Genomic DNA, 57671 nt, shown 5'->3' on the forward strand with positions numbered 1-57671 from the left:
ACGGCCCCTGGCGGCGTTGCGCCTCCTCGCCGTAGTCCCCGCTACGCCTCCTCGGCGCGCCTTGCCAGGAACCGTCAGGATCCACGCCAATTTTCGCAACTTATTTACGGGACAGGACACTAGTTTCGGCTACTATAGCGCGCCCGAGGCAGGTCCACCGCCTCGGGGACGGTGGACCTGCGGGAATCAGGTCACGACAGCAGAGGAGCAGTGTTGTGGTTGAGCACGGCAACCACCGTGACGAGAGCCGGCGGCGCACGCGCACACGTTTTGCGCCGAGCCCCACCGGGCTGCTGCATCTCGGCAATCTGCGCACGGCGTTGTTCAACGCCCTGTTGGCACGGCGCGATGGTGGTGATTTCGTGTTGCGCATCGAGGATACCGATGTGCAGCGTTTGCACCCCGAGTCAGTGCAGCGGCTGGGTGAAGACCTCCGCTGGCTGGGGCTGGAGTGGCAGGAGGGGCCCGAGGTGGAAGGAAGCCACGGACCATACGTGCAGTCAGCCCGTCAGGCGATCTACGCTGACTATTACGTGCAGCTCGAGGCCGCCGATCTCGCCTATCCCTGCTTTTGCACCGAACAGGAGCTGGAGCGCTCGCGCCGCGCCCAGCGGGTCGCCGGCAAGGCTCCGCGGTATGCGGGTACCTGTGCGCACCTGAGCATGGCGGAACGCCAAGCGCGCCTCGACCGTGGCCTGCAGCCCACGCTGCGCTTCCGGGTGCCGCGGGGGCGCAGCATTGCCTTCGAGGATCGGGTGCGTGGGGTCCAGCGGTTCGCCACCGACGACATCGGTGATTTCATCATCCGCCGCGCCAGCAGCGCGCCGGCGTTTTTCTTCAGCAACGCTGTGGATGATGCGCTCATGGACATTACCCATGTGCTGCGCGGCGAGGATCATCTCACCAATACGCCGCGGCAGTTGCTGCTGCTGGAAGCCCTTGGGCTGGACGCGCCGAGCTATGGGCATATCAGCATGATTGTCGGCGATGATGGCGCGCCGCTATCCAAGCGCAACGGCAGCCGCTCCGTGGGTGAGCTGCGCGAGGCCGGCTTTCTGCCCGAGGCCGTGTTGAACCACCTGGCCCGCCTCGGGCATGCCTTCGAGGACAACACGCTGCTCGGGCTGGATCGCCTGGCCAACGGCTTCGCCCTGGAGCGGCTCGGCCGGGCACCGGCCCGGTTCGACGCGGGGCAACTAACCCACTGGCAGCGTGAAGCGCTGCACGCGCTCTCGCACGAGCGCATGGCCGAATGGGTGGTATGGGCCGCCGGCGACATGCTGCCGGCGCAACAGCGCGACGCCTTTATTGCCACCGTACGGGAGAACGTGCAATTTCCGGAGGACGTACGCCGCTGGTGCCGTGTGCTGTTCCAGGGTGTGCCCGAGCCCGATGCCGAGACCCTCGGCTGGTTGACCGAGGCCGGGCCGGCGTTCTTCCAGGCGGCGGCCGAAGCCGGGGGTGATTGGCCGGCGGTGACCGCGGCGGTGAATGCGGCCACCGGCGTCAAGGGCAAGCGCCTGTTCATGCCCTTGCGTCTGGCGCTCACGGGGTTGCCCCACGGGCCGGAGCTGCCGGCGATTCACGCCCTGCTGGGCGCGACCGAGGCGCAGCGGCGTTTTCGCCTGGCCGCGCGCAGGGCCGCTGCGGCAGCAACGCAATGACATGAACGCCGCCCCACCGGGCGAGAGGTATCTGGAGACGGTTGCATGCTCGCGATCTACAACAGCCTTACGCGGTCCAAGGAAGTCTTCCGCCCCATTCGGGACGGGGAGGTCCGCATGTATGTCTGTGGCATGACCGTCTATGACTACTGTCATCTGGGCCATGCCCGGGCGCTGGTGGTCTTCGACGTCGTCGCCCGGTACTTGCGTCATCTCGGCTATCGGCTCACGTATGTGCGCAACATCACCGACATCGATGACAAGATCATCAACCGCGCCCGTGAGACCGGTATCGCCCCGACGGCGCTCACGGAGCGCTTCATCGACGCCATGCACGAGGACGAGCGCGCCCTCGGCGTGGCGCCGCCGGACGTTGAGCCCCGGGCGACGGAGTCCGTCGAGGCCATGCAGGCGCTCATCCAACGCCTGGTAAACAAAGGGCTGGCCTACCAGGGGGCCAACGGTGACGTTTACTACCGCGTCTGCGGCTTCCCGGACTACGGCAAGCTCTCCGGCAAACGCCTGGAGGACCTGCGTGCCGGTGCCCGTGTGGACGTGGAGGACGACAAGCGCCATCCCGGCGATTTCGTGTTGTGGAAACGGGCCAAGGAAGGAGAGCCCAGCTGGCCATCGCCCTGGGGCGAGGGTCGGCCCGGCTGGCACATTGAGTGCTCGGCCATGTCCGCCACCCACCTGGGTGAGCACTTCGATATTCACGGCGGCGGGCTCGATCTCCAGTTTCCCCATCACGAGAACGAGATCGCCCAGAGCGAAGGGGCCACCGGACACCGGTTCGTGAACTACTGGATGCATAATGGGCACGTGCGCGTGGACGACGAGAAAATGGCCAAGTCCCTGGGCAACTTCTTCACCGTCCGGGACATCCTGGAGCACTATCGTCCCGAGGAAGTACGCTATTTTCTGCTCTCCAGTCATTACCGCAGCCCGCTTAACTACACGGCAGATGCCTTGGAGCACGCCCGCGGTGCCGCCGAGCGGTTGTACCTGGCCCTGCGTGGGTTGGAGCCCCAGGCGCCGGGCGCATCCGGTCAGGCCTCCCGTGAGCGCTTCCGCGCCGCCATGGACGACGACTTCAACACCCCCGAGGCCTTGGCCGTTTTGTTCGAACTCGCCCGGGAGGTGAACCGCGCCCGGGAGACGGATCGTGGCGAAGCCGCCCGACTCGCCGGGCTGCTGCGCGAGCTTGGCGGCGTCCTCGGCCTGCTGCAGACCGACCCGGAGGACTACCTCCAGGGCAGTGACAGCGAGGACGTCGTCCCCGGTCTCACCGCCGCCGCGATCGATGCGCTCCTGGAGCAGCGCCAGGCCGCCCGCAGGGCGAAGGACTTTGCCACCGCCGACCGCATCCGCGACGACCTCCAGGCCCGCGGTATTGTCATCGAGGACAGCACCGGTGGCAGCACCTGGCGACGCGGCGGGTAGTGCCCTTGTCGTGACCGAGCACTTGTCGGTGACCGCCAGGGTCGGCTAGCCCGGCGCCGCGAATCATCACTTCACATGCCCGAGAAACTCCCGGAACCGCTCCGAGGGCGGGTTGGCGAACATGGCCTCGGGGCGGCCGTCATGCACGATGCGGCCATGGTCCATGAAGATGAGGCGGTGCGCCGCCGCTTCGGCGAAACGCATCTCGTGGGTGACGATGAGCATGGTCATGCCCTCGGCGGCGAGGTCCTGCATGACCTGTAACACCTCGCCGCGCAGCTCCGGGTCCAGGGCGGAGGTGGGCTCGTCGAAGAGCATGACCTTGGGGTTCACTGCCAGGGCGCGGGCAATGGCCACGCGCTGTTGCTGACCGCCGGAGAGTTCCCGCGGTAGATGTTCCGCCCAGTCCAGCAGCCCCACCCGTTCCAGCAACCGGTCGGCCGTGGCCCGGGCCTTCTTGGCGGACTGGCCGCGGACCTTGCGCGGCCCGAGCATGACGTTTTCCCGGGCGGTCATGTGCGGGAACAGGTTGAACTGCTGGAACACCATGCCGGTCTCGCGGCGGATGGCCCGGGCACTGGTACCGCGGGCACCGAGTGTCTTGCCGTCCACCTCCAGGGTGCCGGTGCTCAGGGGTTCGAGCACGTTCAGGCAGCGCAGCAGGGTGGATTTCCCTGACCCCGAGGGGCCGACGATGACCACCACCTCCCCGGCGGCCACGCTGAGGTCGATGTCTTCCAGGACCGGCGTGTCACCGAACCGCTTGCCCAGTTTGCTGCACCGGATGAGGTATGGGGTGGCAGGGCGATTCACAGGATGGTCATCCTCCGTTCGATCAGGCGCATGATCATCGCCAGGGTGAAGGTCATGATCAGGTAGAACACCGCGACGGCCGTCCAGATCTCCAGCGCCCGGCCGGTCTGGGCGGTGAGTTGTTCACCCCGCTGCGCCAGTTCCGCCACGCCAATGACCAGAAACAAGGCGGAGTCCTTGAGGCTGATGATGAACTGGTTGCCCAGGGGTGGAATCGTCCGCCGGAAGGCCAGCGGGCCGACAATGGAGGCAATGACTTGTGGGTACGACAGCCCCAGTGCCAGACCCGCATCGGTGAGCCCTTTATCGATGGACAGAACCGCCCCGCGCACAATCTCGGTGATGTAGGCGCCGGCGTTCAGCGCCAGGCACAGCGAGGCGGCAGCAAAGCCGGAGAGGGTCACGTCGATGGCCAGGGGCAGGGCGAAGTAGATGAACATGGCCTGAACCACGATGGGTGTGCCGCGGATCACCGAGACGTAGACGAACACCAGCCAGTTAATGACGGGAATGCGGAAGGCCATGATCAGGCCGCAGAGGGTGCCGATAACCAGGCCGCCGCCGATGCCAAGCAGGGTTATCTGCATGGTCATTTGGGCGCCTTGAATCATCTGCGGCATGGCGATCCAGACCACTTCCCAGCGGAAATCCATGACGGTGTCCTCTTAAACCTTGCCCTGGGCGAAAACACATTCCCGGCGCAGCGCCCGCGGGTTAACAGGCCCTGGGCGGGGTGGCGAGACGAAGCGGCTCACCGCCGCAATCCGGCGGTGAGCCGCTGGTTCCCATCAGCGCGGGCTGGGTTCTTCGCCGAACCAGCGCTCGTAGATCTCGGCGTAACGGCTGTCTTCCATCATGCCCAGCAGGCTGATATTGACGGCGTTGCGCAGTTCGCTGCCCCTGGGAAAGGCCATGGCGTAGGACTGGGCCTCCAGGTTCTCGCCCACGGCCTTCACTTCGCCGTCACCGGCGGTGTCGATGTAGTAGAGGACGTTGGGGGTGTCGTGCAGCGCGGCATCCACGCGCCCCGCGCGCAGCTCCATATAGGCCTGCTCGGCGCGGGGGAAGCGCGTGAGCTCGGTGTCCGGCAGGTTCTCCTGGGCGTAGTCGTCGCTGGTGGTGCCGGTGGTCACCGCCAGGGTCTTGCCGTCCAGGTCGTCGATGCCGCCGACCTCCTCCTCATCCGCGCGGACCATCAGCATCAGGCCGCTGTCATAGTACGCGTGGGAGAAGTCCATGGTCTCCTCGCGCTCGGAGGTGATGGTGATGGCGGCGATGGCACCGTCAACCCGACCTGTCTGCAGGGCGGTGATGATGCCGGAGAAGTTCATGGTGTTGTATTCGTACTCCCAGTCGTTTTCCTCGGCGATGGCTTCCCAGAGCTCGATTTCGAAGCCGGTCCATTCGCCATCCTCTTCGAACATGAACGGCACGAAGCCCGGAGGAATGGCAATGGTGAGGCGCTCCGCCTGGGTGGTGGTCGCGAATGCGAGGAGAATGATGCTGGTGCAAAGGGCCAAGGTGAGGTGTCGCATGGCAGTCTCTCCTTTTTCAGCGCTTGTGCGAAGGAGTCGCGGAAATCTTTACCTTTGACACTAGGGCGAGGGTCGAGGCGTGTCAAATTGGCACACGCTCTGTGTGCCATCATCCGAAGAATCCGTGCAAAAACCATTCGCGTTTCCTGCGGCGTTCTCGGAAGATCCACAGCCGACTGCCCTGGGGAGCGCGGGCCTGGTAGTAGTCCCGGGCGATATCGTGGCCGTCCCACCAGCCGGTTTCAATGCGCTCCGGCCCGCGCTCCAGGGTGAGCGGGCCATGCCAGCAGGGCAGGCCCTGCTGCTGGCCCAGGGGGGTTGGCCGGGGCAGTAGCCAGAGTGGTCGTTCTCCGGGCGGCGCCCGTGCAACGGTTTCGTTGCTGGCTCGGTGGCTCCAGGCGTATTCCGGGCGGTGGTCGGCGGCGGTGGCGAGCCCCGTGACTGCATGCTCCCCCAGGCGCGCGCCGAGGCGTTCGGTAAGGTGTTGTCGCTGGTGCTGCCGGAGCTGCGCCGGGTCGGGCAGCAGCTGTCCCGGTTCGGGAAGCAGGGGCTGGATCTGCTCGACCCGGAGGCTCAAGCCAATGACCGGTGCCGCCAGCTCCTGGCGCTCCAGCCGATGCTGGCACACGCTGAGCAGGTGTTCGGGGTCGCGGCTGGGGCGTCGCAGGCCGATCCGGAATCGGGAGGCGGTCTGGCGGGCGTGGAGCAGTTCCAGCTCCAGCGTTTGCGCGCCGCCGTCCAGGCCACGCAGAAGCCCTGTCAGCTCACCCAGAAGACGCTGCAGGGCAAAGGCAACGGCCCGGGTATCATGGGCCTGTGCCGGTAGATCCAGTTGGCGATGAAAACGCGTGGGTGGTTGATGGGCCTGGCGGGGTTCTGGGCGCTCGCCCAGCGCGTGCTCAAGCTGCAGCAGCAGCTCCCGCCCGAAACGCCGGGCAAGATCGCGGCGTGGCAGGGCCAGGCAGTCGCCCAGGGTGCGCAGACCGAGCCCGGCGAGGGCCTGATGGTGTTCTGCCGGGAGTTCCAGGACATGGCAGGGCAGACACGCCAGGCGCTCCCGGAGCGCGCAACGCTTGGAAATGGGCGTGGCATCCCCGGCCAGGGCAAGAAACCAGGACGCCGTCGGCGTGGGGGCGACGCCCTGACGATAGCGATGGCCGAGCGCGTCCAGCCCGTCGGTAATGTGCTGGCGCAGGGCGCCCAGGCCGCCGAACAGGCGCAGGCTGCCTCCGATCTCTAGCAGCAGGCCGTCGGGGGGGCGGGGGCTGACATGGGCGCTGAACTGGTAGGCCCAGTCTGCCAGGTGCCGCAGGGTGCGGGCTTCTTCCTGCCGTTGCCGGGGCGGGAGCTGTATATGCCGCGACACCGCACGGGCTTCGCTGGGGCTCATGTGCGCCTGGAGGCCGGCCCGCTTCGCGGCGTCGTTCAGAAACGGGATCCGCTGATGCTCCGTGATCGCGATCGCCGTGGCCTCGTCTGCGTAACCCAGGGCCTCCAGGGGCAATTGCGGCAGTTGAAGCGCTAACCACAGCATGCTGCGGCCTCCATACAGGCGATGTCACACCCCCCCCTGCACCGGGAGCGGCAGAGCGCAACGGGCGCAGCCGTGGCAGGTGTTGGTGCCGGGGTTATTCCAGCGGCAGATCCAGTTGGTGGCGCTCCTGTCTGGGGTGTTGGCGGTAGAGAAGCACCGGTGCTTTGTGGGTGCCCTCGGGGTGCTTACGCCCCGGGCTGGCTGCTGCCTGTCCGGACTGAGAGGTCTGCAGTGGCAGGGCCCGTACGCGGGGGTTGTTGAGGTCCAGCCGCAGCCCTTGCCGGGGTCGTCCGCCCCTTACCTTGAGCAGATCCACCCGGGTGTCTGCATCCCCCTGGCCCTGCATCAGCACGCGCAGCGCGGCCGGCGAACGTTCGGCGGCGGCCTGTTCGTTACGCAACAGCAGACCCCAGCAATGGCCGGCCTCGGCGGCCAATTGCAGGCGGCGCAGTTGCTGGTGCTCTGCCTGTCGCGGCCAGGCCAGCACAGCGGCGCAACTGCCCGAGCGCATGGTCTGTTCCAGGGCCCACAGGGTATCGCTGCCAGCGCGCGGGTGAATGAGCAGAATGCGCGATAGGTCCATCCCCTGGGCAGCCAGCGCGGGCGCGTAGGGGATGTGCGGCGGCGCCACCAGCGCGATCCAGCGACCAGCCCGGCTGAGACGGGCCAGCGCGGGCATGATCAGACGCAGCTCGCCAATGCCCGGGGCGTTGTGCAGGACCTCGGTCAGGGCGCCCATGGGCCAGCCGCCCCCCGGCAGTACGGCATCCAACTGGGCAAAACCGCTGGGCAGGCAGCCCTGGGTAGTGCGGTTGCCGCCGCGACGCCAGATCCGGTGTTCGCGCAGGAGATCATCGAGTGCGTTGTCCATGTCGGCCCTCATTATGTCCTTTGGCAGATTCGGTGGTAGGTGCAGCCCGAGCGGTCGCGGGAATGCCTCTCAAAGTGCCTCGCCGTTACGAATAAGCCCGACCCCGAGTCCTTCGATAACGAGGGGCTCCGTGCGCAGGTCGACAGTGATGGGGGTGTAGTCCGGGTTTTCGGGCAGTAGCCGGACTTGGTAGCCGTCCCGCTGGAAGCGTTTGACGGTGACGTCATCCTGGAGGCGGGCGACGACGATCTGCCCGTTGCGAACATCGGCAGTGCGGTGCACAGCCAGGAGGTCGCCCTCCAGGATGCCGGCGTCGCGCATGCTCATCCCCTGGACCGAGAGGAGGTAGTCCGCCCGGGGGCGGAATATGCCCGGGTTCACCTGGCAGCGTTCGCGCACGTGCTCCTGGGCGAAGACCGGGCTGCCGGCGGCCACCTGGCCGATCACGGGCAGGCCCGATTCCGCTTCCCCGCCGGTGTCATTCAGTAGCCGAATGCCCCGGGAGGAGCCGGCTTGCAGGCTGATGGCGCCCTTTTTCTCCAATGCCCGAAGGTGGCTCTCCGCTGCATTGGGTGAGCGGAAGCCCAAGGCGCGGGTGATATCCGCACGGGTCGGCGGAAAGCCGGAATCAATAATGAATTGCCGGATGAACTGCCGGATTTCTTCCTGTCGGGCCGTGAGCTTGTGCATGAAAGTCCCTCCTCTGTTGCTGGTAATATATACAGCCTCCGGGGTTGAATGCAAGGCACGGCGATGCCAGTGCGAGTCTTCTGTTCATCACTGCGTGCACAAGCTAGTGTCCTGTAACCGAAATTCGTTGTCTTTTGCTTGTCGGTGCGCCTTCGAGGCTAGACGCCGGGCCGAAGGCGTAGCGGGCCCTACGGCGAGGACCGGCAACACCGCTCCACGGCCGGACAGGCAGCTCAAAAGACAACGAATTTCGGTTACAGGACACTAGCAATGGCGCGCAGGTATGACTCCTATGGATAGCGTACAATGCGCGCCGCTCTGGAAAACGAGCCGCATCGCCCTCACCCTGAGTGGCAAGACCATGGTCAGCGTAACCGACGATATCAGCGATCTCTTCGCCCACGGCACACCGTCCCCGGACGCGTGGCTGGATCGCGTGCTGCCTGGAGCCGGCGAAGGGGAGCGGCAGTTGTTGCGGACTGCCTGGGAGGCGGCTGTTCGGGCTTATGACGGTAATCTGCGCCGTTCCGGGGAGGCCTATTTCGAACATGCCCTGGCGGTTGCCAGCATCCTGGCGGCGCTGAAGCTGGATGCCCCAAGCATTGCCGCCGGCCTGCTCCACGACGGCCCCACTGTCTGCAGCAGAAAGCAGTGGTCTGCCATCTGTGCCACCGTCGGCGGGGAGGTGGCAAACCTGGTGGACGGCGTGGGCCGCATGGACGTCATCAGTGATCTGCACGGCCACACAGAGGAAGGCGGCGAGACGGCGAACCGGACCGAGGCCTTGCGCAAAATGCTGTTGGCCATGGCCCAGGATATTCGCGTGGTGTTTATTAAGCTCGCGGAGCGCTTGCATGATTTGCGCACCCTGCGGGCGTATCCCCAGGCCGTGCAGCAGCAGGTCGCCCAGGAGACCACGGACATCTACGCGCCACTGGCCCATCGGCTGGGGATCTGGCAGGTCAAGTGGGAGATGGAGGATCTGTGCTTCCGTCACCTTGAGCCGGACACCTACAAGCGTGTGGCGCGGCTGCTGCGGGAAAAACGCCAGGACCGGGAGCGTTATATCCGGCAGGTGACCGATCAGCTCACCGCAGCGCTGCACAGCGCGGGGATCGAGGCGGATGTGTACGGCCGCCCCAAGCACATCTACAGCATCTGGAAGAAGATGCAGCGCAAGGGGCTGGGATTCCACGAGCTTTTCGATATCCGTGCCGTGCGTGTCATGGTGCGTGATGTGGCGGCCTGCTACGCCACGCTGGGGGTGGTGCACAGTCTCTGGCGACACATCCCCAAGGAGTTCGATGACTACATCACGACGCCCAAGGAGAACGACTACCAGTCATTGCACACGGCGGTGGTCGGACCCGAGGGCAAGACCCTGGAAGTGCAGATCCGTACCTGGGACATGCACGAGCAAGCGGAGCTTGGCGTGGCGGCGCACTGGCGCTACAAGGAAGGCGCCAGCAGCCGGGACGCCCGCTTTGAAGAGAAACTCGCCTGGCTGCGTCAGCTCCTTGAGTGGGGCCGGGAAGACGGCGCAGCGGAGGACTTCATCGACCGCTTCAAGGCCGAGGTCTTCGAGGATCGCGTCTATGCCATCAGCCCCCGGGGCGATGTGCTGGACCTCCCCCGGGGCGCGACGCCGCTGGATTTTGCTTACTACATCCATAGCGATGTCGGCCACCGCTGCCGCGGCGGCAAGGTCAATGGCCGCATTGTTCCGCTGACCTATGAGCTGCGCAACGGCGATCAGGTGGAAATCCTCACCTCGCGCAGGGGTGCCCCGAGCCGTGACTGGTTGAATCCCGCCCTTGGCTACCTGCGCACGAGCCGGGCCCGTTCCCGGGTCCGCGCCTGGTTCCGGCAGCAGGATCACGCCAAAAACGTGGCCGCCGGGCGGCAGATCCTGGAGCGCGAGTTCCACCGTCTGGGCGTGCAGGATGTGAACCTGGAGCGGCTGGCGGAGAAGAGCCGCTATTCGAAGATGGACGATTTTCTCGCCGCCATCGGGCGCGGTGACGCCAGCGGTGGCTACATCGCCGGGTTGCTGAGAGACCAGGTGCTGCCTCGCCGTGACCCCGGTGATGCCCTGCCACAGGGGCCGGCTCCGGGCGGCGGAGAGCAGACCGACGAGGTCTCCATCTACGGGGTCGGGAATCTGCTGACCCGGCAGGCGGGCTGCTGCAAGCCGGCGCCCGGGGATGCGGTGGTGGGGTTCATCACCCGGGGGCAGGGTGTCACCATCCACCGGCGCGATTGCAACAACGTGCGGCGGTTGCAGGAGACATCGCCGGAGCGGCTGATCGATGTGAGCTGGAGTCGGCATGCTGAACAGAAGTATCCAGTGGACATCCAGGTGGACGCTTACGATCGCCAGGGCCTGTTGCGGGATATCACCGCCATTCTCACCAACGAGAAGGTGAACGTCACCGGCGTGAACACGACCACCGGCAGGCAGGACCACCAGGCGCGGATGACGCTCACCGTGGAGATCGGCGATGTGACCCAGATGAGCCGCCTCATGGACCGGATCGCCGCATTGCGCAATGTGCGGGATGTGCGGCGGAAGGCATGACGCGCTGGTGAAGGTGTGCGTCGTCGGCGCGCAAAACCCCTCACGATGGACACTTCATGCCGCATTACCGTAAAATGCGCGCCACTTCGCGGGGGCCTCAACACGGGTGTGTCGGAGCGGGAGGGGTCAATCCATGATTCCTCCCGCTTTTGCGTGTGTGCCCGACAGGCCAGTCGTCGATGATTGCGGCCCAGCGATAATCGGGATGTAGGGAGAGGGGGCAGTTGAGCAAGCCGGCAATTCTTGCGCTGGAAGACGGAACCCGATTCCAGGGCGAATCCATCGGTGCCGACGGCCGAAGCGTGGGCGAGGTCGTATTCAATACGGCCATGACGGGTTATCAGGAGATCTGCACGGATCCGTCCTACAGCCGGCAGCTGGTCACGCTCACGTATCCGCACGTGGGCAACACGGGCACCAACCCCGTGGACCAGGAATCGGAGGGTCCGAAGCTGGCCGGGTTGATCGTCCGCGATCTGCCACTGCGCGCGAGCAGCTGGCGCAGTGCCGTCGGGCTGAGCACCTATCTCGAGACCCGCGGCATCGTCGCCCTCGCCGGGATCGATACCCGCCGCCTGACCCGCATGCTGCGGGAGAAAGGCGCTCAGAACGGGTGCATTATGGCGGGCGACGTGAACGTTGAGGCCGCTGTCCAGGCGGCACGGGATTTTCCCGGACTCAAGGGCATGGATCTCGCCCAGAGTGCATCGACTTCGCGGCCCTACGAATGGCGCCAGGGCTCCTGGTATCTGGACCTGGGCCGCGCCGATTCTGGCGACCGTGCCGATACCGACCTGCCCTGGCACGTGGTTGCCTATGACTACGGCATCAAGCGCAACATCCTGCGCATGCTGGTCGATCACGACTGCCGGGTGACCGTGGTGCCGGCGACGACGCCGGCCGAGGAGGTTCTGGCCATGGATCCGGATGGCGTCTTTTTCTCCAACGGCCCGGGTGATCCGCAGCCCTGCGATTACGCCATCGAGGCCATCCGCTCCCTGGTGGACGCGGGTGTGCCGAGTTTTGGTATCTGCCTCGGGCATCAGCTGCTCGGGCTTGCCAGTGGGGCCCGCTCCGTGAAAATGAAGTTCGGCCACCACGGCGCCAACCACCCGGTGCAGGATCTGGACTCGGGGCGGGTGATGATCTCGAGCCAGAATCACGGGTTTGCGGTGGATGAGGCCTCACTGCCCGCGAACCTGCGCGCCACGCAGCGGTCGTTATTCGACGGCACGCTACAAGGGATCCACCGCACCGACCGACCGGCATTCGGTTTTCAGGGACACCCTGAGGCGAGCCCGGGCCCGCATGACGTGCGTCCGCTGTTCGCGCATTTCGTCGAGTTGATCCGGGAATACCGGGGCTGAGCGGGACCTCCGGCCACAGCGCGGCGGCGCCCCTGACAGCGCGCCGCGAGAGACGAGCAGGAATCCATGCCCAAGCGTACTGACATGCAGAGTATCCTGATTATCGGCGCCGGTCCCATCGTGATTGGCCAGGCCTGCGAGTTCGACTACTCCGGCGTTCAGGCATGCAAGGCCCTGAAGGAGGAGGGCTACCGGGTCATTCTGGTGAACTCCAACCCGGCGACGATCATGACCGATCCGGAGATGGCCGACGCCGTCTACATCGAACCGATCCGGTGGCAGGTGGTCTCGCGCATCATCGAAAAGGAGCGTCCGGATGCGGTGCTTCCCACCATGGGTGGGCAGACGGCACTGAATTGCGCGCTGGATCTGGATCGGCACGGGGTGCTGGAGCGCTTCGGTGTGGAGATGATCGGGGCCACCAAGGACGCCATCGACATGGCCGAGGACCGGGAGCGCTTCCGCAAGGCCATGGCGCGTATTGACCTCGAGACGCCGCGGGCGGAGGTGGCCCATTCCATGGAAGAGGCCATGGACGTGCAGGGGCGCATCGGTTTCCCCACCATCATCCGGCCATCGTTCACCCTTGGCGGCTCCGGCGGCGGGATTGCGTATAACCGCGAGGAGTTCGTCACCATTTGCGAGGGCGGGCTGGATCTTTCGCCCACCAATGAATTGCTCATCGAGGAGTCCGTGCTGGGCTGGAAGGAGTTCGAGATGGAAGTGGTCCGCGACAAGGCGGATAACTGCATCATCGTCTGCTCCATCGAGAATCTGGACCCCATGGGCGTGCACACCGGCGACTCCATCACCGTGGCACCGGCGCAGACCCTGACGGACAAGGAATACCAGATCATGCGCAACGCCTCCCTGGACGTGCTGCGCGAGATCGGCGTTGAGACGGGCGGCTCCAACGTGCAGTTCGCTGTCAATCCGGATGATGGCCGACTGGTGGTCATCGAGATGAACCCCCGGGTCTCGCGCTCTTCGGCGCTTGCCTCCAAGGCCACCGGCTTCCCGATCGCCAAGGTCGCGGCCAAGCTGGCGGTGGGCTACACCCTCGATGAGCTGCGCAACGAGATCACCGGCGGTGCCACGCCGGCGTCATTCGAGCCGAGCATCGACTACGTGGTGACCAAGGCGCCGCGGTTTACCTTCGAAAAATTCCCCCAGGCCGAGGCCACGCTGACAACGCAGATGAAATCCGTGGGCGAGGCCATGGCCATCGGGCGGACGTTCCAGGAGTCTTTCCAGAAGGCGCTGCGCAGCCTGGAGACGGGCGTGGACGGCCTCGCGCCCTGTATCATCGAGCCGGACGGCGAGGATGTGGCCACGCGGCTGCGCCATGCGCTAAAAAGGCCCCACCCCGAGCGCATCTTCTTCGTGGGTGACGCCTTCCGCGCCGGGTTCACGGTGGAGGATGTCTACCAGCTTACGGCCATTGACCCATGGTTCCTGGCGCAGATAGAAGACATCGTTCACGGCGAGCAGGTGGCGCGGGAGGCTGGCTTCAGCGCCCTGGACCGGGAAACCCTGTTCGCGCTCAAGCGGCGCGGGTTCTCCGACAGCCGCCTGGCCGACCTGGTGGGGGTGAGCGAGGCGGAGATCCGCAGCCGTCGTCATGCGCTCAATATCCGCCCGGTCTACAAGCGCGTGGATTCCTGCGCCGCTGAGTTTGCCGCCACCACGGCCTACATGTACTCCTGCTACGAGGAGGAGTGCGAGTCCGAGCCCTCGGATCGCCGCAAGATCATGGTGCTCGGCGGGGGGCCGAACCGCATCGGCCAGGGCATCGAATTCGATTACTGTTGCGTCCACGCCGCCTTTGCCATGCGCGAGGATGGCTACGAGACCATCATGGTCAACTGCAACCCGGAGACCGTGTCCACGGACTACGATACCTCTGATCGCCTGTATTTCGAGCCGCTGACGTTGGAAGACGTGCTGGAGGTCATCCACACCGAGCGGCCCGAGGGCGTGATCATCCAGTACGGCGGACAGACACCGCTGAAGCTGGCGCGGGATCTAGAAGCCGCCGGTGCGCCCATTATCGGCACCGTGCCGGATTCCATCGATCTGGCCGAGGACCGGGAGCGCTTCCAGCAGCTCATCCAGCGGCTGGGTATCCAGCAGCCGCCGAACCGGCTCGCCCGTACCGCGAAGCAGGCCTTTGACCTGGCCGCGGAGATCGGCTACCCGCTGGTGGTGCGACCGTCCTACGTGCTGGGTGGCCGCGCGATGGAGATCGTGTACGGCCCCGAGGAGCTGGAGCAGTACATGGCGGCCGCGGTGAAGGTCTCCCACAACTCCCCGGTGCTGCTGGACCGGTTCCTGGACGATGCCGTGGAGGTCGACATCGACGCGGTCTGCGACGGCGAGCAAGTGCTCATTGGCGGCATCATGGAGCATATCGAGCAGGCTGGCGTGCATTCCGGGGATTCCGCCTGCTCGCTGCCCCCTTATTCCCTCTCCCAGGCAATCCAGGACCGGCTGCGCGAGCAGGTTCGGCAACTGGCCCGTGGTTTGGGCGTGGTGGGCCTGATGAATGCCCAGTTCGCCATCAAGGGCGACGCCATCTATATTCTGGAGGTGAATCCCCGGGCGGCGCGTACGGTCCCATTTGTCTCCAAGGCCACCGGTGTGCCGCTTGCCAAGGTGGCGGCCCGTTGCATGGCCGGCATGAGCCTCGAGGAGCAGGGGCTGACTCGGGAGGTACGGCCCTCGTTTTATTCGGTGAAGGAATCCGTGTTCCCGTTTATCAAGTTCCCGGGGGTGGATCCCATTCTTGGTCCCGAGATGAAATCCACGGGCGAGGTCATGGGGATCGGTCTCGATTTCGGGGCGGCTTATGCCAAATCCCAGCTCGCGGCTGGCGTGAACCTGCCGCGTGGTGGCAGGGTTTTCATCAGCGTGCGGGATGCGGACAAGCAGGCGGTGCTCGATATCGGTCGTGCCCTTCGGGAACAGGGATTCACCTTGGTGGGTACAAGCGGCACCGCGGAGGCCCTGAGTGCGGCGGGCGTGGTCTGCGAGACGGTCAATAAGGTGCGCGAGGGGCGGCCGCACATTGTCGATGCGATCAAGAACGAGGAGATCAATTTGATCATTAATACCACCGAGGGGCGCTGGGCTATCGCCGATTCCTATTCGATCCGGCGTGAGGCCCTGCACCATAAGGTGAGTTATACCACCACCATCGCCGCTGCGCGTGCAACGGTGCTGGCCATGGAGCAGCTTGATCTGGATGAGGTGAATCGGCTGCAGACGCTGCACAGAGAGGAAACCGCATGAGTAAGGTACCCTTGACGGCTCGTGGTGCCGAAAAACTGCGCGAGGAGCTCAATCACCTCAAGTATTCGGAGCGCCCGCGTATTATCACGGCGATCGCAGAGGCACGCGCACACGGGGATCTCAAGGAAAACGCCGAGTACCATGCGGCCCGCGAGCAGCAGAGTTTCGTGGAAGGGCGCATCAAGGATATCGAGGGCAAGCTCTCCAACGCCCAAGTCATCGACGTCACGTCGATGCCCAACAACGGCCGCGTGATTTTTGGTGCCACTGTGGATCTGGTGGACCTGGAAACCGACGAGGAGATCACCTATCGGATCGTCGGCGAGGACGAGGCGGATATCAAGCAGGGGTTGTTATCGGTTCAGTCGCCGTTCGCCCGGGCCCTGATCGGCAAGGAGGCGGGCGACGTCGCCGCGGTGGATGCCCCCGGCGGCATCCGAGAGCTGGAAATTGCGGGAGTGAAGTATCTGTAGTGTGGGGTCTCACGGCAAGGCGATCGTGCGCTTCTTCTCGATGCGTGAGCGGCGGAAAATCAGCGCGACGTGACCCATGGCCTGGACGAGTGTGGCGTCACAGTCCCGGCAGATCGTCTCGACCAGCGCCTTGCGCTCGGCGCGGTTGTCGGCGAGGATTTTGACCTTGATGAGTTCATGGGCGTCCAAGGCCTGACCGATTTCGTCGAGCACGTTCGCAGTCAGACCCGCTCCCCCCATGCGAACCACTGGCTTGAGCTGGTGGCCAAGGCGCCGTAGGTGGCGTTTCTGCTGTTCATTCAGATGGATCATGGCCGATCAACCCACACAACCGAATAAGCGGGCCGGGAGTCTAGCACGGGGCAAGGAGTCGGCTCACCAGATTCTGCTTCCGGGCGTGAAGATGGATCTGGCGGTGGTTGTGCTGCTGCTGGCCTGCCTGTGGTTCATCGTCGCCGTGGCCGATCTGTCACGCGCAGGCGAAGTGGCGGCCCTGCTCGGCGGCTCGGTACTGATCTGCGGCTGGCTGGTGTGGCGGACTCAGGCGGCGATGCGCCGGATTCGGCGCTCTGCCGGGGAGGCGGGTGATGGGCAGAAGCAAAAGTAGCAGCCGCTGGCTGCAGGAGCATTTTGGCGATCAGTGGGTCAAGCAGGCCCAGAAGCATGGCTATCGCTCCCGCGCTGCATTCAAGCTGCTGGAAATCCAGGAAAAGGACCGTATTCTGCGGCCCGGGATGCGGGTCGTGGATCTGGGCGCTGCGCCGGGCGGCTGGTCCCAGGTCGCGGGTGAGATTCTGGGTGGTCATGGACAAGTCGTGGCACTGGATAGCCTGCCCATGGACGCCATTGCCGATGTCATTGTCCTGCAGGCGGATTTTACCACCGACCCGGGGTTGGCGATGTTGCAGGGTGCCGTTGGCGAGACGCCGGTGGACCTTGTAATGTCGGATATGGCCCCCAACCTCAGTGGTATGAGCGCCGTGGATCAGCCACGTGCCATGCACTTGGCGGAACTCGCACTTGAGTTCGCCAGGGAAACACTGAAACCTAAAGGTGATTTACTGGTCAAGACCTTTCAAGGGGAAGGTTTTGATGCGTTTGTGCGCGAGTTGCGCGGCGGCTTCAGCCGCGTGATGACACGCAAGCCCGCCGCATCGCGCGACCGGAGCCGGGAAGTGTATTTGTTGGCCCGGGAATCGCGCCTGTAGTACTGTTCGGGCCATGCGTCCGAGTCGCATTCATTTCCTAAGTTTTCGCCGCGCTTGGATGAGCGGGCGGAGCGCAACAGCCGAGGTGCAGCACCTTGAATGACATGGCCAAGAACCTGATTCTCTGGGTCATCATCGCGGTCGTGTTGATGTCCGTGTTCAGTAATTTCCAGGAGCGGACCACCACGACGAACAAAGTCACCTATTCCGATTTTCTCTCCCAGGTGGAGCAGGACGGTGTTCGCGATGTGACCATTAAGGGTCAGGAGATCACCGGAACCACGACGGGCGGTGAGCAGTTCAAGACCTATAGCCCCGAGAGTGACAATCGCGCTCTCATCGGCACGCTGCTCGACCACGGTGTGAATATTGATGCCGAGGAGGCCGAGGGCCGCAGCATGTTGCTGCAGATCCTCATCTCCTGGACGCCGTTCCTGCTGCTGATCGCCGTGTGGATCTACTTCATGCGCCAGATGCAGGGCGGCGGTGGCGGCCGTGGCGCCATGTCCTTCGGCAAGAGCAAGGCCAAGCTCATGACCGAGGAACAGGTCAAGGTCACGTTCGGCGACGTGGCGGGCGTTGAAGAGGCCAAGGAAGAGGTTGGCGAACTGGTCGATTTTCTGCGCGATCCGTCCAAGTTCCAGCGCCTCGGCGGCAAGATCCCCCGCGGCGTACTCATGGTCGGCTCGCCGGGTACCGGTAAGACGTTGCTGGCCCGCGCCATCGCCGGCGAGGCCAAGGTGCCCTTCTTTAGCATCTCCGGCTCGGACTTCGTGGAGATGTTCGTGGGCGTGGGGGCTTCCCGCGTGCGCGATATGTTCTCCCAGGCCAAGAAGCACGCGCCGTGCATTATCTTTATCGACGAGATCGACGCCGTCGGCCGCCAGCGCGGTGCCGGCATGGGTGGCGGCCACGACGAGCGCGAACAGACCCTGAACCAGTTGCTCGTCGAGATGGACGGCTTTGAGGGCAACGAGGGTGTCATCATCATCGCCGCCACCAACCGACCGGACGTACTGGACCCGGCGCTGCTGCGCCCGGGACGCTTTGACCGGCAGGTGACCGTGCCGCTGCCAGATGTGCGCGGGCGCGAGCAGATCCTCAAGGTGCACATGAGCAAGCTGCCGCTCACGCGGGATGTGGACCCATTCGTCCTGGCCCGTGGTACGCCCGGATTCTCCGGCGCCGATCTCGCCAACCTGGCCAATGAGGCTGCTCTGTTCGCGGCGCGTGGCAACAAGCGCGAAGTGGACATGGAAGACTTTGAGAGGGCCAAGGACAAGATCATGATGGGCGCCGAGCGGCGGTCCATGGTCATGAGCGAGGACGACAAGAAACTCACCGCCTATCATGAAGCCGGACACGCCGTCGTCGGGCTGCGCACACCGGAGCACGACCCGGTGCACAAGGTCTCCATCATTCCACGGGGTCGCGCCCTCGGCGTGACACTGTTTCTGCCGGAGGAGGATCGCACCAGCTACTCCAAGCAACGGCTGAACAGCATGATCACCTCGTTGTTCGGCGGGCGGCTCGCCGAGGAGCTGATTTTCGGTGCTGAGCGGGTGACGACGGGTGCATCCAACGACATAGAACGGGCCACGCAGATCGCCCGCAATATGGTGACCAAGTGGGGTCTTTCCGAGCGCATGGGGCCGCTTGCCTACAACGAGGAAGAGGGCGAGGTCTTCATCGGCCACCAGATGACCAAGCAAAAGCAGGTCTCAGACGAGACCGCACACGCCATCGATGAGGAGATCCGCTCCATCATCGACGCCAACTACAACAAGGCAAAGGAAATTCTTCTCGACAACATGGACAAGCTGCACGCCATGTCCGATGCGCTCATCAAGTACGAGACCATCGACAAGGGGCAAATCGACGACATCATGAACGGCCGCCCAGTCGGGCCACCGTCAGGTTGGAGTGATGATCAAGGCGGCTCGTCCTCGTCGGGCGGTCACGATGCCGATGCCGAGCCGGCCGAGGAGGCCCCGGAGCGGGGCCCTATCGGCTCGCCGGCGGGTGAGCACTGAGCTCAGGGGCGAGGAGGCCGTGTCATGGCGCTTGCGGATGCGCCCGTCCTCGACTGCGGCGGCAGGCAGTTGACGCTTGACCGGCCACGCATCATGGGTGTGCTCAATGTCACCCCGGATTCGTTTTCGGACGGGGGTGACTTCTTTTCTCCGCAAGCGGCGCTGGAGCAGGCCCGGCGCATGGTAGGACAGGGGGCGGACATCATCGATATCGGTGGCGAGTCCACGCGCCCCGGGGCCGAAGCGGTGCCTGCGGCTGAGGAACTGCGCCGTATCGGCCCGGTCCTGGAGGTGCTTTGCAGCGAACTGGATGTCCCCGTCTCCGTCGACACCTCCAAGCCCGAAGTCATGACGGCGGCCGCCAAGGCCGGCGCCGGCATGATCAATGACGTGTTCGCGCTGCGGGCCGAAGGCGCCTTGGACGCCGCAGCTGCCACGGGTTTGCCGGTCTGTGTGATGCACATGCAGGGTGTACCGCGGACCATGCAGCGCAACCCCGTCTACGGGGATGTCGTGGAGGATGTCTACGGGTTCCTTGCCGAACGCCTGGGAGTCTGCGAGCGTGCTGGTATTGGGCGTGAGCGCCTGGTGGTGGACCCGGGGTTCGGTTTCGGCAAGACACTGGTGCACAATTATCAGTTGCTGGGTGGGCTGCAGCGCTTCCAGGGCCTGGAGGTGCCGATGCTCGTGGGCCTGTCCCGCAAGTCCATGCTGGGTACGCTCCTGGACCGTCCGGCGGATCAACGCCTCCATGCAGGCACCGCCGCGGCCACCTTGGCCGCTTGGCAAGGCGCCCGATTGATCCGCGTTCACGATGTCGTCGCAACAGTGGACGCAATGGCCGTTGTGGCCGCGGCACGCGATCCGGAGGCTCTGCTAGGCTGAGAGCAGAGTTCCCGGGGCAGCGGGCCCTCCGTTAGATAGAGGGAACTGTCATGACACGCAAGTATTTTGGCACCGACGGCATCCGCGGTCGCGTCGGCGAGCCGCCTATCACCGCGGATTTCATGCTCAAGCTGGGCTGGGCGCTGGGTCGTGTACTCGCGCGGCGGGACCAGGATCTGGTGCTGATCGGCAAGGACACGCGCATTTCCGGCTACATGTTCGAGTCCGCCTTGGAGGCCGGGTTGTCCGCGGCCGGGACGGACATTCGGCTCCTTGGTCCCATGCCGACGCCGGCTATCGCCTATCTCACCAGCACCCTGGATGCGGGCGCCGGAATTGTCATCAGCGCCTCCCATAACCCCCATGAGGACAACGGCGTGAAGTTCTTCTCCCGGGATGGGGGGAAACTGGATGACACGGCCGAGGCCGCCATCGAGGCGGAACTTGAGGCGCCGTTGGAGACTGTGGCCTCCGCCGACTTGGGCAAGGTCTCGCGCATGAGTGACGCCCCCGGGCGCTATATCGAGTTCTGCAAGAGCACGATTGCCCGCGACGTGCGCTTGAATGGCCTGACGCTGGTGCTGGATTGTGCCAACGGTGCAACCTACCACGTGGGCCCGGAGGTTTTCCGCGAGCTCGGCGCCGCTGTGATCACCCTCGGCGATCAGCCCGACGGCCTCAATATCAATGTGGATTGTGGGTCCACGCAACCCGAAGCCTTGCAGCAGGCGGTACGGCGTCATGGTGCCGACGCGGGGATCGCCTTTGATGGCGACGGGGACAGACTGATTATGGTGGATGCCAATGGCGAGATCGTCGACGGTGACGAGGTGCTCTACATCATCGCCAGTGCCCGCCACGCCGCGGGGCGTCTTCGGGGGCCGGTGGTCGGCACGCTCATGAGCAACCTGGGCCTCGAGCATGCCCTGGCGGGCGAGGGTATCGCGTTTCGCCGGGCACGGGTGGGTGATCGCTACGTGCTGGAGATGCTACGCCAGGAGCATGGCCTGATCGGTGGGGAATCCTCCGGGCATGTCGTGTGTCTGGATCGAACGACCACCGGCGATGGTATCGTCTCGGCGCTGCAGGTGCTGGAGTGCATGGTGCGCAGCAAGCGCTCCCTGGACACCCTGCGCCGCGGGATGAGCAAGTATCCCCAGCACATGGTCAATGTGCCCGTGGCACGTCGTGCGGCGCCGACTGACCTGGCGAGCCTGCAAGACGACGTCGCCGCCGTTGAGCGCGAGCTGGACGGGCGAGGGCGCGTCCTGCTGCGGCCGTCAGGGACAGAGCCCGTGATCCGCGTCATGGTCGAAGGGCAGGACCGGGACCTGGTCGAGCGCTACAGCCACAGGCTTGCGGATGCTGTCGGCCGGATGTTGAGCTAGCCACGCCGTGACAAGCGCCGCGCTGTTCGGCTATGATCCGCAGCTATTTTTCTGTCGCTCGAGAATGACCGTATGAGGCGACCGCTCGTTACTGGTAACTGGAAGATGCATGGGTCCCGGTCGACGATACGGGCGCTGATGACGGCGCTGTGTCATGGTGTAAAGGACCGGGGAGCGGCTGATATTCTGGTGCTGCCTCCCGCCATTTACATCCCTGATGTGATCCGATTGGCGGATGGCACGCGCATCGCCGTGGGGGCGCAGAATGTTGGCGACCAGGATCAGGGTGCCTATACCGGAGAAATCGCGGCTGATATGCTCGCTGACTTCGGCTGCAGCCACGCCCTAGTGGGGCATTCCGAGCGACGCCTGCTTTATGGGGAGACGGACGCACTGGTCGCGGCACGGTTCGCGGCGGCGCAGCGGCATGGCCTGACGCCCATTTTCTGCGTAGGAGAAACCCTCGAGCAGCGCGACGCGGGCGAGACGGAAGCCGTTGTCGGCGCGCAGCTCGACGTCGTCGCCGCCAAAGTGGGTGCCCTCGCACTGGAACGTGCGGTCGTGGCCTATGAACCGGTCTGGGCCATTGGCACGGGGCGAGCTGCCTCGCCGGAGCAGGCGCAGGCCGTGCACGCCTTTATTAGGGCACACTTGGCGACCCATGGTGCAGGGGCTACGCGGATGCGGCTGCTCTACGGTGGCAGCGTCAAGGCGGACATGGCTGGCGAGCTGTTCGCCATGCCCGATATCGACGGAGCTCTGGTTGGTGGTGCGTCGCTCAAGGCGAATGAGTTTCTTAACATCATTGCGCGGGCCGACTAGTGTCCTGTCCCGTAAATAAGTTGCGAAAATTGGCGTGGATTCTGATGGTTCCTGGCAAGGCGCGTCGACGAGGCGTAGCGGGGACTACGGCGAGGAGGCGCAACGCCGCCAGGGGCCGTCAGGGCCGCGACAATCGTAACGTTATTTGCGGGATAGGACACTAGGCGCGGCGCGCGCGACTCGTTGCAAGAGGGCCTGGATGGCACAGATTATCCTGATCTTTCACGTCGCGATTGCCATTGCGCTGGTGGTGCTGGTGTTGCTGCAGCATGGCAAGGGCGCCGACGCAGGGGCTGCTTTCGGCAGTGGTGCGTCGAGTACGGTCTTCGGCGCCAGGGGTTCGGCCTCTTTTCTGTCTCGAATGACGGCAGTGCTGGCGGCGAGCTTCTTTATCACCAGCCTGACGCTGGCTATGCTGGCGGCCCGGGATGCCGGGCCCGGCAGTGTGCTGGATCGGGCCGGCGACGAGCCCGCGGCTCCCGTCGAAGAGGTGCCAGCTGAGGAGGAAGACGAGCCCGACGAAGCGCCGGACGCGCCGGGTGATGCCCCGGCCGCGCCGCCCGGGGACTGACATCGGCGGCCTCTGGGTATTCCCCGATGCTGGCCTGCCATGTGCTGTGACAGGGTTGGTCACGATGCCGGAGTCTGGTACCCTCACGACCTGCTCGCGGATGTGGTGGAACTGGTAGACACGCTGTCTTGAGGGGGCAGTGGCGCAAGCCGTGCCGGTTCGAGTCCGGCCATCCGCACCAACTCCCAGCTGGCCCGGTAGAGCCGGGCCCACTCTTGATTTTTTTATTTTTAATCAAATAGTTGCTATTTGACAGCTAGCCGTGGCTGCTCTACACTTCGCGCGGTAACCTCACTGTGCGGTGGTCCGAGCGCATTTTCACGCATGCGTTGTGGCTACCCTGGCCCGCGAGGAATGCAGCCGATGCTTGTAGAGTATGTACCGATCCTGCTGTTCATCCTGGTCGGGTTGGGGGTTGGCGGCTTACTGATCGTCGCCGGCTTCATTCTCGGGCCAAGACGCCCCAACGACGAGAAACTCTCACCCTACGAATGCGGCTTTGAGGCGTTCGAGGACACGCGTATGCGCTTCGACGTGCGCTACTACCTCGTCGCCATCCTGTTCATTATTTTTGACCTGGAGATCGCTTTCCTCTTCCCCTGGGCCATCGTGCTTGACGACATCGGCTTGTTCGGCTTTGCTGCTATGGGGGTTTTCCTGGTCATTCTGCTGATCGGTTTTCTCTACGAGTGGAAGAAAGGGGCGCTGGAATGGGAGTAGAAGGCGTTCTCGACAAGGGGTTTGTCACCACCTCCGCCGACAAGCTAATCAACTGGGCGCGAACCGGTTCCATGTGGCCGATGACCTTCGGTTTGGCCTGCTGTGCTGTCGAGATGATGCACTGCGGCGCCGCCCGCTATGACATGGACCGCCTGGGCGTGATTTTTCGCCCCAGCCCCCGGCAGTCGGACGTCATGATTGTGGCCGGTACCCTTTGCAACAAAATGGCTCCGGCCCTGCGCAAGGTCTATGACCAGATGTCGGACCCCAAGTGGGTCATCTCGATGGGCTCCTGCGCAAACGGTGGGGGCTACTATCATTACTCGTACGCGGTGGTGCGGGGTTGTGACCGTATCGTACCCGTGGATATCTACGTGCCCGGCTGCCCGCCAACGGCGGAAGCATTGCTCTACGGCATCGTTCAGCTGCAGAACAAGATCTGGCGCACGAATACGATTGCTCGCTAACAGCAGAGACTCCAGCTCATGGCCGACTCGCGGAAGGCATTGGCAGACGGTCTTCGGGAGGCGTTCCCGGAGCAACTCGTGGATTGTCACGAACGGCTTGGCGAAGTTACCGCCGTGTTTCGTCCGGGCGGTCTTGCGACGCTCATGCGCTCGCTGCGTGACGATTTTCGGTTCGAGCAACTCAGTGACGTCTGCGGTGTGGACTATGCTGCGTGGGGCCAGGACGAGTGGATTACGGAACAGGCCTCCGGCTCTGGCTTCTCCCGTGGTGTGCGGGGTAACAGCTTCGCCCGCCTGGGACTGACCGGCGTGTATGGCGTCGAGCCGGTAACCACCAATACGGGCGAGCGGTTTGCGGTGGCGTACCACCTGCTCTCCATCAGTCGCAATCAGCGGCTGCGCGTGCGGGTGTATTGCGAGAACGACGATTTCCCCATGGTGGATTCGGTCGTCAGTGTCTGGGCCAGTGCCAACTGGTATGAGCGCGAGGCATTCGACCTGTACGGCATCGTGTTCGACGGCCACCCCGACCTGCGGCGCATCCTCACGGATTACGGGTTCGTCGGGCACCCGTTCCGCAAGGACTTCCCGCTCATCGGTAACGTCGAAGTGCGCTATAACGAAGAGAAGGGGCGGGTGGTGTATCAGCCGGTCACCATTGAGCCGCGTGTACTGGTGCCGCGCGTCATTCGCGAGGACAACCGCTACGCCGAGCGCGGCTCTTCGCAGGAGGACGCCACGCATGGCTGATATCCAGTCCTACACCATTAACTTCGGTCCCCAGCACCCGGCCGCCCATGGGGTGCTGCGCATGGTCCTGGAGATGGAAGGCGAGGTGATCCGCCGCGCCGACCCGCATATTGGTCTGCTGCACCGTGCCACGGAAAAGCTTGCCGAGAGCAAGCCGTATAACCAGAGCATCGGTTATATGGATCGGCTCGATTACGTCTCCATGATGGCGAACGAACACGGCTATGTACTGGCCATCGAGAGGCTGCTCGATATCACGCCGCCGCGGCGGGCGCAATACATCCGCGTTATGTTCGACGAGCTCACCCGCATCCTGAATCACCTCATGTGGCTCGGGACCCACGGGCTCGACGTCGGCGCCATGACCATCTTCCTGTATTGCTTCCGCGAGCGCGAGTACCTGATGGACTGCTACGAAGCGGTCTCGGGGACGCGCATGCACGCGACGTACTACCGCCCCGGCGGGGTCTATCGCGACCTGCCCCATACCATGCCCAAGTACGAGCCCTCGCGCTTTCGTAGCGAGAAGGATCTGAAGTGGCTGAATCGGGACCGACAGGGTTCGCTACTCGACTTCATCGAGCAGTTCTGCGAGCGTTTCCCGGCCGCCGTCGATGAATACGAGACCCTCCTGACCGATAACCGTATCTGGAAACAGCGCTTGGTGGGCATCGGCGAGGTGTCCGCCGAGCGGGCCCTGCAGCTTGGTTTTACCGGCCCCATGCTGCGCGGCTCCGGCGTCGAGTGGGATCTGCGCAAGACGCACCCGTATGAGGTCTACGAGGAGCTGGATTTTGACGTGCCCATCGGCACCAACGGCGACTGTTACGACCGTTACCTGGTGCGGGTGGAGGAGATGCGCCAATCAGCGCGCATCGTCAAGCAGTGCGTGGACTGGCTGCGCCGAAATCCCGGCCCCGTCATGATCGATGATCACAAGATCGTGCCGCCGACCCGGGAGGAAATGAAAGACGACATGGAGTCGCTGATCCACCACTTCAAGCTTTTCACGGAAGGCTACTGTGTGCCCGCCGGCGAGGTCTACGCCGCCGTCGAGGCGCCCAAGGGCGAGTTTGGCGTGTACATGATCTCTGACGGTGCCAATAAGCCCTACCGCGTGAAAGTACGCCCGCCCGGGTTTACGCATCTGGCGGCGATGGATGAAATGGCCAGGGGTCACATGCTCGCCGACGTGGTGACCCTGATCGGGACCCAGGACATCGTTTTCGGGGAGATCGACCGTTGAGCGAGCAACGCCTGAGTGAACGCGTACTCACACCCGAGCAGCGCAAACACATCGACCATTGGTTGGCGAAGTTCCCGCCAGAGGGCAAACGCTCGGCGGTGATTCCGGCACTGCACGTCGCGCAGGATGGTAACGGCGGCTACCTGACCGCAGAGTTGATGGACGCGGTGGCCGATTACATTGGTGTATCGCCGGTGGCGGTCTACGAGGTCGCAACGTTCTACAGCATGTTCGACACACAGCCCGTGGGCCGGCACAAGGTCAATGTCTGCACCAATATTGCCTGCATGCTGATGGGGTCAGACGATATCGTGGCCCATTGCGAGCAGCGCTTGGGGATCAAGCTGGGCGAGACGACGCCGGACAATCGCATCACCCTGAAGGTGGAAGAGGAATGCCTGGCGGCCTGCAGTTCCGGCCCGATGATGGTGGTGGATGGTCATTACCACACCCACCTGACGCCAGAGAAGGTCGATGAAATCCTCGATAATCTGGAGTGACCCATGGTCAACGAGGTCTGCTATCAGACGCTGTCCTACGACGAGCCCTGGAGCCTTGAAACGTACCGCAAGATCGGCGGCTACGAGGCGTGGCAGAAGATTCTGAGCGAGAAGACACCCCACGCAGAGATCATTGAGACGATGAAGAAGGCGTCGCTTCGTGGCCGGGGCGGCGCGGGATTCCCGGCCGGTGTGAAGTGGAGCTTCATGCCCAGAACGGCGCCGGTGCAGAAATACCTGCTGTGCAATTCCGACGAGTCCGAGCCGGGCACCTGCAAGGACCGCGATATCCTGCGTTTCAATCCACACGCACTGATTGAGGGTATGGCCATTGCCGCCTATTCCATGGGCGCCACCGTTGGCTACAACTACCTGCGCGGTGAGTTCCATCACGAGCCTTTCGAGCGCGTCGAGCACGCCCTTGAGGAGGCGTACAGCGCCGGTCTGCTCGGCAAGGACATCCAGGGCTCGGGGGTGGATTTCGACCTCTACAACTACTACGGCGCCGGCGCCTACATCTGCGGCGAGGAGAGCGCGCTCATGGAGTCGCTGGAAGGCAAGAAGGGCCAGCCGCGCTACAAGCCGCCGTTCCCCGCGCAGTTCGGCATCTATGGCAAGCCCACGACGATCAACAATACGGAGACCCTGGCCTCCGTGCCCGCGATCATGCGCAACGGCCCCGAGTGGTTTTTGGAAATGGGCAAGCCGAACAACGGCGGCGCGAAGATTTTCTGTGTCTCCGGGCACGTGGAAAAGCCGGGCAACTTCGAGATTCCCCTGGGCACGCCGTTTCGGGATCTCCTGGACATGGCCGGCGGCGTCCGCAAAGGCCGCAAGCTCAAGGCCGTGATTCCCGGCGGCTCCTCCATGCCGGTGGTGCCGGGGGAGACCATGATGGAACTCGACATGGATTACGACAGCCTCGCCCAGGCGGGTTCGGCCCTGGGTTCCGGGGGGGTCATGGTCATGGACGAGACCACAGACATGGTCAAGGCCATCTGCCGAATCTCCAGGTTCTACTATGCTGAATCGTGTGGCCAGTGCACGCCGTGCCGTGAAGGCACGGGTTGGATGTACCGGGTGTTGCGCCGGATCGTCAACGGCCAGGGGCGGTGGGAGGATCTGGAGCTTCTGGACGCCGCTGCCGGTCAGATTGCCGGCCACACCATCTGTGCCTTCGGCGAGGCCGCGGCCTGGCCGGTGCAGAGCTTTCTCAAGCACTTCCGGCACGAGTTCGAATACTACGTCGAACACAAGCGGTCCATCGTCGACGACTCCGCAGGGGCTGCCGCATGACAGACAAGGCTGAAGCCAAGAACCCGGACACGGTCACCATCGAAGTCGACGGTGTCGAGATGGAGGCCCGCAAGGGCTCCATGCTCATCGAGGCAACGGATGACGCGGACATCCATGTGCCGCGCTTTTGTTATCACCGCAAGCTCTCGATAGCGGCCAATTGCCGCATGTGCCTGGTCGATGTGGAGAAGGCCCCCAAGCCGTTGCCGGCCTGCGCCACGCCGGTTGCCGACGGCATGAAGGTGCACACCCGCTCCGAGCGGGCGCTAAAGGCGCAGAAGGGCGTGATGGAATTCCTGCTCATCAACCACCCGCTGGATTGCCCGATCTGCGATCAGGGCGGTGAGTGCGAGCTGCAGGACCTGGCACTGGGTTACGGCCGGGGCGTTTCCCGTTTCTCCGAGCGTAAACGGGCGGTCAAGGACGAAAACCTCGGTCCGCTGATCGCCACGGAGATGACCCGCTGCATCCACTGCACGCGTTGCGTGCGATTTCTGGACGAGGTGGCTGGTTTCCGCGAGCTCGGCGGCATGGGGCGCGGTGAACATACGGAGATTTCCACGTACGTGGGGGCCGGCGTGCACTCGGAGATGTCCGGCAACATTATCGATCTCTGCCCGGTCGGCGCCCTGACGTCCAAACCCTATCGGTTTAGCGCCCGTGCGTGGGAGTTGCTGAGCCACCCCTCGATTTCACCGCATGACTGCGTGGGCTCCAACCTCCTGATCCACCACGTCCGGGGCCAGATCAAACGCGTCGTGCCGCAGGAAAATGAGGCCATCAACGAGTGCTGGCTCCCTGACCGTGATCGATTTGGTTACGAAGGCGTCTACAGCACCGAGCGTTTGCAATCGCCCCTGGTCCGGGATCGCAACGGCCACTGGCAGGTTGTGGACTGGGAGGTCGCCCTGGAGGCGGCGGCGGAACATTTGCAAGGGCTGGTGAGGCGTGAGGGCGCAGACGCCCTGGGCACGCTCATCTCACCCAACGCCACGCTGGAAGAAATGTACCTCGCGGGGCAGCTGACCCGTGCATTGGGGTCATCCAACATCGATGCCCGGCTGCGGGAAGTCGATTTCAGCGACCAGGATCGGCGATCGGTCTTCCCGGCGCTGGGTATCGAGCTGGAGGCTCTGGAAAATGTGGAGGCGGCATTGCTGGTCGGTGCCGAGCCGCGCTGGGACGCGCCCATCGTCAATCACCGGCTGCGCAAGGCCGCCAAGCGGGGCGGTGCCGTCATGGCGCTGCACTACCGGGCGCAGCAACTGAATTACGGCCTGGCCGAGGAGCGCGTCGCGGGCCCTGCAGCCATGGTGCAGGAGTTGGCGGCCGTGGCCAGAGCGCTGCTGGATCTCTCGGGGGATGAGGCCCCGGAGGGTTTCGATAACCTCCTCAACGGCCAGGGCGTCGAGGACGTCCACCGTTCCATGGCAAAGCGCCTGCGGGAATCGGCTCGCGCCGCGGTGGTGCTGGGCCCGGGCGCCCAGGCGCACCCGCGGGCGGCGGCGCTGCGCATGCTCGGCAGCCTGATTGCCAGCTTGGCCCAGGCGCGCTTTGGCGTGTTGACGGACGGGGCGAACCAGGCGGGCGCCTGGCTGGCCGGGGCCGTCCCGCATCGCCGCCTGGGTGGCGTCGCGGAACAGACGCCGGGACTCGACGCGGCGGCTATGCTGAAAGAACCCCGGCGCGGCTATCTTTTGCTTGGCGTCGAGCCGGAGTTCGATTGCTGGGACGGGGCCGCCGCCCTCGCCGCCATGAACAAGGCGCAGAGCGTGGTCTGCCTGACGCCGTTTGTCACAGAGACCATGCGGGCGTATGCCGACGTGCTGCTGCCCGTGGGCACCTTCGGCGAGACGGCGGGCACGTACGTGAATGCCGAAGGCCGTTGGCAGAGCTTCCCGGGGGTGGCGCAGCCTGTTGCCGAGGCGCGACCGGCATGGAAGGTTCTACGTGTCCTGGGTAACGTGCTGGAGCTCGACGGCTTCGACTATGATGCACCCGATGCGATCGCCGACGCCGTGGAGCGCGGCTGCAGTGATAAGAGTGCCTCGACGGCTGTGGAGTGGCAGGCCCCCGGCCAGGCCGGGCGCGAGAGCGAGGGCCTTGCCCGCATCGGTCTGGTGCCCATATACGGCGGCGATCCCTTGGTGCGCCGGGCGGAGTCGCTGCAGCAGACCTGGCAGGGTCGCGACCAGAAGGTGCGGCTCGGCCCCGGGGTGGCGGGGTCGCTCGGCGTCGAGGGTGACGGGCGCGTCCGCGTGCGCCAGGGCGAGAAGACTGTCGAGATGGTGGTCGCGATCGATGCGGCCATCGCCGACGGCGCCGTGTGGATTCCCTCGGGGGTGTCGGAGACTGCCGGACTCGGGCCCATGTTTGGCCCCGTGAGCGTCGAGCCGCTCTGAGCGCTGTGGCAAGAAGTCGAACAATGAACGCGAATTAACCGCTCTGCGGCGACGGCCGAGCGCGGAGCGATTCCGGATTCACTTGGCGCCAGTGTCGCGTCGGGGTGTGAGGGGGACCAAATAGCCCATGGCGGTATTGAGCGAAGTCATCTGGACCCTTTTCAAGATCAGCCTGATCGTCGGTCCATTGATCCTGGCGGTGGCCTATCTCACTTACGCCGAACGCAAGGTGATTGGCGCCATTCAGCTGCGTAATGGACCGAACCGGGTTGGACCCTATGGTCTCCTGCAGCCATTTGCAGATGTGTTCAAGCTGCTGTTCAAGGAAGTCATCCTTCCGACCAACGCCAACCGGTTCCTGTTCCTGGTGGCACCATTGCTGTCGATTATGCCGGCGCTGGCCGCCTGGGCCGTGATCCCGTTTGGCGAAGGCATGGTCCTCGCCGATATCAACGCAGGCCTGCTGTACATTCTCGCCATGACCTCCATGGGTGTGTATGGCGTCATCATTGCCGGCTGGGCATCGAACTCCAAGTACGCCATGCTCGGCGCCATGCGCGCGGCCGCGCAGATCGTCTCCTATGAGATCGCCATGGGTTTCGCCCTGGTCGGGGCGCTCATGGCCGCCGGTACGCTGAATATGACCGGTATCGTCCAGGCGCAAAGCGGCCCGTTCTGGCACTGGTTCTGGCTGCCGCTGCTGCCTTTGTTCATCACATACTGGATTTCCGGTGTTGCCGAGACCAACCGCGCGCCGTTCGACGTCGCCGAAGGCGAATCCGAGATCGTGGCTGGGTTCCACGTGGAATATTCGGGCGTCGCCTTCGCTGTGTTCTTCCTGGCGGAGTACGCCAACATGATCCTGATTTCCGGCCTGGCCGTGATCTTGTTCATGGGGGGCTGGTACTCGCCGTTTGAGGGCATTCCCCTGTTGGGTCCGATGTTCGACTGGGTGCCGGGTCTGGTCTGGTTCGTTCTGAAAGTGGGGATATTCCTCTACCTGTATCTGGCATTCCGGGCGACCTTCCCGCGTTACCGCTATGACCAGATCATGAAGCTCGGCTGGAAGGTGCTCATCCCGGTCACGGTGGTCTGGCTGTTCGTGCTGGCCGCGATGATTCTCACCGGCTTCGGGCCCTGGTTCGACTGATTGGATGGTGCCATGACGACAGCACGCGATTTTTTCCGCACATTCTTTCTCTGGGAGTTGCTCCTGGGGCTGAAGCTCACCGGGCGCAACCTGTTTGCGCGCAAGTTAACGGTGCAATACCCAGAGGAGCGCGCGCCGCAATCGCCGCGATTCCGCGGTCTGCACGCCCTGCGGCGCTACCCCAACGGCGAAGAGCGTTGCATCGCCTGCAAGCTGTGCGAGGCGGTGTGCCCGGCGCTCGCCATTACCATTGATTCGGAGCAGCGTGAGGACGGCACGCGGCGCACGACGCGCTACGACATCGACCTATTCAAGTGCATTTACTGCGGCTTCTGCGAAGAGTCCTGCCCGGTGGACTCCATCGTCGAGACGCGCATTTACGAGTACCACATGGAAGAGCGTGGCGAGAACATCATCACCAAGGACCAGCTCCTGGCGATTGGTGACAAGTACGAAGAGCAGCTTGCCCGCGACCGGGCCCTGGATGCGCCGTTCCGGTGACTGGATCGGCACGGGCTGGCACGGACGGAATTACGAGTCCTGGGAGCGATAACGCGTGATCGAGAAGCTACTGTTTTACGTCTTTGCCGCGATCCTGATCTTCGCGGCCACCATGGTGATTACCGCGCGCAACCCGGTGCATGCGGCGCTGTTTCTCGTGCTCGCGTTCTTCAACAGCGCGGTGCTATGGGTGATTGCGGGCGCCGAGTTTCTGGGCATCGTCCTCGTTCTGGTCTATGTCGGCGCCGTGATGGTGCTGTTCCTGTTCGTCGTCATGATGCTGGATATCAATCTGGCGAAGCTGCGTGAAGGGTTTATCCGACACCTGTATATCGGCCTGCCCATTGCCGCGGTGATTGTCGTGCAGATGATCCTGGTGGTATCGAGCGGAGCCATGGCTCCCGCCGAGATGCCGGAGGCGACCATGCCGATTCCGGACCCGGCCGAGACGGGCAACACCACCGTGATCGGCGGCGTGCTGTATACGGTCTATGTCTATCCCTTCGAGCTGGCTGCCGTGATCCTGCTGGTGGCGATTATCGCATCCATCATGCTCACCTTGCGTCGCCGGGAAGGGGTCAAGCATCAGGACATCGGCGAGCAAGTCAACGTGCGCAAGGAAGATCGCCTGCGCATGGCGCGTTCCTTCGGGGGGTCCGGCGACGGGCGCAACGACAACAAATACCCGGGCAGGTGAAGCCATGATCGAATTGTCAGAGTTTCTGGTCCTGGGAGCCATTTTGTTTTCCCTGGGCATGGCGGGCATATTTCTGAACCGGAAAAATGCCATCGTTCTGCTGATGTCCATCGAGCTGATCCTGCTGGCAGTCAATTTCAACTTCATCGCTTTTTCGACGTTTATGGGCGATGTGGCGGGGCAGGTGTTCGTGTTCTTCATTCTCACGGTGGCCGCCGCGGAGTCCGCCATCGGGCTCGCCATCCTGGTGACCCTGTTCCGTAGCAGGGATTCCATTGACGTGGCCGATCTGGACACCATGAGGGGCTGATCATGAAGATAATCTACCTCGTCATTGTCCTCGCCCCGCTGATTGGCGCCCTTGCCGCGGGACTGTTCGGGAGCCAGCTCGGGCGGGTGAGAACCCATCGCCTGACCATCGGCCTGGTGGGGCTGTCGACGCTGCTGTCGTTGTATGTGCTGGCCGGATTTATGTGGGGCGGGCGCGCGGTGTTCGACGACACCGTCTATACCTGGATGCTGACCGACCGACTCCATTTCGAGATCGGCTTCCTGGTGGACGAGCTCACGGCGATGATGATGGCGGTGGTGAGCTTCGTCTCGCTGATGGTGCACATCTACACTATTGGCTACATGGCCGACGAGGACCACAACTGGCCGTCGGACAGTCTGCTCGGCCCCAACGCCTATCAGCGGTTCTTCGCCTACATCAGCCTGTTCACCTTCTCCATGCTGATGCTGGTGATGGCGAACAACTTTCTGCAGCTGTTCTTCGCCTGGGAAGCGGTGGGTCTCGTCTCCTACCTGCTGATTGGCTTCTGGATGAACCGTCCCACGGCGGTGTTCGCGAGCCTGAAAGCGTTCCTGGTTAACCGTGTCGGCGACTTCGGCTTTCTGCTGGGTATTGCGGCGGTGGTGCTGTACTTCGGCAGCCTCAATTACGCGGAAGTCTTTGACGCGGTCGCCGCCAATCCCGATGAGACCATGAGCATTGTCGGTGGTGCCGAGTGGTCGGTGGTCACGGTGGTGGCGATCCTGCTGTTCATCGGCGCCATGGGCAAATCGGCGCAGGTGCCCTTGCATGTCTGGCTGCCGGATTCCATGGAGGGCCCGACTCCGATCTCGGCGCTGATCCACGCCGCCACCATGGTCACTGCCGGGATCTTCATGATCGCGCGCATGTCGCCGCTGTTCGAATTCTCTGAAGTGGCCCTGACATTCGTTCTGGTGATCGGCGCCATCACCGCACTGTTTATCGGGCTGATCGCCCTGGTCCAGCAGGACATCAAGCGCGTCGTCGCCTACTCGACGATCTCGCAGCTGGGTTACATGACCGTGGCCCTGGGGGCCTCCGCTTACGCGGCGGGTGTCTACCACCTCATGACCCATGCCTTCTTCAAGGCATTGCTGTTCCTCGGTGCCGGTTCGGTCATCATCGCCTTGCACCACAAACAGGACATGCGCGAGATGGGCGGGTTGAGGAAGTACATGCCCATCACGTACGTGACCATGCTGCTCGGCACCCTGGCCCTGATTGGTTTCCCTGGCTTTTCTGGGTTTTTCTCCAAGGACGCCATCATCGAGGCCGTTGCCCACTCCGACCGGGCGGGGGCGACCTTCGCCTACTGGTGCGTGCTGCTCGGCGTGTTCGTCACGGCGCTCTACAGCTTCCGTCTGCTCTTCCTGGTGTTCCACGGCCAGGAGCGCATGGATCAGCACACCCGCGAGCACGTGCACGAAAGCCCGGGCGTGGTGACTTGGCCGCTGATCCTCCTGGCCATACCGTCAGTGATCATCGGGCTGTTTACTGTTGGCCCCATGGTCTTCGGCGGCTGGTTCGGCGATAGCATCACCGTCCTACCGGAGAATGACGTGCTGGCCGCAGTTGGCTTCGAGAGCGTGCTCGGCTTCATCGCCCACGCGTTCGTCACCCCCGCCATCTACCTGGCCGCAGCTGGCTTCGGGGTGGCCTGGTATCTATACATCCAACGCCCGGATCTGCCGTCGCGGCTGCACCAGCGTTTCCAGCTGCCGTATCGAATTCTGGAGCGCAAGTACGGTTTCGACGAGTTGTATCTGAACGTGTTCGCCGGCGCCGGGCGCGGGCTGGGCACACTGCTGTGGCGAGTCGGCGACGTTCGGTTGATCGATGGCCTGATGGTCAACGGGTCCGCCCGGACCATCGGCCGCTTTGCGGCAGCCCTACGGCACGCGCAGACCGGGTATCTCTATCATTATGCGTTCGTGATGATCATCGGTCTGCTGGTGTTGCTGACCTGGTTCGTCTTCGCCATCCGCTGAGGCGACGTGCTGACAGGCTCTGGACCACGGTGGCCGCCGGCAACGCCGGCGCCCAAACCCGAACGAACTGGTAAGGGACGTAACGGATGTTGGAATCCTCCTGGCCTTTGTTGAGCGTGCTCATCTGGCTGCCCATTCTCGGGGGCGCACTGATCTTCCTGCTCGGTGACGATAAAGCGGCGTACGCGCGCTTGATCGCACTGCTGGTGAGCGGTCTGACTTTCGTGCTCAGCCTGGGGCTGATTATCGGCTTCGAGCCCGGTACAGCCGCGATGCAATTCGTGGAGAAGCGGCCCTGGGTCGAGATACTGGGGGTGAACTACTATCTCGGCGTGGACGGTATTTCCATGCCGCTGGTCGTGCTCAGCACCTTTTCCACCCTGCTCGTGGTGGTGGCGGCGGGTACGCAGATCCAGTACCGTCCGGCGCTGTACCTGGCCTGCTTTCTGCTCATGGAAGGCATCATGGTCGGGGTGTTCAGCGCCCTGGACGCGATCCTGTTCTACGTCTTCTGGGAAGCCATCCTGGTGCCCATGTTCCTGCTCATCGGCATTTGGGGCGGGGCGGAACGGATTTACGCCACCATCAAGTTCTTCCTCTACACATTCGTCGGCTCCGTGTTGATGCTTGTCGCCTTGATCTATCTGCAGTTCCAGGCCCAGAGCTTCGACATCCTCGAGATGTACGGCCTGGGGCTCCCCTTGGCGACGCAGATCTGGCTGTTCGTCGCCTTCCTGCTGGCATTCGCGATCAAGGTCCCCATGTGGCCGGTACACACCTGGTTGCCGGATGCGCACGTGCAGGCGCCCACGGGTGGTTCGGTGATCCTGGCGGCGATCTTGCTGAAAATCGGTGGCTACGGGTTCGTGCGCTTTGCGCTGCCCATCGTCCCTGAAGCGAGCATGGAACTCGATTGGCTCATGATCACCCTGTCGCTGATCGCGGTGGTCTATATCGGCTTCGTCGCCATGATGCAGCAGGACATGAAGAAGCTGATCGCCTATTCGTCCATTGCTCACATGGGCTTCGTCACCCTCGGTTTTTTCATCATTTTCGAGATCGTCGTGCGCACCGGCGGCGATGGCGCACTGCTGGCGCTCGGCGGAGGCATGGTGCAGATGATCTCCCACGGTTTCATTTCAGCCGCCATGTTCCTGTGTGTTGGCGTGCTTTATGACCGCATGCACACGCGCATGATAGGCGACTACGGCGGTGTCGCGCACCGCATGCCGGTGTTCGCGGGATTGTTTGTGCTCTTCGCCATGGCCAATGCCGGGCTGCCCGGGACGTCCGGGTTCGTGGGCGAGTTCATGGTCATTCTGGCGGCGTTCCAGGCCAACTTCTGGTACGCCTTTCTCGCCGGGCTGACGCTGATCCTGGGGGCGGCCTATACGTTGTGGATGGTCAAACGTGTTGCTTACGGCGAAGTGGCCAACGACAAGGTCGCGGCGCTGGAGGACGTGGACACCCGCGAGAAAATCGTGCTCGGGGCGCTCGCAGTCGCCGTGCTGTGGCTCGGTCTGTGGCCGGCGCCGCTGATCAACATCATGGAACCGTCCCTGGCTCACCTGCTCGAGGTGGTCGCGGACGGGCTTTAAACCAGTAATGGATACGCGTGGGGGTCGGCAACGGCCGCCGCCGGGCTTTGAGCTCAGAGGAAAGCTATGACACCAGAGACCTTCGAGACACCGAACCTGATGCTCGCCCTCCCGGAGATCTGGATGCTGGGCATGGCGTGTCTGATCCTGGTGGTGGATCTGTTCAGCTCGGACCGCGACCACACACTGGCCTACTGGCTATCCCAGGCCACCCTGCTGGGCGCGATCGTGATCACTGTGCAGACCCAATGGGGTCTGGATGTGACCACGTTTACGGAAAACTACGTGGCCGACTCCGCCGGGGTGGTGCTCAAGGTCGCGGTGCTCCTGCTCACATTCCTGGCTTTCGCCTACTCCCGGGAGTACCTGCGCGAGCGGGGCATGCTGCGCGGCGAGTTCTATCTACTCACCCTGTTCGCCACGCTGGGGATGCTCGTGACCATCTCCGCCCACAGCCTCCTGGTGCTGTACCTGGGCGTGGAGCTGATGTCCCTGTCGCTGTACGCGCTGGTCGCGATGCGCCGTAATTCTCCCGCCGCCTCGGAAGCGGCGATGAAGTACTTTGTCCTGGGGGCACTGGCGTCCGGCATGCTGCTCTACGGTATGTCCATGCTCTACGGCGCCACGGGAACACTGGAGATCACCGCCATCGCCGAGGCCGCGGCGGAAGAGAGCCGGCTGCTACTGGTGTTCGGCCTAGTGTTCACCGTGGTCGGGGTGGCGTTCAAGTTTGGTGCCGTGCCGTTTCACATGTGGGTGCCGGACGTCTATCAGGGGGCTCCCACCGTGGTGACATTGTTCATCGCCACCGCGTCCAAGGTGGCGGCCGTGGGCCTGTTTATTCGGCTGCTGAGTGAGGCCCTCGGCCCGCTGCACGGGGAGTGGCAGCACATGGTGCTGTTGCTGGCCGTGGCGTCGCTGCTGGTGGGCAATACCGTTGCGCTGGTGCAGAGCAACATCAAGCGCATGTTGGCCTATTCCACGTTCAATCATATTGGCTTCATCTTTCTCGGCTTCCTGGTCGGTACCCCGGAGGCCTACGGCGCTGCCATGTTCTACGCTGTGACCTATGCGTTTACCGTGGCAGCCGCATTCGGTGTCATCATGCTGCTCAGCCGCCAGGGTTTCGAGGCCGAAAACCTCGATGACTTCAAGGGATTGAACGAGCGCAGCCCACTGTTCGCCCTGGTGATGCTCATCCTCATGGTCTCCCTGACCGGTATCCCGGGCACCGTGGGTTTCTATGCCAAGTGGCTCGTGCTGAAATCCGTTGTGGAAGCCGGTTTCATCTGGCTTGCCGTTGTTGCCGTCATTGGTGCCGTGGTGGGGGCGTTCTACTACTTGCGGGTAGTGCGCCTGTGCTACTTCGAGAAGCCCGAAGGGGAAGGACCTCAACCCGTTGGGTCCGGCGGCTTCCAGACGGTACTCGCCGTAAACGGCCTGGCGGTGCTGCTCCTGGGCATCTTCCCGGGAGCGCTGGTCGCTGTGTGTATGGCCGCGTTCGGCTGACGAAATGGGTACTACCACAACCGCTTTCGCACAGGGCGTTGCTCTGATTTTGGCCTTCAGGCATGTCGTGTCGGCGTGATGTGCGCGGGCGCGGCCATGAGGAACCAGGGGCGTGACTGGCTCCTCGCCTTTGCGTGGATGACGGCCGTGACGCATGGCATGCGGAAGATCGCCATATAGCGCAGTGTTGGCGCACGCCAAAGCGCCTTGCATTCCCGCAACACTGGATATACCATGCGCAGCGTCGAGTGCGGGGTGGAGCAGTCTGGTAGCTCGTCGGGCTCATAACCCGAAGGTCGCAGGTTCAAATCCTGCCCCCGCTACCAACGCAAATAGACCGCTGAGTCCTTCGGCGGTCAGTTCGGCCACTAAGATTCCGTCCTCATGGACGAGGCGGATCGGCCCGGTTATCTCCTTGATCGCTTCCCTGGCTGCAGGCACATCCTCGATCTCTTCCAGTTTCGTGACCAGGCGCTTGTAGACTTCGCGCGCCCTGGGAGGGATCTGGGTCGGCTCGAAGGCTTCGATCTCCTCCAGCGCCCGCTGCGCGTCCTGGACCTTTTCCTCCGCCTCGTTCAGCGCCTGCTTCGTTGTCGGTGTGATGATCCCCGACGGATGGCCGCCATCAGGTTCTCGCGCTCCGCCTCGGCCTCACGCAGGCGGCGACGCGCCGCCGTGGGGTCCGGCTGGGACGCCTTGAGCAACTCGCGGACCTCTTCGGCAAACACCTGGTAGGCCTCTTCAGACAGAAATCCTCCTTGATGGCGACCAGCAACCGCTCCTCCACGATCCGCCGCGGCACGCGCAGGTTGTTGCCGCAGACTTCGGGCCCTCGGTCCCGGTGGCGTGAGCAGCCGTAGCGGTACCGGTCCACGACGACGAACCGGCCGCCGGACTCGGCGCAATGGAGCAGGCCGGAGAAGATGTACGACCAGCTCCGGTACGAGATCGAGAATGGTGGCGTCGAGGCCTTCTACGACTACCTGCTCAATCTGCACCTCAGCGGCTGGCACCCAAGGAAGAGCTCATCAACCTGAGCATGCCAAGCGAGGCCCGGTTCATCGAGGAGTGGCTGGAGGGGGAGCTCGGCCTGCCGATGTGCCCGTGCGCGGCGCAGGATCTCCACCGCGCCTACTACCGATGGTGTTGTTTAGCACTTTATCCCACCAGTAATTTCTTAGTTTATTGCACGCATGGAATGGGGCGACGCCAGGCCGCGAGCGAAACTTTCTTACAGACCTAACACCTGGCGGAGGTTTCGGTGGATCCCCGATCCTCGATGGCAATGGTAACGTTCTCGGCATCCATCACAGCGGTGTTGTACATGGGGTGAAAGTGGAGAGCAGAGGCGGATACGAACAAGATCAGTATCCTGAATATTATGCCCGAGTTCCCAGCGGAATAGGTCTAGCCATCCCGTTTACGGGCAGCAAACCCAACCAATTGATTGAAAAAGTATAGTCAAAGAAATCGAAAATAAGACCGATCAAAGCTAGTATCTATGTGTGGCCCTTGCGTAAGTGCGACCGTCCGTCGGCAGCTCGCCGTCCGTCGAGCGGCGCCGCACAATGACGTGGGGATCAGGTGCGCTGCTTCGCGGAGGCCCTGGATGCCTGGAGGCGTGAAACCCAGGGGGCGTCCTGAGCACACCCTCGCCGCGGCCGAGCGGGCCCGTCCCGCTCGGCACGGTGTTCAGGTAGCAGGCCTTGTACAAAAGCGCGTCGCCGATTCGCCCCCCTACGAGGCGTCGATAGGGAGCCGGTTTGGTAGCTGGAAGGCGCATTGATCGAAGAGATCAGTTAGCGTGAGATGCGGGCCTTCGACCCCGGGTTTGCGATGGTGCGGTTCGTCTGATCTGACCAACGGGGTAGCCGTCTACTTGCGCCGCGTCTTTCGGGGCTTCGGGGTACCGGTCTTCAATATCTTGTGCAGGGACAGGATACGCGGCTTATTGCCGAGCTTGGTAACCCTAGGCCGCCAGACAACCGTGCTCTTCTGACCTGCGCGTTTCGCACGCGCAACCACGGTGCCTTTCGGGGAGCTACGGGCCGTGCGCCCCGACTGCTGCGAGGGGTGGATGCCCATGGCTTTTTGCATGGCCTCTGGCAGAACCTCCTGGCCTGGGCGGAACTGGCTCAGCTCCTCCTCGGCGAGTTCCCGCACGTCACCATTTTCATCAGTCAAGGGTTCGCGGTTGGCCATAGTAATCTGCAGTGCGCTGGTTCGCTTTATGCAAGCTGATCACTCGCATTATGCTCCCGTCGCCCCGCGGCGTGAAGCAAACGTAGTGAAGTCGATCGTCAATGTAGCATACGCCGACAAAGCGTATCTCTCCATAATCCTCCCGCTCATCCAGGCGAAAGACTGCGGTGGACCAGTCCACCTCGTGCAGCCGCTCGAACGAGATTCCGTGCTTCTCGATGTTCGCCTGGTTCTTGGCCGGGTCGTAGTCGATGCGCATCGCGCGGACTCTACAACGAATTTGACCACCCTGCGACTGAGGCGTTCCAGGCCGGTGTCGTCATTGGCATGGCCGATTGACGTTCATGCGTCCCGCCGAGCGGTGGTCCATCGCCGTGGGGTGGGTGCTTCCCGCCCAGAGCCCGCTTTGCTAAATTGAGGTTCAGCCCGCTCAGGGAAGCGATGCACCGGAGTGACGGTAAGTCAGCCGCGCGCGGCGGCTGGGTATCACAACCAAGAGCGAAGAAAGGAAAGAGTGAAGGTGGCAACGTGAGAAGGTGGCAGAGCAAGGCCGGCTCGCTACCTCTGGGGCGGCTTCCAGGCCCTGCTTCCCCCCGACCCGATCCACTACGCCGAGGTGATCGCCCACAACGCCGACCGTACCAGCACCGGCGAGAGCCTGGCCGGTCAGCAGCACCGCGGGCACGGGCAGGACGTGGCCGTGGGGACCATGCCTACATTCAGAGCGGCCGCATCCTCGAGGAGGCGCCGAGTCTGCCGTTTCATGATGAGACGGTGTGAATGCGGAATGGATAGGGCCTGCTGGGCCGTGGGAAACGGGCCTGGGAGCGCTTGCTCGCAGCTAGTTGCTGTAATCGGATTGAGTGAGCAGCTGATGCATCAGCTCCGGAAGACCCTCTGACGGCATTTCACCGAGCGCGGCATCGACATCGAACTCGAACGCATTGCAGCTGATCCAATAAGCAGTTTCTCTTTCGTCGACCTCATGGGTAGCCAGATCGCAACAGATCTCAATGACATCAGGTTGCGGAGCATGCAACCGATAACCGTTGATCTACAAGAGCATGCGTCCGGCAGCATACGCCGTACGCTTGTTCCCGTTGTGGAAGGGGTGATTCTGTATGATCCGTGAAATCAATATGGCAGCGAGGAGGAACATGTCCTCCGTTTGCTCATAGTGCCTAGTGATCGCTGGCGCCTGCTGGGCACTTTCCAGCGATCCCTGGTCCATGACGCCTGTCGTTTCCTGCGGGGTATACTGCCTAATGACGACTTGGTTGATCATAACCAAGTCGTCACAGTCCAACCACCGGATACCTTCGCTGTGATGCACCAGGAGAGCCTGGACAATCAGACCTTGGAAAGCTTCCGCAGGGTGTCGTCCTCATTGTGGAGCGTGTTCACCAAAGCCTTCTGGACGATGTCGCGATGCTCGCCATTGCACGGACGGGGCCTGGCGACCTCATGCCGCTCCCGACGACGCAGCGCAAGCTTACGATAGTCATTCTGACGGAGAGCAGTCACAGGATTCACCCGCTAAAAAGCGCCATGCTCTGATGGCGCATAAATGTAAATATCAGCCTACACCTGTAAGATGGGGGCGGGTTGTGACGGTGTCAACACTTTCTTGACACCGGGCGACGCAGCCTACCGCTCGCTCGGAACGCAGTCAAATTCTGCGTGAGGTTTAGCTGCGGACGAAGATGCGCCAGTGTAACCATGAGAAAATGAATGCATAGTAGCCATCGTGCTGCGAGCACGAGCCCGCACGCCGCGAACGGCTGACTTCCCGTGTCGGTGCATCGCCTTCCTGGCGACGGCGGGCTGCTCAAAAAAGTAGCCCAGCCCGACAGGCTGCGCAACCTCCCGGGCGAAGCAGTGACGTTGCGCGGAAAAGCCGTGGCGCGCATGCTCGCCCGAAAGACCACAGGGAGAGTAAGGCCATGCGATGGACGATTCCCGCCGTTGTTCTGCTGCTCGCGAGTTCCACCCTGGACGCCGCCCCGATGCGTTGCGGGAACGACCTGGTGCGCACCGGCGACCACATTACCGGGGTCCATGACAAATGCGGGCAACCGATCCGCACGACCCGCCTGGTGAACAGGTTTGGTGCCGTGGTCGGCTGGCGCGAGATCTACGACAGCGCCCGCGGCAGCCGGAATCACCAGGTGACGTATGAGGGTGAGCGAGTGGTGCGGATTGAGCTGCTGCGGTAGGGGCTATTCTGTAAGAGGTGGTCCGGTCAGCGGGATCTTGATAGGTGTCAGTTTGCCTACGTAGCCTGCCCCCGCTACCAAACGTATTGCCGGGAAGCCCGCATGGTGCTGTAATGCGGGCTCTTTTCGGAACAAAGACTTAAGGCAGAAGTCAGCGCGCCCTCAAACGCCACGTTCAGGCCGCCGTTGTCTCTGAGCACCAGCGTCATCTACGCCAGCAGACCCGCCCATGAGCGCTGCCCCCTCTACTCTACCCGCGGTAGCGTGTCATTCAGGGTGACAGTCAACTCGGCGAGCAGGCGCCGTGGGTTTGATATAGTCAGCCCTGACACCTTATAAATGACTGCCCCGGGAGGCCTCATGAAAGCGCTGCTCAAGCGATTGCGGGATCGGTTTTCGCGGCGCCGAGGTCACGCCGACCTCGCTGACGAGGCGAGGGCGGGTGCGGCCTATGCATCGGATGACGAACCGCAACCCGTGCATTCCGGCAAACGCAACCTGAAACAGTGGTACACCAGCCATTGGGATTGGGACTACATGCCCCGAGAGGATTTCGAGCGATTAATCAGGGAAGGCGAAGAGCGGGAGCGAGGGGCCAAAAAGCGGGAGTAAGAACACGACTGGGACAGGGCCAATCTAATTGGCCATGGACATGGTGCGGACCAACGTACTGAACTCGACCGACGGCTTGATGCCTTGGCAACGAACGGGATCTCGCCCCTTTGCGCACGCTGCGCTCGCGGATATCGGGAGGCGGTCGTGAGTCTGACTGCCCGTCACCGGGGGTGTCTACCGCGCGCGGTTAGGCCGTCCGGCTACCAGCCCTTTGCAACGGGTGACTGTCGGGCCACCCGTCCCCTAATGTGTCCGGCCCCACAAAGTCGTTTGTCGCGACGGTCTCCGGCTCTCGTTGCATGGGCGTAAATTCCCGGCCTACCTGGCTGTGTTATCGTAGCGTCGGCGTCAATCGCGTTCCGCAACCGTCGCCCGGAGGGAGCCCATATGGTCCGTTCAGCTCCGAAATGGGTCGTGTGGCTTGTTGCGCTGCTCCTGACGATGCTGTCCCCTGTAGGGGCCTGGGCGGATCGGGCGATCGTCGCCGCAGCCTCGGATCTGCAATTCGCCCTGGAAGGGGTCGCGGAGCGCTTCGAGGCGGAGCATGGTCAATCGGTACGGCTGAATTTCGGCTCCAGCGGCAATTTTCGGCGGCAAATCGCCCAGGGTGCGCCGTTCGAGCTGTACCTCTCGGCCGATGAGGCGTATGTCATGGCCTTGTATGACGAGGGCCATACGGTGGAGGCGGGGGTGCTCTACGCGCTTGGGCGCCTGGTCTTCATGGCGCCGGCCGATAATCCGGCGGATGTGGTTGACGGTTCGCTGAGGCCATTGCGCGCGCGTCTAGAGGCGGGGGAGTTACGGCGCATCGCGATTGCGAACCCGGAGCACGCGCCCTACGGCGTCGCCGCCCGCGAGGCGCTGCAGACGGCTGGCATTTGGGATGACATCAAGCCCTATCTGATCTACGGCGAGAACGACTCGCAGGCCGCACGCCTCGCCCTGTCCGGTGAGGCCGATGGCGGCCTGGTGGCCTATTCGCTGGCGCTGGCGCCTGCCCTGAAACAGCGCGCCAGCCACGACCTCCTGGCCGCTGACATGCATGCCCCACTGCGTCAGCGCATGGTCTTGACCAACCGCGCCGGCGAGACAGCACGTGCGTTCTACGCCTACATGCAGGGCGAGCAGGTGCGCGCCATTCTGGCGGAGTACGGGTTCGTGGTTCCGTAGGGCGACTGAGCAGGTGGGTATGGACTGGACGGCCTTTCGGCTTTCCCTGGAACTGGCGACCTGGACGACGTTGATCCTGCTGCCGCTCGGGGTGCTGGCGGGGCGTTGGCTCGCCCACCACCGTTTCCGCGGTCGCGGATTCGTGGAGGCCGCCGTGGCGTTGCCCCTGGTCTTGCCGCCCACGGTGCTGGGGTATTACCTGCTGGTCAGCTTCAGCCCCGACATGCCCCTCGGTGGCCTATGGTTCAGTTTGACGGGACAAGGGCTTAACTTCAGCTTTCCCGGGATTGTCCTCGCCTCCATTATCTTCAACCTTCCCTTTGCCATCCAGCCGGTCCAGCGGGCCTTCGAGACCGTCCCCCTGCATCTGCGCGAGGCCGCCTGGTGCTCCGGACTCTCGGGCTGGCGCACATTCGTGCGGGTGGAACTGCCGCTGGTTTGGCCCGGTGTGATCTCGGCATTCGTGCTGACCTTCGTGCATACCATCGGTGAATTCGGGGTCGTGCTCATGGTGGGGGGTGCCATCGAGGGGGAAACGAAGACCGTCGCCATCGCGATCTATGACCGCGTTCAGGCGTTCGACGACGAGGCGGCCGGCGCCATGTCGCTGCTGCTGCTGCTGGCATCGTTTGTCGCCATCGGGCTTGTCTATGGGCTGGCGGGCAAGGGTAGATCGGTCGGTGTCCGGTGACGGCCTGAGTGTGGCGCTGCACTCGCGCCGGGGGATCGTGCTTGAGGCCGAGTTCGCCGTTGCGCCGGGAGAACTGTTGGCGCTGGTAGGCCCGTCCGGCAGCGGCAAGACGACGGTGCTGCGCACCATTGCCGGGCTGCACCGGCCGCAGATCGGGCTCATCCGATGCAACGGCGAGGCCTGGCTGGATACCGCTGGCGGGCTGTACCTTCCGCCTCAGAAGCGCCGCGTCGGCATGGTTTTCCAGGACTACGCACTGTTCCCCCATCTGACCGCCCTGGACAACCTGATTCTCGCCATGGACGGTGGTGATCGCGCGCAGCGCATCCGCCGGGCGCGGCAGCTGCTGAACCTCGTGCGCCTCGAGGGCCTGGAGCAGCGATTGCCGAGCGCCCTCTCCGGCGGGCAACAGCAACGCGTCGCAGTTGCCCGGGCGCTGGCCCGGGATCCCCGCGCCCTGCTGCTGGATGAGCCGTTTTCGGCCGTGGACATGATGACGCGCGAGCGGTTGCAGCGCGAGCTGGCGCTATTGCGTCAGGGCATCGACATCCCGGTGCTCCTGGTCACCCATGACCTGCAGGAAGCCACGGCCCTGGCGGATCGCATCTGCGTTCTTCACGACGGCAAGAGCCTGCAGACGGGGACACCGGAGGCCCTGTTTCGTCGTCCCGAGAGCCCCCGAGTGGCTCGCCTGCTCGGCCGCCAGAACGTCTTCAGTGGCGTTGTCACGCGGGCGCATGGGGGCGAATGCTTACAATGGGGCGGGCTGACGCTGGAGCTTGCCCAGGCGAGTGGTCTGCCGGATGGTGCCCGGGTCAACTGGTACATCCCCGATTCCGACATCGTCCTCCACCGGCGGGGAAGGCCCTCCCGCGGCGAGCGAGAGAATCCGGTGCGAGGGACTGTCGATGAATGCGTTGTCATGGGCGCGCAGACCTCCGTCGTTCTCCGCTGCCACCACACCGGCGACGCGCTGCGGCTGTCGGTATCCACGCATGCCGCGCGCCGTAACGGGCTGACCCCCGGCGTTGATGCCACGGTTTCCCTGCTGGGCAAGGGACTTCATGTCATGGCGCCGCGGGAGCATGCCCGCGACCCCGTGGCCAAGGGCGGTTTTTCTTGACCACAGGGCCACGTGAGGTGTATCTTTTCGGCCTCGAAAGGTCGCGGATCGCGGGTTTATAGGCCCTCCGCGGCTCAAACGGCGTTTCTTCGGCGACGTCAGAATCGGGCCGCGTGCGGCCTTTTTTTGTCGCTGAGGACCGCCCACCGGGTTCCGGCGGCATGCGCACGCAACCCAGCGGGGGAAGCCCGAATGCACGGGTGATCGTCGCTGAGCATCGGATGGGCCTCGAGGCCCATTTTTTGTTTGTACGGAAAGCACATGGAGCGGATGCAGCACACGCTGACGGCACTGATTGAGCCCGCAGTGACTGCCATGGGCTATGAACTTGTGGGCCTGGAATACCGGCCGAGCAGAAGGAACGGGCTGCTGCGGGTCTATATCGATGCCCCTGCCGGGATCACGCTCGCGGATTGTGAGGCCGTCAGTCATCAGGTCAGTGGTGTCCTGGATGTAGAGGATCCGATTCAGGGTAGCTACCGCCTGGAGATCTCGTCACCCGGCGTGGATCGCCCCCTGTTTAACGCCCTTGACTTTGAGCGCTTCGCCGGCGCCGAAGCCCGGGTGCGGTTGCATGGCCTGTGGGAAGGACGACGCAAGCTGTGTGGCATTCTGCACGGGGTGCAGGATGGCTGCGTGATGATTGAAGAGCATGGCACGCACTACGCGGTGCCGTTGGAGCGCATCGACAAGGCCAATCTGGTCCCGGATGTCTGACTGACCGGCGTGTATGACGCACGACCGGGCGTGGAGTCGCAAGAATGAGCAAAGAGGTTCTGCTGGTTGTAGAGGCCATTTCCAACGAAAAGGGCGTCGATCGGGAAGTGATTGTCGAGGCCATCGAGGCAGCCCTGGCTTCTGCTACCCGGAAGCGATTCCCGGGCGACATCGATGTTCGTGTGGACGTGGACCGGCGTACCGGCGAGTACAGCACCTTCCGGCGTTGGGAAGTGGTGGAGGACGACGCCGACGTGGAGTTTCCTGACCAGGTCATGCGGCTCTCCGAGGCACGGGAGCGGCAGCGGGATGTTCAGGTGGGCGACTATGTGGAAGAGCCCATGGAGTCGGTGGCTTTCGGGCGCATTGCAGCGCAGACGGCCAAGCAGGTCATTGTCCAGAAGGTTCGGGAAGCTGAGCGCGCCAAGGTGGTAGACGCCTATCAGGGTCGTGTCGGCGAACTGCTCACCGGCGTGGTCAAGAAGGCCGAGCGTGGCAACGTCATCATCGACCTCGGCGGCAACGCCGAGGCACTGATTCCCCGCGAAGAGATGATTCCCCGCGAGGCCTTCCGCGCCGGCGACCGGGTTCGGGGCTATTTGAAGGAGGTGCGGCCGGAAGCGCGTGGGCCGCAGCTGTTTGTCTCGAGGACCGCGCCCGAGTTTCTGATCGAGCTGTTCAAGCTGGAAGTCCCCGAGGTGGGTCAGGAACTCATCGATATCCTTGGTGCGGCGCGAGATCCGGGGTTGCGCGCGAAGATCGCCGTGCGCTCCAACGACCCGCGCATCGATCCTGTTGGCGCGTGCGTCGGTATGCGGGGCTCGCGCGTGCAGGCGGTCTCGAACGAGTTGTCCGGTGAGCGGATCGACATCATTCTCTGGAACGAGAATCCGGCGCAGTTCGTCATCAATGCCATGGCGCCGGCAGACGTGGAGTCCATTGTTGTCGACGAGGATTCCGGGAGCATGGATGTCGCCGTCGCCGGGGATCAGCTCTCCCAGGCCATCGGGCGGGGCGGCCAGAACGTGCGGCTTGCCAGCGAGCTGACCGGCTGGGAGTTGAACGTAATGACCAGCGAGGATGCCCAGGCCAAGAGCCAGGAAGAGGGTCAGAAGATTCTGGATTCCTTCATGGACACGCTCGGTGTTGATGAAGAGGTGGCCGGCATCCTGGTGCAGGAAGGCTTCTCCAGCGTCGAGGAAGTGGCCTACGTGCCGACCTCGGAAATGCTGGAGATCGAGGAATTCGATGAGGAGATGGTTGAAGAACTCCGCTCCCGGGCCCGGGACGTGCTGCTGCAGCAGATGATCGCCGGGGCTGGCGGTAATTCGGGTGCCGAACCCAGCGAAGATCTGCTCGCGATGGAGGGTATGGACGAGGAGCTTGCGCACAAGTTGGCAGCGGAAGGTGTCGTCTCCATGGAAGACCTGGCCGAGCAGGCTGTGGATGACGTGGTGGATGCGACGGGCATTGACGCCGAGCGCGCTGCGATTTTGATCATGAAAGCGCGGGAACCCTGGTTCGCCGAGCAGGAGCAAAAGGAATCCTGAAACATTGCGCAGAGGGCGCCTTGCCGGCGAGGCGAGGCGTGGAGCGCACGGGCGTGCCGAGATTGACGCACAGGATTCGGGGAGAAATGCATGTCGGAAGTGACAGTCAAGCAGTTTGCACAAACGGTGGGTACTCCGGTTGAACGACTTCTGGGCCAGCTGAGCGATGCGGGTGTCGAAGTCAGTGACGCGGATTCCGTGCTATCGGACGCCGACAAGGCAGCACTGCTCGCTTACTTGCAGAAGTCCCGTGGTGGCGAGGAAGTCCAGTCCGGGCCGCGCAAGGTGACCCTGCGCCGCAAGAGCACCAGCCAGATCAAGCTTCCGACCGGCGGTGGCGGGGCCCGCGGATCCCGAGGCGCGAGTAGTACGCGAACCGTCAATGTGGAGGTTCGCAAGAAGCGGACGTACGTCAAGCGTGAGGATGTGGAGGCACAGCGGGAGCGGCTTGAGGCCGAGCAGCGCGAGGCCGAGGAGGCCCGACGTGCGGAGGAAGCGGAGGCCCGACGCGCGGAGGAAGGCGCACAGCTAACGGAGTCGCTTGTCGAGCAGGTGGCTGAAGCAGATGTTACTGCAGCCGAATTGCAACACGCCGGCTCTGAGCAGACCGAGTCGGCGGTGGACGCGCCCGCCCAGGATGCGGAGACGCCGCCGGCCGCCGCAGACTCCGCACTCGGCGATGAACAAACACACGCGGGCGAGTCGGCCGAGGATAGTGACGCAACCGAGACGGGCGAGCCAGCGGTCTCTGCCGACGAGCCTGCGGTGGTGGACCCGGCGACCCTTGAAGCGGAGTCCAACGTCTCCGGCAAGCGCAAGAAGACCAAGAGCAAAGAGCGCACCAAGCAGGAGGACGACGAGGAAGGTCGCCGCCGGACGAAGAGCCGCAAGAGCCGCGAAGGCCGGGATGAGTTGCACGTCTCCGCAGCGCGCCCGGGCAAGCGGGCCAAGCGTAAAGAGCGTGGTGGCGGCGCCGGCAAGGTGCTTCAGCATGGCTTCGAGAAGCCGACAGCTCCCGTGGTGCGTGAAGTGGAGATTCCCGAGTCCATCACCGTCGGTGATCTCGCGCAGCGCATGAGTGTCAAGGCGGCGGTGCTGATCAAGGAAATGATGAAGCAGGGGGTCATGGCGACCATCAACCAGCCGGTGGACCAGGATACGGCCGTTCTGCTGGTCGAGGAGCTTGGTCACCGGCCCAAGGTTGTCAACGAGAACGCCCTGGAGGAAGCGGTCATCAGCGAAGCGGCCGAGCTGGAGGGCGAGCAGCGGCCGCGCCCGCCAGTGGTCACGATTATGGGGCACGTAGACCATGGCAAGACGTCGGTGCTGGACTACATTCGCCGCGCCAAAGTTGTGGATTCGGAGGCCGGTGGCATTACCCAGCATATCGGCGCCTATCACGCGGCCACCGACCGGGGTGTGGTCACCTTCCTCGATACGCCGGGCCACCAGGCCTTCACGGCCATGCGCGCCCGCGGGGCGCAGCTGACCGATGTCGTGGTTCTTGTGGTTGCGGCGGATGACGGTGTCATGCCGCAGACAGAAGAGGCCATCAAGCACGCCCGCGAGGCTCGAGTGCCTATCGTTGTGGCGGTGAACAAGATCGATAAGCCCGAGGCGGACCTGGACCGGGTCAAGCAGGAGCTAAGTAAGCACGATGTCATCTCCGAGGAGTGGGGGGGTGATACACAGTTCGTGCCTGTCTCTGCCAAGACCGGCGAAGGGCTGGAGGAGTTGCTGGAGGCGATCATTCTGCAGGCTGAGCTCCTGGAACTGACGGCTGTGGTGGACTGTCCGGCCACCGGCATTGTGGTCGAATCAAGCCTGGATAAAGGCCGTGGGCCGGTCGCGACGGTGCTGGTACAAAACGGCGAGCTGCACAAGGGTGACGTCATCCTCTCCGGGGTGGAGTACGGACGCGTCCGGGCCATGCTCGACGAGAACGGACGCCAGGTTGACAAGGCCGGCCCCTCGATACCCGTTGTGGTGTTGGGCCTGTCCGGTCTGCCGAATTCCGGCGACGACGTCATGGTGCTGAAAGATGAGCGCAAGGCCCGCGAAGTCGCTGAACTGCGTAAGGAGCGCCAGCGCGACAAGCGCCTGCAGCAGCAGAAGGCCGCGCGCATGGATGAACTGTTCACGCAGATGAAGTCCGATGAGGTCAATCAGGTCAACATTCTGCTCAAGGCGGACGTGCAGGGGAGTGCCGAGGCACTGAGCCAGTCCCTGGCGGATTTGTCCAACGACGAAGTCAAGGTCCACGTGATCCAGACCGGGGTTGGCGGCATCAACGAATCCGACGTCAACCTGGCCATTGCCTCAAACGCCATCCTCATCGGCTTTAACGTGCGCGCCGACGCAGCCGCGCGGAAGCTCATCCGGGAGGCGGAAGTGGATGTGCACTACTACAGCATCATTTATGAGGCCATTGACGAGGTCAAAAAGGCGATCAGCGGCATGCTGGAGCCGGAGGTCAAGGAAGAGATTCTCGGCCTCGCGCAGGTCCGCGACGTGTTCAAATCGTCCAAGCTCGGTGCCATTGCCGGCTGCCTTGTGGAAGAAGGCGTCGTCCGGCGCCGCTGCCCGATCCGCGTGCTGCGTGACAACGTGGTGATCTTCGAAGGCGAACTGGAGTCACTGCGCCGCTTCAAGGACGACGTCAGCGAGGTGCGCTCCGGTACGGAATGTGGTATCGGGGTGAAGAACTACAATGACGTCAAGGTTGGTGATCAGATCGAGTGCTTCGAGCGCATCGAAGTGGCGCGCAGCCTGTGATTGCGCGCCGATCACGAGGCCGCGGCGGCCCCCTCACTGCGCAGTCGCGGGGTCGATTGGTTCCGCTCCTCCGCCGGAAGAGGTGATGCATGAGAAAGGAAACGCCGCGTACCCGGCGTGTGGCGGAGCAGCTTCAGCGCGAGCTTGCCGAAACCATTCGGGATGAAATTCGCGATCCCAGGGTCGGCTCGGTCACCGTCTCCGGCGTGGAGGTGGCGCGCGATCTGGCCCATGCCCGCGTTTACATGACCGTGCTGGGCGAGGATTCGCGCACCAGTACAGAGGCGGCCGGTGTGCTCAATGGCGCCTCCGGTTTCCTGCGTCGGGAATTGAGCCGGCGCGTGCGGCTGCGGACCGTGCCGGCACTGACGTTCATTCACGATCCGTCCTTCGATCGCGCAGCGCGCCTGTCATCCCTCATCGACAGTGCCCTCGATGAGGATCAAGGCCGGAGCAGCTGAAGAAACCAGTGATCGCGAAAAGGCACCGTCGCAACGTCAACGGCATCCTGTTGCTCGACAAGCCGCCCGGGGGCACCTCCAACCAGGTGCTGCAACGGGTCAAGCACCTGTTCCAGGCCCGCAAGGCCGGGCATACCGGGAGCCTGGATCCGCTGGCGACGGGTCTGCTGCCACTGTGTTTTGGCGAGGCGACCAAGGTTTCAGGCTTCCTCCTGGATGCGGACAAGCGCTATCGGGTGACCTGTCGCCTCGGTCAAACCACAACCACCGCGGATGGTGAAGGCGAGCTGCTCGAGCAACGCCCGGTTCCGGCGCTCGAGGCCGGGCGCATCGAAGACGTTCTCGCGCGCTTCTCAGGCGAGCAGGACCAGGTGCCGCCGATGTACTCCGCGGTGAAGCATCGGGGCGAACGGCTCTATCGCCTGGCCCGCCGCGGCGAGGAAGTTGCGCGCAAGGCACGCCGGGTGCGCGTGTATGACCTGAAGCTCGCTGCCCGGGAGGGCGAGTTCCTGACACTGGATGTGCACTGCTCTAAGGGCACGTACGTCCGTACGCTGGTGGAAGGGATTGGCGAGGCGCTGGGCGCCGGGGCGCATGTGACGGCTCTCCGCAGGACGGCTCTGGGCCCATTCGTCGATCAGCCCATGGTCACGATGGACGCGGTTGAAGCGGCAAGCGAGCAGGGCAGGGACGCGCTCGATGCGTTGCTTTTGCCACCGGAGGTCGGGCTCGTGGAGTGGCCGGCCGTAACGCTTGACCCTGACAGCGCCCAATTTCTGTGTCGCGGCCAGGCGGTGTTTGTCCCCAGGGCCCCGGGTGTCGGCTGGGTCCGTATTTTTGGACCCGGGGGTTTTCTGGGCATGGGCGTGGTTCTGGGCGACGGGCGCATCGCCCCGCGGCGGCTGATGCTCGCGTGAGACCTTGCCGCGTGCAGCATGCTAAAGGAATTGTCCAGCGTCTCCTTAACTTGTCGCCATGCAGGTGCGCCGCTACAATAGCGGGCCTTCCAAAAGTAGACGGAATACCAGGAGCCATTCGATGTCGCTGACCGCGGAACAGAAAGCCGAGATCGTCAATGAGCACAAGCGCTCGGAAGGGGACACGGGGTCGCCCGAAGTCCAGGTTGCGCTGCTCACGAGTCGAATCTTGCACCTGACACAGCATTTTGCAGACCACAAGCAGGATCATCACTCCCGTCGTGGTCTACTCAAGCTGGTGAACCAGCGCCGAAAGCTGCTCGACTACCTCAACCGCAAGGACCGCGAGCGCTATCAGGCGATCGTGGCGAAGCTGGGTCTGCGCAAATAGACCGCCGGTCATGTTTTTCTGTCGTATAGAGGATCAGTCGCTGTGGAATCGGTAAAGAAGGCGTTCCAGTACGGTGAGCATTCCGTCACCCTCGAGACGGGCGCCATCGCCCGCCAGGCGACAGGTGCCGTACTGGTCAACATGTCGGACACGGTGGTCCTTGTCACTGTCGTGAGCAAGAACGAGCCAGCGGCGCAACGCGATTTTCTGCCGCTCACCGTCAATTACCAGGAGCGGACGTACGCAGCCGGCAAGATTCCGGGTGGGTTCTTCAAACGAGAAGGGCGTCCGTCAGAGAAGGAAACGCTGACATGCCGCCTGATCGACCGGCCGATCCGTCCGCTGTTTCCGGAGGGGTTCTGCAATGAGGTTCAGGTCATTGCGACCGTGATTTCAATGAACCCGGACGTGGATCCCGACATTCCGGCACTTCTTGGCACCTCTGCAGCCCTGGCCATCTCTGGCATTCCGTTCGACGGCCCCATCGGCGCTGCACGCGTGGGGTACACAGACGGCGAGTACCTGTTGAACCCGGGGTTCACTGCCCTGGAGTCGTCGGGCCTTGATCTCGTCGTCGCCGGTACGAGCGATGCCGTGCTCATGGTGGAGTCGGAAGCGCAGCAGCTTCCCGAGTCCGTAATGCTCGACGCCGTCATTTTCGGCCACGAGCAGATGCAAAAGGCGATCACCGCAATCAATGAGCTGGCCGCTGAAGCGGGCAAACCGCGTTGGGATTGGCAACCCGCGGTGAAAGACGACAACCTGGGCGCTGAGGTAACTGGTCAGTTCGAAAGCGCCCTGCGGGAAGCCTATTCGATTGCGGAAAAGCAGGAACGCAACGACCGGGTCAACGCCTTGCGTGACCAGGCTGTCGAACGTTTCGCGTCCGCCGAGGAAGACGGGGCCACGGCACACGATGTAATGGGCGCGTTCAAGGAGCTGGAGAAGAAGATTGTTCGCGGGCGCATCCTCAGCGGCGAGCCGCGAATCGACGGACGCGACAATCAGACGGTGCGGCCCATAGACATTGAGGTCGGCACGTTGCCACGCACCCACGGCTCGGCCATTTTCACCCGTGGAGAGACTCAGGCGGTGGTTGTAACAACACTGGGCACCGGGCGCGATGCGCAGATTGTTGACGCCATCGAAGGTGAACGCAAAGAGCCCTTCATGCTGCATTACAATTTTCCGCCCTATTGTGTTGGTGAAACCGGGTTCATGGCGGGTCCGAAGCGACGTGAAATCGGTCATGGGAAATTGGCCAAGCGTGGTGTGCAGGCGGTGATGCCGTCGACCGAAGAGTGCCCTTACGTGCTTCGGGTCGTCGCGGAAATCACTGAGTCGAACGGCTCCAGTTCCATGGCCTCGGTTTGCGGCACCAGCCTGTCGTTGATGGATGCGGGGGTGCCGGTCAAGGCGCCGGTGGCCGGTATCGCGATGGGTCTGATTAAGGAACAGGACGCGTTTGCCGTGCTCTCCGATATTCTCGGCGACGAGGATCACCTCGGCGACATGGATTTCAAGGTGGCAGGTACCGAAGCGGGCGTGACCGCTTTGCAAATGGATATCAAGATCAAGGGCATTACCCGGGAGATTATGCAAAAGGCCCTGGATCAGGCGAACAGCGGTCGCCTGCATATCCTCGGCGAAATGAAGAAGGCGATTAGCAAGCCCCGGGACGACATGTCCGAGTACGCGCCGCGGCTGCTCACCTTGCGCATTGACCCAGAGCGGATCCGCGACGTGATCGGCAAGGGCGGCTCCACGATCCGGCAGTTGACCGAAGAGACTGGTGCCAACATCGACATCTCCGATGAAGGCGTCGTCACCATTGCGTCCGTGGACAAGGCCGCCGGTGAGGAGGCCCGTCGGCGGGTGGAGGAGCTGACCTCCGATATCGAGGTGGGCAAGGTCTACGAAGGGCGCGTGGTGAAGCTGATGGACTTTGGCGCCTTTGTCAGCATCCTTCCCGGTAAGGATGGGCTCGTTCACATTTCCCAGATTTCCAACGAGCGGGTGACCAACGTCGCCGATAAACTCAAGGAAGGGGACATGGTCAAGGTCAAAGTGCTGGAGGTCGATCGGCAGGGCCGGGTGCGGTTGAGCATGAAAGCGGTGGGAGAAGTCAGCGCCTGACCGCGTATCAACCGTAGCAGCATCGCGAAGCCCCCGCCATCGAGCGGGGGTTGATGCGTCTGAGTCAGCGAAAACCCGCGTTATTGCGTGGCGACTGGACGCGGCGTACTATCGAAATTGCTTCGGGCAAGCGCCCCAGGACGCTCAGCAGTCTCCGTTTGGCATCTTCTCGTTGTCCGGGTTACTGAGGATCACGTCCTGAGCGCTGGCGGGTGGTCTGTGTGGTCATTCGCCCGCCCAAGTGTGTAGGCGACATTCCTCAATGTCGTGCGTAATGATAGGTGAGCTAGAGGTTCAAGTAATGGCAGAGCGAGAGACTGGCACGGTCAAGTGGTTTGATGCGGCCAAGGGTTACGGTTTTATCGCCCGCGAGGCCGGGGATGACGTGTTCGTTCACTTCCGTGCCATCCGGGGCACCGGTTACCGGACGCTAGAAGATGGCCAGCAAGTCGAATTCGGCGTGGTGCAGGGCGAAAAGGGTCTGCAGGCCGACGACGTGGTCGCGTTGGGCTGAACAACGCGCCCAAGAAAGCGTTGTACCGGCGAGCGCCGGAGTGCAAGGGGCCCCCAGAAGCTTGGGGGCCCTTTGCGGTACAGGGCAGCAGCCGGCCCCAGCTGGTCCCGCCGCGTCTCGCGTGTCAGGCGATCGTCGCCACGATGGGCTCTTTGTCCTGCCACAGGCCCTCGGCGAGCATGCGCGGGATGGCCCCGTCCAGCCAGTAGCTCACCTGCAGCGGCGGCTGTCCCTGGACGAATCCCACGTGTCCTCCATGCGGGCTCCATTCCAGCGTGACCGCCGGCGGTAGCTGCTCCACGCTCGGCAGCGTTGCCGCAGGGATAAACGGATCATCAAGCGCGTGAATCATCCGCGTGGGCACGGTGATTGCCCGCAGCCGCTGGAGTGGCGAGCACCGCGTGTAGTAGTCATCGGCATTGACGAAGCCGTGGAGCGGGCCCGTGATGCAGTCGTCGAACTGCCGCAGCGTGCGCACGCGCAGGACGGCCCGCGGGTCCAGCGGCAGCGCCTGTTGCATCTGCTTGCGGCGCACCAGCCGGCGCAGGCCGCGAACAAGGTGGCGGTCGTATATGCGCCGCGGGCCTGTGGCCAGGTAGTCGGCGCAAGGCCCGAGCTGCATCGGTGTCGACACCGTGATGGCCATATCCGCAGCGGCTTGCTCGCCAAGGCGCGCCAGCCAGTTGAGCGTGATGATGCCCCCCATAGAATAGCCGACGACTGCCAGTTGCCGGCCTGGAAGCCGGCGACAGACATGCTGGACGGTCGCCTGCAGGTCGCCGGTTTCACCGGCATGGAAGAATCGGGGTTGTCGGTTTAACTGCTCGCCGGCGCCGCGGAACTGCATGACGACACCCTGCATGCCGCGGCGAGCGAGTGCCTCCAGCAGACCCAGGACGTAGGGCGATCTCGCGCAGCCGCCCAGGCCGTGCAGCACGACCACGATCGGCCCAGGGGCGGCGGGGCCCCAGGCAAGTTGCAGTTGATCACCATCCGGCAGATCCAGGCCTTCTTGACTCAATGCCACCTGGGCCCTGGGTCGCAGCAATCCCGCCCACAGTGTCTGGGCATGGCCGTTACGTAGCCACCAAGGCGTCTTGAACCCGTTTGGCAGAATGCGTCCGGTGCTGTGCTGATCGCGCGGCATGCGGTTAACCAGTGTCCTGGGACGCACTAGGCCACATCGCAGTGTTCACCCCCAGCTTCGGGGAGGCGGACCACGAAGGTGGCACCGGCGCTCCCGCTGTTCTCGGCGTGGATGCTGCCCCAGTGCAGGTCGGCAATCCGTTTGCAAATGGCCAGGCCGAGGCCGCTGCCTTTGGGTTTGCCCGCCTGTTGGTCGCTGATCTGGTGGAATTTGTCGAAAATCCTTTCAATCTCGTGATCGGGGATGCCCGGTCCGGAATCGGTGACTCGCAGCTCCAGCAGGTGACCGCCGTTGTCCAAGTCGACGGTTACGGGGCCCTCGCCGGGTTCCGAGAACTTCACGGCGTTGGAGAGCAGGTTGATGACCAGCTGGATCAGGCGATCGCCATCGCCCTTGATCGGGCACGGGGTCTCGGGCAGCCGCAGATCCAACGGCACATCGCGGTCGTCGAACAACTGGGAGGTGGCTGCCGCCGCTTCCTCCACCACCGTGCGCAGATCCAGGTCCTTGAGCTGCCAGTCACTCCAGCCGCTCTCGATCTTGGATAGGTCCAGCACCTGGTTGATCAGCCGGGTCAGGCGCTCGCTCTCGCGCACAATCACGTCCAGGAACTCGCGGCGCTGCTCCTGATCCATATCCGGGTTGTTCAGCAGAATCTCGCCAAAGGCGCGAACCGAGGTCAGCGGCGTGCGCAGCTCGTGGCTGACCATGGAGACGAACTCGTCCTTGAGCTGATCGAGCTC

Annotated in this window: 53 protein-coding genes, 2 tRNA genes and 1 pseudogene (1 of these 56 running past the window's edge); 42 read left to right on the forward strand and 14 right to left on the reverse strand. The window is 63.6% G+C overall.

Annotation, left to right across the window (positions count from 1 at the left end; all coding sequences use genetic code 11):
* Window positions 1-215 precede the first annotated feature (215 nt).
* Window positions 216-1664, forward strand: coding sequence for a glutamate--tRNA ligase (gene gltX, locus QZT63_RS01740; protein ID WP_290648038.1), 1449 nt, complete (start codon window positions 216-218; stop codon window positions 1662-1664).
* 45 nt (window positions 1665-1709) lie between these two features.
* Complete coding sequence (gene cysS, locus QZT63_RS01745; RefSeq protein WP_290648040.1) at window positions 1710-3107, forward strand: cysteine--tRNA ligase; 1398 nt, start codon at window positions 1710-1712, stop codon at window positions 3105-3107.
* A 66-nt stretch (window positions 3108-3173) separates the two neighbouring features.
* Here the strand turns inward: cysS and QZT63_RS01750 are convergent, their stop codons facing one another.
* The 6 genes from QZT63_RS01750 to lexA form a co-directional block, all read right to left on the reverse strand.
* Window positions 3174-3920 (reverse strand): amino acid ABC transporter ATP-binding protein, encoded by a 747-nt coding sequence (locus tag QZT63_RS01750; RefSeq protein WP_290648041.1) that lies wholly within the window; start codon window positions 3918-3920, stop codon window positions 3174-3176.
* Window positions 3917-4573: an ABC transporter permease subunit gene (locus tag QZT63_RS01755; RefSeq protein ID WP_290648042.1), complete on the reverse strand. Its 657-nt coding sequence runs from the start codon at window positions 4571-4573 to the stop codon at window positions 3917-3919. The genes QZT63_RS01750 and QZT63_RS01755 overlap by 4 nt, the downstream gene beginning before the upstream one ends.
* Before the next feature lie 135 nt (window positions 4574-4708).
* Window positions 4709-5455 (reverse strand): glutamine ABC transporter substrate-binding protein, encoded by a 747-nt coding sequence (locus QZT63_RS01760; protein WP_290648044.1) that lies wholly within the window; start codon window positions 5453-5455, stop codon window positions 4709-4711.
* A gap of 109 nt (window positions 5456-5564) precedes the next feature.
* Entirely contained in the window at window positions 5565-6989 is a 1425-nt protein-coding gene (locus QZT63_RS01765; protein ID WP_290648046.1) for a DNA polymerase Y family protein, read from the reverse strand.
* Between the two features lie 94 nt (window positions 6990-7083).
* Window positions 7084-7860: a translesion DNA synthesis-associated protein ImuA gene (gene imuA, locus QZT63_RS01770; RefSeq protein ID WP_290648048.1), complete on the reverse strand. Its 777-nt coding sequence runs from the start codon at window positions 7858-7860 to the stop codon at window positions 7084-7086.
* 69 nt (window positions 7861-7929) lie between these two features.
* Window positions 7930-8550 (reverse strand): transcriptional repressor LexA, encoded by a 621-nt coding sequence (lexA, locus tag QZT63_RS01775; RefSeq protein ID WP_290648050.1) that lies wholly within the window; start codon window positions 8548-8550, stop codon window positions 7930-7932.
* A 292-nt stretch (window positions 8551-8842) separates the two neighbouring features.
* On the opposite strand from lexA, the gene relA reads away from it, so the two are divergent.
* From relA to greA, 4 genes are all read left to right on the forward strand, one after another.
* Window positions 8843-11128, forward strand: a complete 2286-nt coding sequence (gene relA / locus QZT63_RS01780) for a GTP diphosphokinase (RefSeq protein WP_290648052.1) — start codon at window positions 8843-8845, stop codon at window positions 11126-11128.
* Between the two features lie 224 nt (window positions 11129-11352).
* A complete protein-coding gene (gene carA / locus QZT63_RS01785; protein ID WP_290648054.1) occupies window positions 11353-12495 on the forward strand; it encodes a glutamine-hydrolyzing carbamoyl-phosphate synthase small subunit in 1143 nt (380 codons plus the stop codon).
* Window positions 12496-12561: 66 nt separating this feature from the next.
* Window positions 12562-15786 (forward strand): carbamoyl-phosphate synthase large subunit, encoded by a 3225-nt coding sequence (gene carB, locus QZT63_RS01790; protein WP_290648056.1) that lies wholly within the window; start codon window positions 12562-12564, stop codon window positions 15784-15786.
* A complete protein-coding gene (greA, locus tag QZT63_RS01795) occupies window positions 15783-16259 on the forward strand; it encodes a transcription elongation factor GreA (protein WP_290648058.1) in 477 nt (158 codons plus the stop codon). Before carB ends, greA begins: the two co-directional genes overlap by 4 nt.
* A 9-nt stretch (window positions 16260-16268) precedes the next feature.
* Here the strand turns inward: greA and yhbY are convergent, their stop codons facing one another.
* The gene (gene yhbY / locus QZT63_RS01800; RefSeq protein ID WP_290648060.1) at window positions 16269-16571 is read right to left on the reverse strand and encodes a ribosome assembly RNA-binding protein YhbY; all 303 of its coding nucleotides are present in this window, start codon (window positions 16569-16571) and stop codon (window positions 16269-16271) included.
* Here yhbY and QZT63_RS01805 point away from each other — a divergent pair.
* The 23 genes from QZT63_RS01805 to QZT63_RS01915 all read left to right on the forward strand — a co-directional run bounded on the left by QZT63_RS01805 (window position 16570) and on the right by QZT63_RS01915 (window position 38629).
* On the forward strand, window positions 16570-16866 hold the full coding sequence (locus QZT63_RS01805) for a hypothetical protein (RefSeq protein ID WP_290648061.1): 297 nt from the start codon (window positions 16570-16572) through the stop codon (window positions 16864-16866). The genes yhbY and QZT63_RS01805 overlap by 2 nt on opposite strands.
* Window positions 16847-17467, forward strand: coding sequence for a 23S rRNA (uridine(2552)-2'-O)-methyltransferase RlmE (rlmE, locus tag QZT63_RS01810; RefSeq protein ID WP_290648062.1), 621 nt, complete (start codon window positions 16847-16849; stop codon window positions 17465-17467). Before QZT63_RS01805 ends, rlmE begins: the two co-directional genes overlap by 20 nt.
* Window positions 17468-17571: 104 nt before the next feature.
* Window positions 17572-19500 carry an ATP-dependent zinc metalloprotease FtsH gene (gene ftsH / locus QZT63_RS01815; protein ID WP_290648135.1) on the forward strand — a complete coding sequence of 643 codons (1929 nt, stop codon included), beginning with the start codon at window positions 17572-17574 and terminating at the stop codon, window positions 19498-19500.
* Window positions 19501-19524: 24 nt separating this feature from the next.
* Window positions 19525-20385, forward strand: coding sequence for a dihydropteroate synthase (folP, locus tag QZT63_RS01820; protein ID WP_290648063.1), 861 nt, complete (start codon window positions 19525-19527; stop codon window positions 20383-20385).
* A gap of 50 nt (window positions 20386-20435) precedes the next feature.
* Window positions 20436-21773 carry a phosphoglucosamine mutase gene (glmM, locus tag QZT63_RS01825; protein ID WP_290648065.1) on the forward strand — a complete coding sequence of 446 codons (1338 nt, stop codon included), beginning with the start codon at window positions 20436-20438 and terminating at the stop codon, window positions 21771-21773.
* 72 nt (window positions 21774-21845) lie between these two features.
* The gene (tpiA, locus tag QZT63_RS01830) at window positions 21846-22595 is read left to right on the forward strand and encodes a triose-phosphate isomerase (RefSeq protein WP_290648068.1); all 750 of its coding nucleotides are present in this window, start codon (window positions 21846-21848) and stop codon (window positions 22593-22595) included.
* A gap of 199 nt (window positions 22596-22794) precedes the next feature.
* Window positions 22795-23166 (forward strand): preprotein translocase subunit SecG, encoded by a 372-nt coding sequence (secG, locus tag QZT63_RS01835; protein ID WP_290648069.1) that lies wholly within the window; start codon window positions 22795-22797, stop codon window positions 23164-23166.
* 96 nt (window positions 23167-23262) lie between these two features.
* Window positions 23263-23347: transfer RNA gene (locus QZT63_RS01840), tRNA-Leu, on the forward strand.
* Window positions 23348-23529: 182 nt separating this feature from the next.
* Window positions 23530-23886, forward strand: coding sequence for an NADH-quinone oxidoreductase subunit A (locus QZT63_RS01845; protein WP_290648070.1), 357 nt, complete (start codon window positions 23530-23532; stop codon window positions 23884-23886).
* Entirely contained in the window at window positions 23877-24353 is a 477-nt protein-coding gene (locus tag QZT63_RS01850; protein ID WP_290648071.1) for an NADH-quinone oxidoreductase subunit B family protein, read from the forward strand. Before QZT63_RS01845 ends, QZT63_RS01850 begins: the two co-directional genes overlap by 10 nt.
* A gap of 18 nt (window positions 24354-24371) precedes the next feature.
* The gene (locus tag QZT63_RS01855; protein WP_290648073.1) at window positions 24372-25103 is read left to right on the forward strand and encodes an NADH-quinone oxidoreductase subunit C; all 732 of its coding nucleotides are present in this window, start codon (window positions 24372-24374) and stop codon (window positions 25101-25103) included.
* Window positions 25096-26349: an NADH-quinone oxidoreductase subunit D gene (locus tag QZT63_RS01860; protein ID WP_290648075.1), complete on the forward strand. Its 1254-nt coding sequence runs from the start codon at window positions 25096-25098 to the stop codon at window positions 26347-26349. Before QZT63_RS01855 ends, QZT63_RS01860 begins: the two co-directional genes overlap by 8 nt.
* Window positions 26346-26849, forward strand: a complete 504-nt coding sequence (gene nuoE / locus QZT63_RS01865) for an NADH-quinone oxidoreductase subunit NuoE (RefSeq protein ID WP_290648077.1) — start codon at window positions 26346-26348, stop codon at window positions 26847-26849. Before QZT63_RS01860 ends, nuoE begins: the two co-directional genes overlap by 4 nt.
* Before the next feature lie 3 nt (window positions 26850-26852).
* Window positions 26853-28145 (forward strand): NADH-quinone oxidoreductase subunit NuoF, encoded by a 1293-nt coding sequence (gene nuoF / locus QZT63_RS01870; RefSeq protein WP_290648078.1) that lies wholly within the window; start codon window positions 26853-26855, stop codon window positions 28143-28145.
* The gene (nuoG, locus tag QZT63_RS01875) at window positions 28142-30547 is read left to right on the forward strand and encodes an NADH-quinone oxidoreductase subunit NuoG (protein WP_290648080.1); all 2406 of its coding nucleotides are present in this window, start codon (window positions 28142-28144) and stop codon (window positions 30545-30547) included. The genes nuoF and nuoG overlap by 4 nt, the downstream gene beginning before the upstream one ends.
* A gap of 127 nt (window positions 30548-30674) precedes the next feature.
* Window positions 30675-31697 (forward strand): NADH-quinone oxidoreductase subunit NuoH, encoded by a 1023-nt coding sequence (gene nuoH / locus QZT63_RS01880; protein ID WP_290648082.1) that lies wholly within the window; start codon window positions 30675-30677, stop codon window positions 31695-31697.
* A 12-nt stretch (window positions 31698-31709) separates the two neighbouring features.
* Window positions 31710-32198: an NADH-quinone oxidoreductase subunit NuoI gene (gene nuoI, locus QZT63_RS01885; RefSeq protein ID WP_290648084.1), complete on the forward strand. Its 489-nt coding sequence runs from the start codon at window positions 31710-31712 to the stop codon at window positions 32196-32198.
* A gap of 58 nt (window positions 32199-32256) precedes the next feature.
* On the forward strand, window positions 32257-32895 hold the full coding sequence (locus QZT63_RS01890; protein ID WP_290648136.1) for an NADH-quinone oxidoreductase subunit J: 639 nt from the start codon (window positions 32257-32259) through the stop codon (window positions 32893-32895).
* 4 nt (window positions 32896-32899) lie between these two features.
* A complete protein-coding gene (gene nuoK / locus QZT63_RS01895; RefSeq protein ID WP_290648086.1) occupies window positions 32900-33205 on the forward strand; it encodes an NADH-quinone oxidoreductase subunit NuoK in 306 nt (101 codons plus the stop codon).
* Between the two features lie 2 nt (window positions 33206-33207).
* Window positions 33208-35196, forward strand: a complete 1989-nt coding sequence (nuoL, locus tag QZT63_RS01900; protein WP_290648088.1) for an NADH-quinone oxidoreductase subunit L — start codon at window positions 33208-33210, stop codon at window positions 35194-35196.
* Window positions 35197-35285: 89 nt separating this feature from the next.
* Entirely contained in the window at window positions 35286-36794 is a 1509-nt protein-coding gene (locus QZT63_RS01905) for an NADH-quinone oxidoreductase subunit M (protein WP_290648138.1), read from the forward strand.
* 66 nt (window positions 36795-36860) lie between these two features.
* Window positions 36861-38303 carry an NADH-quinone oxidoreductase subunit NuoN gene (nuoN, locus tag QZT63_RS01910; RefSeq protein WP_290648091.1) on the forward strand — a complete coding sequence of 481 codons (1443 nt, stop codon included), beginning with the start codon at window positions 36861-36863 and terminating at the stop codon, window positions 38301-38303.
* Between the two features lie 249 nt (window positions 38304-38552).
* Window positions 38553-38629, forward strand: a tRNA-Met gene (locus tag QZT63_RS01915).
* Window positions 38630-38878: 249 nt separating this feature from the next.
* Here the strand turns inward: QZT63_RS01915 and QZT63_RS01920 are convergent.
* From QZT63_RS01920 to QZT63_RS19910, 5 genes and pseudogenes are all read right to left on the reverse strand, one after another.
* Window positions 38879-39031: a hypothetical protein gene (locus QZT63_RS01920; RefSeq protein ID WP_290648093.1), complete on the reverse strand. Its 153-nt coding sequence runs from the start codon at window positions 39029-39031 to the stop codon at window positions 38879-38881.
* Between the two features lie 92 nt (window positions 39032-39123).
* Window positions 39124-39177: pseudogene (locus tag QZT63_RS19905) on the reverse strand (hypothetical protein); the annotation flags it as partial.
* Window positions 39178-40178: 1001 nt separating this feature from the next.
* The gene (locus QZT63_RS01925) at window positions 40179-40505 is read right to left on the reverse strand and encodes a hypothetical protein (protein WP_290648095.1); all 327 of its coding nucleotides are present in this window, start codon (window positions 40503-40505) and stop codon (window positions 40179-40181) included.
* On the reverse strand, window positions 40480-40764 hold the full coding sequence (locus tag QZT63_RS01930; protein WP_290648097.1) for a BrnT family toxin: 285 nt from the start codon (window positions 40762-40764) through the stop codon (window positions 40480-40482). Before QZT63_RS01930 ends, QZT63_RS01925 begins: the two co-directional genes overlap by 26 nt.
* A gap of 795 nt (window positions 40765-41559) precedes the next feature.
* Window positions 41560-41838, reverse strand: coding sequence for a type II toxin-antitoxin system death-on-curing family toxin (locus tag QZT63_RS19910; protein WP_366635592.1), 279 nt, complete (start codon window positions 41836-41838; stop codon window positions 41560-41562).
* A gap of 610 nt (window positions 41839-42448) precedes the next feature.
* Between QZT63_RS19910 and QZT63_RS01935 the strand changes: the two genes are divergently transcribed.
* The 13 genes from QZT63_RS01935 (at window position 42449) to QZT63_RS01995 (ending at window position 55781) form a co-directional block, all read left to right on the forward strand.
* Entirely contained in the window at window positions 42449-42721 is a 273-nt protein-coding gene (locus QZT63_RS01935; protein WP_290648099.1) for a DUF2845 domain-containing protein, read from the forward strand.
* A 360-nt stretch (window positions 42722-43081) separates the two neighbouring features.
* Window positions 43082-43333, forward strand: a complete 252-nt coding sequence (locus tag QZT63_RS01940) for a hypothetical protein (RefSeq protein ID WP_290648101.1) — start codon at window positions 43082-43084, stop codon at window positions 43331-43333.
* A 390-nt stretch (window positions 43334-43723) separates the two neighbouring features.
* Complete coding sequence (modA, locus tag QZT63_RS01945) at window positions 43724-44506, forward strand: molybdate ABC transporter substrate-binding protein (protein ID WP_290648103.1); 783 nt, start codon at window positions 43724-43726, stop codon at window positions 44504-44506.
* A 19-nt stretch (window positions 44507-44525) separates the two neighbouring features.
* Window positions 44526-45197, forward strand: a complete 672-nt coding sequence (gene modB, locus QZT63_RS01950) for a molybdate ABC transporter permease subunit (RefSeq protein ID WP_290648105.1) — start codon at window positions 44526-44528, stop codon at window positions 45195-45197.
* Entirely contained in the window at window positions 45187-46320 is a 1134-nt protein-coding gene (locus QZT63_RS01955) for an ABC transporter ATP-binding protein (RefSeq protein WP_290648106.1), read from the forward strand. Before modB ends, QZT63_RS01955 begins: the two co-directional genes overlap by 11 nt.
* Before the next feature lie 261 nt (window positions 46321-46581).
* Window positions 46582-47037 (forward strand): ribosome maturation factor RimP, encoded by a 456-nt coding sequence (gene rimP, locus QZT63_RS01960; RefSeq protein ID WP_290648108.1) that lies wholly within the window; start codon window positions 46582-46584, stop codon window positions 47035-47037.
* Between the two features lie 44 nt (window positions 47038-47081).
* Complete coding sequence (nusA, locus tag QZT63_RS01965; RefSeq protein WP_290648109.1) at window positions 47082-48587, forward strand: transcription termination factor NusA; 1506 nt, start codon at window positions 47082-47084, stop codon at window positions 48585-48587.
* A gap of 90 nt (window positions 48588-48677) precedes the next feature.
* Entirely contained in the window at window positions 48678-51362 is a 2685-nt protein-coding gene (gene infB / locus QZT63_RS01970) for a translation initiation factor IF-2 (RefSeq protein ID WP_290648111.1), read from the forward strand.
* 89 nt (window positions 51363-51451) lie between these two features.
* On the forward strand, window positions 51452-51823 hold the full coding sequence (gene rbfA, locus QZT63_RS01975; protein ID WP_290648113.1) for a 30S ribosome-binding factor RbfA: 372 nt from the start codon (window positions 51452-51454) through the stop codon (window positions 51821-51823).
* A gap of 8 nt (window positions 51824-51831) precedes the next feature.
* A complete protein-coding gene (gene truB / locus QZT63_RS01980; RefSeq protein WP_290648115.1) occupies window positions 51832-52740 on the forward strand; it encodes a tRNA pseudouridine(55) synthase TruB in 909 nt (302 codons plus the stop codon).
* A gap of 121 nt (window positions 52741-52861) precedes the next feature.
* Window positions 52862-53131 (forward strand): 30S ribosomal protein S15, encoded by a 270-nt coding sequence (rpsO, locus tag QZT63_RS01985; protein ID WP_290648118.1) that lies wholly within the window; start codon window positions 52862-52864, stop codon window positions 53129-53131.
* 42 nt (window positions 53132-53173) lie between these two features.
* Window positions 53174-55267 (forward strand): polyribonucleotide nucleotidyltransferase, encoded by a 2094-nt coding sequence (gene pnp / locus QZT63_RS01990; protein WP_290648120.1) that lies wholly within the window; start codon window positions 53174-53176, stop codon window positions 55265-55267.
* A gap of 301 nt (window positions 55268-55568) precedes the next feature.
* On the forward strand, window positions 55569-55781 hold the full coding sequence (locus QZT63_RS01995; protein ID WP_290648122.1) for a cold-shock protein: 213 nt from the start codon (window positions 55569-55571) through the stop codon (window positions 55779-55781).
* Between the two features lie 124 nt (window positions 55782-55905).
* Here the strand turns inward: QZT63_RS01995 and QZT63_RS02000 are convergent, their stop codons facing one another.
* Together QZT63_RS02000 and QZT63_RS02005 are read right to left on the reverse strand one after the other, a co-directional pair.
* Window positions 55906-56928, reverse strand: a complete 1023-nt coding sequence (locus QZT63_RS02000) for a hydrolase (RefSeq protein WP_290648124.1) — start codon at window positions 56926-56928, stop codon at window positions 55906-55908.
* Between the two features lie 26 nt (window positions 56929-56954).
* Window positions 56955-57671 carry the 3' end of a sensor histidine kinase gene (locus tag QZT63_RS02005; RefSeq protein ID WP_290648126.1) on the reverse strand. The gene runs 2031 nt beyond the window's last position, so the window shows 717 of its 2748 coding nt (coding positions 2032-2748); its start codon lies beyond the right edge, outside the window — the gene reads right to left on this strand; its stop codon occupies window positions 56955-56957.

Source organism: Aquisalimonas sp., assembly GCF_007120195.1.
GTDB lineage: Bacteria > Pseudomonadota > Gammaproteobacteria > Nitrococcales > Aquisalimonadaceae > Aquisalimonas.

Excerpts from the sequence above, each read along its gene's own strand:
- nuoI (WP_290648084.1), top strand. The coding sequence starts at position 31,710 with ATGACGACAGCACGCGATTTTTTCCGCACATTCTTTCTCTGGGAGTTG.
- rbfA (WP_290648113.1), top strand. The coding sequence starts at position 51,452 with ATGAGAAAGGAAACGCCGCGTACCCGGCGTGTGGCGGAGCAGCTTCAG.
- folP (WP_290648063.1), top strand. The coding sequence starts at position 19,525 with ATGGCGCTTGCGGATGCGCCCGTCCTCGACTGCGGCGGCAGGCAGTTG.
- QZT63_RS01925 (WP_290648095.1), bottom strand. The coding sequence starts at position 40,505 with ATGGCCAACCGCGAACCCTTGACTGATGAAAATGGTGACGTGCGGGAA.
- nusA (WP_290648109.1), top strand. The coding sequence starts at position 47,082 with ATGAGCAAAGAGGTTCTGCTGGTTGTAGAGGCCATTTCCAACGAAAAG.
- imuA (WP_290648048.1), bottom strand. The coding sequence starts at position 7,860 with ATGGACAACGCACTCGATGATCTCCTGCGCGAACACCGGATCTGGCGT.
- QZT63_RS01805 (WP_290648061.1), top strand. The coding sequence starts at position 16,570 with ATGGCCGATCAACCCACACAACCGAATAAGCGGGCCGGGAGTCTAGCA.
- glmM (WP_290648065.1), top strand. The coding sequence starts at position 20,436 with ATGACACGCAAGTATTTTGGCACCGACGGCATCCGCGGTCGCGTCGGC.
- nuoH (WP_290648082.1), top strand. The coding sequence starts at position 30,675 with ATGGCGGTATTGAGCGAAGTCATCTGGACCCTTTTCAAGATCAGCCTG.
- rpsO (WP_290648118.1), top strand. The coding sequence starts at position 52,862 with ATGTCGCTGACCGCGGAACAGAAAGCCGAGATCGTCAATGAGCACAAG.
- lexA (WP_290648050.1), bottom strand. The coding sequence starts at position 8,550 with ATGCACAAGCTCACGGCCCGACAGGAAGAAATCCGGCAGTTCATCCGG.
- secG (WP_290648069.1), top strand. The coding sequence starts at position 22,795 with ATGGCACAGATTATCCTGATCTTTCACGTCGCGATTGCCATTGCGCTG.
- tpiA (WP_290648068.1), top strand. The coding sequence starts at position 21,846 with ATGAGGCGACCGCTCGTTACTGGTAACTGGAAGATGCATGGGTCCCGG.
- QZT63_RS01860 (WP_290648075.1), top strand. The coding sequence starts at position 25,096 with ATGGCTGATATCCAGTCCTACACCATTAACTTCGGTCCCCAGCACCCG.
- rimP (WP_290648108.1), top strand. The coding sequence starts at position 46,582 with ATGGAGCGGATGCAGCACACGCTGACGGCACTGATTGAGCCCGCAGTG.
- modB (WP_290648105.1), top strand. The coding sequence starts at position 44,526 with ATGGACTGGACGGCCTTTCGGCTTTCCCTGGAACTGGCGACCTGGACG.
- nuoN (WP_290648091.1), top strand. The coding sequence starts at position 36,861 with ATGACACCAGAGACCTTCGAGACACCGAACCTGATGCTCGCCCTCCCG.
- rlmE (WP_290648062.1), top strand. The coding sequence starts at position 16,847 with ATGGGCAGAAGCAAAAGTAGCAGCCGCTGGCTGCAGGAGCATTTTGGC.
- nuoF (WP_290648078.1), top strand. The coding sequence starts at position 26,853 with ATGGTCAACGAGGTCTGCTATCAGACGCTGTCCTACGACGAGCCCTGG.
- QZT63_RS01935 (WP_290648099.1), top strand. The coding sequence starts at position 42,449 with ATGCGATGGACGATTCCCGCCGTTGTTCTGCTGCTCGCGAGTTCCACC.
- cysS (WP_290648040.1), top strand. The coding sequence starts at position 1,710 with ATGCTCGCGATCTACAACAGCCTTACGCGGTCCAAGGAAGTCTTCCGC.
- infB (WP_290648111.1), top strand. The coding sequence starts at position 48,678 with ATGTCGGAAGTGACAGTCAAGCAGTTTGCACAAACGGTGGGTACTCCG.
- ftsH (WP_290648135.1), top strand. The coding sequence starts at position 17,572 with ATGGCCAAGAACCTGATTCTCTGGGTCATCATCGCGGTCGTGTTGATG.
- QZT63_RS01930 (WP_290648097.1), bottom strand. The coding sequence starts at position 40,764 with ATGCGCATCGACTACGACCCGGCCAAGAACCAGGCGAACATCGAGAAG.
- carB (WP_290648056.1), top strand. The coding sequence starts at position 12,562 with ATGCCCAAGCGTACTGACATGCAGAGTATCCTGATTATCGGCGCCGGT.
- QZT63_RS01940 (WP_290648101.1), top strand. The coding sequence starts at position 43,082 with ATGAAAGCGCTGCTCAAGCGATTGCGGGATCGGTTTTCGCGGCGCCGA.
- QZT63_RS01850 (WP_290648071.1), top strand. The coding sequence starts at position 23,877 with ATGGGAGTAGAAGGCGTTCTCGACAAGGGGTTTGTCACCACCTCCGCC.
- QZT63_RS01995 (WP_290648122.1), top strand. The coding sequence starts at position 55,569 with ATGGCAGAGCGAGAGACTGGCACGGTCAAGTGGTTTGATGCGGCCAAG.
- nuoL (WP_290648088.1), top strand. The coding sequence starts at position 33,208 with ATGAAGATAATCTACCTCGTCATTGTCCTCGCCCCGCTGATTGGCGCC.
- yhbY (WP_290648060.1), bottom strand. The coding sequence starts at position 16,571 with ATGATCCATCTGAATGAACAGCAGAAACGCCACCTACGGCGCCTTGGC.
- modA (WP_290648103.1), top strand. The coding sequence starts at position 43,724 with ATGGTCCGTTCAGCTCCGAAATGGGTCGTGTGGCTTGTTGCGCTGCTC.
- QZT63_RS01855 (WP_290648073.1), top strand. The coding sequence starts at position 24,372 with ATGGCCGACTCGCGGAAGGCATTGGCAGACGGTCTTCGGGAGGCGTTC.
- QZT63_RS01755 (WP_290648042.1), bottom strand. The coding sequence starts at position 4,573 with ATGGATTTCCGCTGGGAAGTGGTCTGGATCGCCATGCCGCAGATGATT.
- greA (WP_290648058.1), top strand. The coding sequence starts at position 15,783 with ATGAGTAAGGTACCCTTGACGGCTCGTGGTGCCGAAAAACTGCGCGAG.
- QZT63_RS01765 (WP_290648046.1), bottom strand. The coding sequence starts at position 6,989 with ATGCTGTGGTTAGCGCTTCAACTGCCGCAATTGCCCCTGGAGGCCCTG.
- QZT63_RS02000 (WP_290648124.1), bottom strand. The coding sequence starts at position 56,928 with ATGCCGCGCGATCAGCACAGCACCGGACGCATTCTGCCAAACGGGTTC.
- relA (WP_290648052.1), top strand. The coding sequence starts at position 8,843 with ATGGATAGCGTACAATGCGCGCCGCTCTGGAAAACGAGCCGCATCGCC.
- nuoG (WP_290648080.1), top strand. The coding sequence starts at position 28,142 with ATGACAGACAAGGCTGAAGCCAAGAACCCGGACACGGTCACCATCGAA.
- QZT63_RS01845 (WP_290648070.1), top strand. The coding sequence starts at position 23,530 with ATGCTTGTAGAGTATGTACCGATCCTGCTGTTCATCCTGGTCGGGTTG.
- nuoK (WP_290648086.1), top strand. The coding sequence starts at position 32,900 with ATGATCGAATTGTCAGAGTTTCTGGTCCTGGGAGCCATTTTGTTTTCC.
- QZT63_RS01760 (WP_290648044.1), bottom strand. The coding sequence starts at position 5,455 with ATGCGACACCTCACCTTGGCCCTTTGCACCAGCATCATTCTCCTCGCA.